This is a genomic window from Rhodospirillales bacterium (genome assembly GCA_016872535.1).
Lineage (GTDB): Bacteria > Pseudomonadota > Alphaproteobacteria > Rhodospirillales > 2-12-FULL-67-15 > 2-12-FULL-67-15.
The window spans coordinates 1-40583 of record VGZQ01000024.1 but is presented as its reverse complement, the minus strand read 5'-3'; the positions used below and the strand labels follow the sequence as shown (position 1 = coordinate 40583).

General features: G+C 64.7%; 43 protein-coding genes. 20 read left to right on the top strand and 23 right to left on the bottom strand.

The window, feature by feature from the left end:
• From FJ311_06720 to hisD, 4 genes are all read right to left on the bottom strand, one after another.
• A partial coding sequence (locus FJ311_06720; protein MBM3951131.1) for a carbohydrate ABC transporter permease occupies positions 1-808 on the bottom strand: 808 nt, incomplete at its 3' end.
• Positions 805-1707 (bottom strand): sugar ABC transporter permease, encoded by a 903-nt coding sequence (locus tag FJ311_06715; protein ID MBM3951130.1) that lies wholly within the window; start codon positions 1705-1707, stop codon positions 805-807. The genes FJ311_06715 and FJ311_06720, both read right to left, overlap by 4 nt.
• Before the next feature lie 80 nt (positions 1708-1787).
• Positions 1788-3161, bottom strand: coding sequence for an extracellular solute-binding protein (locus tag FJ311_06710; GenBank protein ID MBM3951129.1), 1374 nt, complete (start codon positions 3159-3161; stop codon positions 1788-1790).
• Positions 3162-3240: 79 nt separating this feature from the next.
• Positions 3241-4527 (bottom strand): histidinol dehydrogenase, encoded by a 1287-nt coding sequence (gene hisD / locus FJ311_06705; protein ID MBM3951128.1) that lies wholly within the window; start codon positions 4525-4527, stop codon positions 3241-3243.
• Between the two features lie 133 nt (positions 4528-4660).
• On the opposite strand from hisD, the gene FJ311_06700 reads away from it, so the two are divergent.
• Positions 4661-5104 (top strand): tetratricopeptide repeat protein, encoded by a 444-nt coding sequence (locus FJ311_06700; GenBank protein ID MBM3951127.1) that lies wholly within the window; start codon positions 4661-4663, stop codon positions 5102-5104.
• A 3-nt stretch (positions 5105-5107) separates the two neighbouring features.
• Here the strand turns inward: FJ311_06700 and FJ311_06695 are convergent, their stop codons facing one another.
• A complete protein-coding gene (locus tag FJ311_06695; GenBank protein ID MBM3951126.1) occupies positions 5108-5989 on the bottom strand; it encodes a LysR family transcriptional regulator in 882 nt (293 codons plus the stop codon).
• Positions 5990-6126: 137 nt separating this feature from the next.
• Between FJ311_06695 and phnA the strand changes: the two genes are divergently transcribed.
• The 8 genes from phnA (at position 6127) to FJ311_06655 (ending at position 14344) form a co-directional block, all read left to right on the top strand.
• A complete protein-coding gene (gene phnA, locus FJ311_06690) occupies positions 6127-7401 on the top strand; it encodes a phosphonoacetate hydrolase (protein MBM3951125.1) in 1275 nt (424 codons plus the stop codon).
• Positions 7402-7421: 20 nt separating this feature from the next.
• A complete protein-coding gene (locus tag FJ311_06685; GenBank protein ID MBM3951124.1) occupies positions 7422-8519 on the top strand; it encodes a zinc-binding dehydrogenase in 1098 nt (365 codons plus the stop codon).
• A gap of 13 nt (positions 8520-8532) precedes the next feature.
• A complete protein-coding gene (locus FJ311_06680; protein MBM3951123.1) occupies positions 8533-10005 on the top strand; it encodes an aldehyde dehydrogenase family protein in 1473 nt (490 codons plus the stop codon).
• A gap of 95 nt (positions 10006-10100) precedes the next feature.
• Complete coding sequence (locus FJ311_06675) at positions 10101-11003, top strand: phosphate/phosphite/phosphonate ABC transporter substrate-binding protein (protein MBM3951122.1); 903 nt, start codon at positions 10101-10103, stop codon at positions 11001-11003.
• A gap of 81 nt (positions 11004-11084) precedes the next feature.
• Complete coding sequence (gene phnE / locus FJ311_06670) at positions 11085-11936, top strand: phosphonate ABC transporter, permease protein PhnE (GenBank protein ID MBM3951121.1); 852 nt, start codon at positions 11085-11087, stop codon at positions 11934-11936.
• Positions 11937-11952: 16 nt separating this feature from the next.
• Positions 11953-12777: a phosphonate ABC transporter ATP-binding protein gene (gene phnC, locus FJ311_06665; protein ID MBM3951120.1), complete on the top strand. Its 825-nt coding sequence runs from the start codon at positions 11953-11955 to the stop codon at positions 12775-12777.
• Complete coding sequence (gene phnE / locus FJ311_06660) at positions 12770-13594, top strand: phosphonate ABC transporter, permease protein PhnE (GenBank protein MBM3951119.1); 825 nt, start codon at positions 12770-12772, stop codon at positions 13592-13594. Before phnC ends, phnE (FJ311_06660) begins: the two co-directional genes overlap by 8 nt.
• A gap of 63 nt (positions 13595-13657) precedes the next feature.
• Positions 13658-14344, top strand: a complete 687-nt coding sequence (locus tag FJ311_06655) for a tetratricopeptide repeat protein (protein MBM3951118.1) — start codon at positions 13658-13660, stop codon at positions 14342-14344.
• On the opposite strand, the gene FJ311_06650 is transcribed toward FJ311_06655, so the two are convergent.
• From FJ311_06650 to FJ311_06635, 4 genes are read right to left on the bottom strand one after another with little or no spacing between them, the layout of a single operon-like run.
• On the bottom strand, positions 14341-15048 hold the full coding sequence (locus FJ311_06650; protein ID MBM3951117.1) for an ABC transporter ATP-binding protein: 708 nt from the start codon (positions 15046-15048) through the stop codon (positions 14341-14343). The two genes, FJ311_06655 and FJ311_06650, sit on opposite strands and share 4 nt — an antisense overlap.
• Positions 15038-15766: an ABC transporter ATP-binding protein gene (locus tag FJ311_06645; GenBank protein ID MBM3951116.1), complete on the bottom strand. Its 729-nt coding sequence runs from the start codon at positions 15764-15766 to the stop codon at positions 15038-15040. The genes FJ311_06650 and FJ311_06645 overlap by 11 nt, the downstream gene beginning before the upstream one ends.
• Positions 15763-16794 carry a branched-chain amino acid ABC transporter permease gene (locus FJ311_06640; protein MBM3951115.1) on the bottom strand — a complete coding sequence of 344 codons (1032 nt, stop codon included), beginning with the start codon at positions 16792-16794 and terminating at the stop codon, positions 15763-15765. The genes FJ311_06645 and FJ311_06640 overlap by 4 nt, the downstream gene beginning before the upstream one ends.
• 3 nt (positions 16795-16797) lie before the next feature.
• Positions 16798-17664: a branched-chain amino acid ABC transporter permease gene (locus FJ311_06635; GenBank protein ID MBM3951114.1), complete on the bottom strand. Its 867-nt coding sequence runs from the start codon at positions 17662-17664 to the stop codon at positions 16798-16800.
• Between the two features lie 136 nt (positions 17665-17800).
• On the opposite strand from FJ311_06635, the gene FJ311_06630 reads away from it, so the two are divergent.
• The 7 genes from FJ311_06630 to FJ311_06600 all read left to right on the top strand — a co-directional run bounded on the left by FJ311_06630 (position 17801) and on the right by FJ311_06600 (position 24463).
• A complete protein-coding gene (locus FJ311_06630; protein ID MBM3951113.1) occupies positions 17801-19075 on the top strand; it encodes a Leu/Ile/Val-binding protein in 1275 nt (424 codons plus the stop codon).
• 81 nt (positions 19076-19156) lie between these two features.
• Complete coding sequence (locus FJ311_06625) at positions 19157-19969, top strand: transporter substrate-binding domain-containing protein (GenBank protein ID MBM3951112.1); 813 nt, start codon at positions 19157-19159, stop codon at positions 19967-19969.
• A gap of 61 nt (positions 19970-20030) precedes the next feature.
• Positions 20031-20714, top strand: a complete 684-nt coding sequence (locus tag FJ311_06620) for a 4Fe-4S dicluster domain-containing protein (GenBank protein ID MBM3951111.1) — start codon at positions 20031-20033, stop codon at positions 20712-20714.
• Positions 20715-20870: 156 nt separating this feature from the next.
• Complete coding sequence (locus tag FJ311_06615) at positions 20871-21521, top strand: cobalamin-binding protein (GenBank protein MBM3951110.1); 651 nt, start codon at positions 20871-20873, stop codon at positions 21519-21521.
• Entirely contained in the window at positions 21448-22707 is a 1260-nt protein-coding gene (locus tag FJ311_06610) for a hypothetical protein (GenBank protein MBM3951109.1), read from the top strand. The genes FJ311_06615 and FJ311_06610 overlap by 74 nt, the downstream gene beginning before the upstream one ends.
• 11 nt (positions 22708-22718) lie before the next feature.
• Entirely contained in the window at positions 22719-23309 is a 591-nt protein-coding gene (locus FJ311_06605; GenBank protein ID MBM3951108.1) for a DUF1638 domain-containing protein, read from the top strand.
• Positions 23310-23320: 11 nt separating this feature from the next.
• Entirely contained in the window at positions 23321-24463 is a 1143-nt protein-coding gene (locus FJ311_06600; protein ID MBM3951107.1) for a hypothetical protein, read from the top strand.
• 3 nt (positions 24464-24466) lie between these two features.
• Here the strand turns inward: FJ311_06600 and FJ311_06595 are convergent, their stop codons facing one another.
• The 7 genes from FJ311_06595 to FJ311_06565 all read right to left on the bottom strand — a co-directional run bounded on the left by FJ311_06595 (position 24467) and on the right by FJ311_06565 (position 30710).
• Positions 24467-25498 (bottom strand): MtaA/CmuA family methyltransferase, encoded by a 1032-nt coding sequence (locus FJ311_06595; GenBank protein MBM3951106.1) that lies wholly within the window; start codon positions 25496-25498, stop codon positions 24467-24469.
• Positions 25499-25552: 54 nt separating this feature from the next.
• On the bottom strand, positions 25553-26347 hold the full coding sequence (locus FJ311_06590; GenBank protein ID MBM3951105.1) for a sterol desaturase family protein: 795 nt from the start codon (positions 26345-26347) through the stop codon (positions 25553-25555).
• A gap of 25 nt (positions 26348-26372) precedes the next feature.
• Entirely contained in the window at positions 26373-27275 is a 903-nt protein-coding gene (locus FJ311_06585; GenBank protein MBM3951104.1) for a phytanoyl-CoA dioxygenase family protein, read from the bottom strand.
• Between the two features lie 81 nt (positions 27276-27356).
• Positions 27357-28682 carry a TRAP transporter large permease subunit gene (locus tag FJ311_06580; GenBank protein MBM3951103.1) on the bottom strand — a complete coding sequence of 442 codons (1326 nt, stop codon included), beginning with the start codon at positions 28680-28682 and terminating at the stop codon, positions 27357-27359.
• Complete coding sequence (locus tag FJ311_06575; GenBank protein MBM3951102.1) at positions 28679-29200, bottom strand: TRAP transporter small permease subunit; 522 nt, start codon at positions 29198-29200, stop codon at positions 28679-28681. Before FJ311_06575 ends, FJ311_06580 begins: the two co-directional genes overlap by 4 nt.
• Positions 29201-29300: 100 nt before the next feature.
• The gene (locus FJ311_06570) at positions 29301-30356 is read right to left on the bottom strand and encodes a C4-dicarboxylate ABC transporter substrate-binding protein (protein ID MBM3951101.1); all 1056 of its coding nucleotides are present in this window, start codon (positions 30354-30356) and stop codon (positions 29301-29303) included.
• A 48-nt stretch (positions 30357-30404) separates the two neighbouring features.
• Positions 30405-30710: a hypothetical protein gene (locus tag FJ311_06565; GenBank protein MBM3951100.1), complete on the bottom strand. Its 306-nt coding sequence runs from the start codon at positions 30708-30710 to the stop codon at positions 30405-30407.
• A 170-nt stretch (positions 30711-30880) separates the two neighbouring features.
• Here FJ311_06565 and FJ311_06560 point away from each other — a divergent pair, with 170 nt between their 5' ends.
• On the top strand, positions 30881-31201 hold the full coding sequence (locus tag FJ311_06560; GenBank protein MBM3951099.1) for an antibiotic biosynthesis monooxygenase: 321 nt from the start codon (positions 30881-30883) through the stop codon (positions 31199-31201).
• Between the two features lie 21 nt (positions 31202-31222).
• Here the strand turns inward: FJ311_06560 and FJ311_06555 are convergent, their stop codons facing one another.
• Together FJ311_06555 and panB are read right to left on the bottom strand one after the other, a co-directional pair.
• Entirely contained in the window at positions 31223-31930 is a 708-nt protein-coding gene (locus FJ311_06555) for a GntR family transcriptional regulator (GenBank protein MBM3951098.1), read from the bottom strand.
• A 7-nt stretch (positions 31931-31937) separates the two neighbouring features.
• Positions 31938-32822, bottom strand: a complete 885-nt coding sequence (gene panB / locus FJ311_06550; GenBank protein MBM3951097.1) for a 3-methyl-2-oxobutanoate hydroxymethyltransferase — start codon at positions 32820-32822, stop codon at positions 31938-31940.
• A 163-nt stretch (positions 32823-32985) separates the two neighbouring features.
• On the opposite strand from panB, the gene FJ311_06545 reads away from it, so the two are divergent.
• Positions 32986-33171 carry a hypothetical protein gene (locus FJ311_06545; protein MBM3951096.1) on the top strand — a complete coding sequence of 62 codons (186 nt, stop codon included), beginning with the start codon at positions 32986-32988 and terminating at the stop codon, positions 33169-33171.
• A gap of 27 nt (positions 33172-33198) precedes the next feature.
• On the opposite strand, the gene FJ311_06540 is transcribed toward FJ311_06545, so the two are convergent.
• The 3 genes from FJ311_06540 to FJ311_06530 all read right to left on the bottom strand — a co-directional run bounded on the left by FJ311_06540 (position 33199) and on the right by FJ311_06530 (position 35708).
• Positions 33199-33735, bottom strand: a complete 537-nt coding sequence (locus FJ311_06540) for a hypothetical protein (GenBank protein MBM3951095.1) — start codon at positions 33733-33735, stop codon at positions 33199-33201.
• Between the two features lie 290 nt (positions 33736-34025).
• The gene (locus FJ311_06535; GenBank protein ID MBM3951094.1) at positions 34026-34565 is read right to left on the bottom strand and encodes a hypothetical protein; all 540 of its coding nucleotides are present in this window, start codon (positions 34563-34565) and stop codon (positions 34026-34028) included.
• Positions 34566-34676: 111 nt separating this feature from the next.
• A complete protein-coding gene (locus FJ311_06530) occupies positions 34677-35708 on the bottom strand; it encodes an Ldh family oxidoreductase (protein ID MBM3951093.1) in 1032 nt (343 codons plus the stop codon).
• 100 nt (positions 35709-35808) lie between these two features.
• On the opposite strand from FJ311_06530, the gene FJ311_06525 reads away from it, so the two are divergent.
• Positions 35809-36777: a hydroxyacid dehydrogenase gene (locus FJ311_06525; GenBank protein ID MBM3951092.1), complete on the top strand. Its 969-nt coding sequence runs from the start codon at positions 35809-35811 to the stop codon at positions 36775-36777.
• Here the strand turns inward: FJ311_06525 and FJ311_06520 are convergent, their stop codons facing one another.
• Complete coding sequence (locus FJ311_06520; protein ID MBM3951091.1) at positions 36778-39171, bottom strand: transketolase; 2394 nt, start codon at positions 39169-39171, stop codon at positions 36778-36780.
• 165 nt (positions 39172-39336) lie between these two features.
• Between FJ311_06520 and FJ311_06515 the strand changes: the two genes are divergently transcribed.
• Entirely contained in the window at positions 39337-40167 is an 831-nt protein-coding gene (locus FJ311_06515) for a 3-keto-5-aminohexanoate cleavage protein (protein MBM3951090.1), read from the top strand.
• Between the two features lie 4 nt (positions 40168-40171).
• Here FJ311_06515 and FJ311_06510 read toward each other — a convergent pair.
• Positions 40172-40583: citrate (Si)-synthase (locus FJ311_06510; protein ID MBM3951089.1), on the bottom strand; the 412-nt coding region annotated here is incomplete at its 5' end.

The following is a 40583-nucleotide window of genomic DNA, read 5'->3' as shown; positions in this document are numbered from 1 at the left end:
CCGAGGCCGCCATCAAAAGGCCCCAGTCCACGTGCGTGCCCTCGAAGAACAGCATGACCCCGACCGTGAGCGTGAGATTATCGAGGGAATTCATGAACACGCGCCCGAACAGGTAGTCGTTCCACGACACGATCATGGAAAAAATGCCGGCGGCGATGATCCCGGGCAGCGCCGACGGCAGCACCACCTGGCCGAACACCTGCAGGCGCGAGGCACCGTCGATCAGGGCCGCTTCCTCGATTTCGATCGGGATCGAGCGCATGAACGCCCACATCAGCCACATGCAGAACGGCAACGTGACGCAGACGTAGCCGAGGATCAGGCTCCAGAGCGAATCCGTGAGCCCGATCCGCACCATCATCAGGAAAAGCGGAAAAACGAAGATGATGGACGGAATCATGTAGCCGAGCAGGCTGAAATAGGGAACGAACCGCCGCCCCCAATAGCGGAACCGGGTCAGGCTGTAGGCGGCAAGGGTCGCGACCGTGATGCTGATGAGCGTCGAGCCGAAGGTCACGATCGCGCTGTTGGCGAACCAGCGCACGAAGAACTGGGCCGGCGAGGTGCCGACCGCCGCCTGGCCTTCGGCCTGGAAATACTGCGACTTGCCGCTGAGCAGCGCGGCATAGTTCTCCAGCGTGACCGTTTGCGGCCAGAGCGTCGGCGGAACGGCGAAAATTTCCGCCTTCGGCTTGAGCGAGGTGGTGAGCGCCCAGATCAGCGGAAAGCAAACCAGGAAGGTAATCGCGGCCAGACTCGCGTAAAGCGCGAGGCGGAGGACGACCGGGCCCAGGCGATCCCGGATCATGACGATTTTTCGTCCGCGCCGAAGCCGGATACCCGCAGGTAGATGACGCTGCCGAGAAACAGCATCACCATCATCACCACCCCGGTCGCGGCGCCGACGCCGAGCCTGAGGGAGGCGATCGACTGCTCGAACGAATAGACGGCGAGATTGAAGGTCGAGGTGCCGGGCCCGCCCTTGGTCAGCAGGTAGATTTCCTCGAATTTGTTGAACGTCCAGATGGTGCGGAACACGATCACGACGATGAGGACTTCCTTCAATTGCGGCAGCGTCACGTCGAGAAAGCGGCGGATCACGCCCGCCCCGTCGACCTTGGCCGCGTCGTACAATTCGAGCGGAACCGTCTGCAACCGGGCGAGCACGCAGATGACCACGAACGGCGTGTATTTCCAGACGTTGAGCATGATGGTCGAGGCCATCGCCATGTCCGGAGTCGACAGCCAATAGATCGGTGTCTGGATCAGCCCGGCGGCCAGCAATGCGTGGTTCACCACGCCGATTTCGGGATTGAAGATCCAGCGCCAGATCAGGGCGATCACGACCGTCGGCACGATGTAGGGAAAGAGCAGCAGCCCCCGAAATATCGCCATGCCCGCCAGCGCCTGGTGGAGAAGCAGCGCGATGCCGACGCCGAACGCGGTCTGAAAGACGATCGACAATACCGTCCACACGGTCGCCTGCCAGAACGAATCCCAGAAAAGAGGGTCTTCGAAAATGAACGCGAAGTTGGCGAGACCGGCGAAGGTGGTGAGGTCGGGGCGCAGCGGATTGTAGCTGAGAAACGCCATCCGCACCGCCTCGACCACCGGATAGACCATGAACGTCGCCGCCAGGACGACGAACGGAACAACGAACAGAAGCCCGACGACCCGATCGGGCAGCACGGTGGTTTTGCGATTCATGGCTTGTCGACGCGCCGGGGAGTGATAAAAGCGGCACGGGCCGGGCGGCCTCGGGGCCGCCCGGCCCGCCGATCAGCCGATCAACCGAGCAGGCGCATGTTGTCGCGCCGGATCGCCTCCAGCTCGCGCGCGCCCCACTTGGCCGCTTCCGCGGGCGCCATGTTGTCGATCACCACTTTCTGCACGGTCTGCGCCAAGACCGAGCGGCCGTGCACGATGCCGGCAAGCGGATTGACGCCTTGCAGCAACTCGTTCGCCGAACTGCTCGAATGGGCGAGCGAATCCTTGAAGTACGTCTGCACCGTGCGCGGTTTGGCCTGGAAGATCGGGTGATTGCGCAACTCGGGCGCATCCAACACGTCCTTGTAGGTCGGCGCCACGTTGGGCACCAGCGAATGGCTGTACTTGATCAGCCAATCCTTGCTGGTCTGGTAATACACCAGCGCGGCCTTGGCTTCGTCGATGAACGGGTTGTTCCGGATGGGGATGCACCAGCCCTGGAAATCGTTCCAGTTGTGGCGCCGGCCGGTCTTGGGATGGCGGGCGTGGTTGAACGCCTCGGTCGCCTGGAACACCGCCTTGTTTTCCTCCGCCGCGCGGCCGAGCGTGCGGCCCCAGTAGAAGCTCATCGCGGTCTTGCCGGTGACGTGGGCGTCGACTACCTGGAGGAAGCTGTATTCGACCGCGCCCTTGGGCATGTAGGGCCGCAGTTCCTTGACGAAGGTCAGCGCCTCGACCGTCTGCGGGCTGTCGAACACCACCTGGAACTTGTTGGCGGCGTCGAACATCCGTCCGCCGGCAGAATGGAGCAGCGCGGAGAAGTGGTAATCGGTGCAGAGATTGCGCCCAAGCGCCATGGTGAATCCGGCCATGTCCGGCTTTTTCTGCGAAATCGTCCGCGCCGCGGCGAGCAGATCGTTCCAGTCCCAGGTGTCGGGGTCCTTGAGCCCCAACTCCTTGGCGATGTCCATGCGCACCAGCAACAGGTGCGGCTGGTGATGGGCCGGCAGCACGTATTGCTTACCCTTCCAGCTGCCCCAGTATTCCCACTTCACGCCGTCGGCGATCCGGTTGCGCCCGATCTTGTCGACCACGTCGTCGAGCGATACCAGCAATCCTTCGGCCATCAACTGCATGGCGATCGGCGATTCGACGCTGATCAGGGACGGGGGCCGTTGCGCGGCGAGATCGGTCATCAGTTTGACGTAGACGCCGTCCCACGGAATTGTCTCGATCTCGAACTTGAGGCCGGGCGCGTTCTTCTGCGCCCATTCGTTCATCGCCGCGACCGCGACGCCACCGTAGGGTCCCGGCTCGCCCCAGCAACGGACGGTGCCGGTCTTGGCGCTTTGCGCGCCGGCCGGAAACGCGCTTAGCAGGCTCGCGCCGGCCACGCCGGCCGCCGCGCCGGCAAGAAAATCACGGCGGGGAATGTTGGTCTTGTCGATGCTCATCGGTCTCCTCCCTGGAGTTGGCGGGCAAATGGTTCACCCGCTTGATCGTCGGATGTCTTGATGGTCAGCTCGTCGCTTGTCACCCTGGGCGCGGCCGTTGCAGGTAGCGCTGGGCGCGCGCGGTGGCGGTGGCTTCGTGGGCGAGCATGCCTTCCTCGGCGCACATGCGCGCCATGATCGGCGCGATCTTCTGGCTCGCGGACGCGGTCAGGCGCTGGTAGGTGACGGTCTTGAGGAATTTGCCCACCCACAGCCCGCCGGTATAGCGCGCGGCGCGGCCGGTGGGCAGCGTGTGGTTGGTGCCGACGCCCTTGTCGCCGTAGGCGACGGTGCTTTCCTCGCCGACAAACAGGCTGCCGTAGTTTTTCAGCCGGGCGAGATAATAATCGTCGCGGCGCGTCATCACCTCCAGGTGTTCGGGGGCGTAGGTATCGCTTACCGCGATCGCTTCGTCGTCGTCGGCGACGACCATCACCTCGCCCCAGCGCCGCCACGCCGCGCCCGCGATTTCCGCCGTCGGCAGGGTCACCAGCTGCCGGTCAATTTCGGCCAGCACCTCGCGTCCCAGTTTTTCCGAGGTCGTCACCAGCCACGCCGGGCTGTCCGGCCCATGTTCCGCCTGGCCGAGCAAATCGGTCGCGACCAGGGCGGGGTCGGCCGAGGAATCGGCGATCACCAGAATTTCGGTCGGGCCCGCCGGCAGATCGATGCCGACCCGGCCGAACAGCTGGCGCTTGGCCTCGGCGACGTAAGCGTTGCCTGGGCCGGTGATCATGTCCACGGCGCGCATGCCGACGCAACCGAACGCCATCGCGGCGAACGCCTGAACCCCGCCGATGGTGAAGATGTCGTCGGCGCCCGCCTCGGCGAGCGCGTAGAGGGTCGGCGCGTAGATGCCGCGGCCCTCGCGCGGCGGCGCGGCGCCGATGACCTGCGGCACGCCGGCGACCTTGGCGGTCGCCACGCTCATCAACGCGGCCGAAATCAAGGGATATTTGCCGCCCGGAATGTAGCAGCCGACGACCTCGACCGGGATGATTTTTTGCCCGAGCGAAATGCCGTCGCCGAATTTGGCCTCGAATTCATGAAGGGAATCGCGCTGACGCTTGGCGAAGTCGGTGATTTGCTTCTTGCAGTAGGCGAAGTCGTCCTTGAACGTCGCGCTCACCGCCTTGCGCGCGGCAGCGATTTCATCCGCCGACGCGCGGAACTCGTCGCGGGTCCATTTGTCGAGGTCGCGGGCATAGCGCCGAACCGCCGCGTCGCGATTCTGCTCGATGTCCTCGATCATGGCGCGGACGCGCTCGACCAACTGCCGGTCGGTCTGCGCGGAACGCGGTGCGGCCTGCTTCAGATAGCGGACCATGGACTTCCCCTCGTCCGTCCCCACCACGGAGAATCATGCTTCGGGCGCGGAACCGGCCGGGTGAGGATATTTTCCGAGGGGGGTTTGTCAAGCCCGACACCTGCCGAGGGTTTTTCTATGATAGAATGCGCCCATGCGGGCGGTGACGGCGATTATCATCTTCGCTTTGTGGAGCGGAAGCGCGGGCGCGGTCGACGACCCCGATCCTTTGCGCGCGGTGACCGAACTGGCGCCTGTTCGGACGAAAATCGAGGCGAAAGATTACAAAGGCGCGATCGCCCTGCTCGCCCCCATCCTCAAGGCCGACCCCAAGAACGCGGACGCCCACAACCTGATGGGCTACAGCCTGCGCAAGAGCGGCGATTTCGAACAATCCCTCGCGCATTACCAAAAGGCGCTCGCGATCGATCCGAAGCACAAGGGCGCGCTCGAATATCTCGGCGAGCTTTACGTCCAAACCGACCAATTGGCGAAGGCGCGCGAGGTGGCGGCGCGGCTCAAGGCGCTCTGCCCCAAGGGCTGCGAGGAATTGACCGATCTTGAAAAGGCGATCGCGGGTGCGGGGCGCGCGAAATAAAGCCTACCGCTTGACCCGGAACTGCGAGGCGTCCCGCGCGACCGCGATCGCCGCCTCGATCAGCGGGCGCGGACGGCGGGCGTTCAGCACCGTGACGTAGGCCGAAATCAGAATCGCCGCGTCGCGCACCGGCAGCGCGCGGATATCCGGGTGCGGCGCGTATTCCCGTTCCGAGACCACGCCGAGGCCCATGCCGCGCGCGACCGCCTCGCGAATCGCCTCGCGGCTGTTGATTTCGAGGATCGGCTTGACCGTGACCCCGGCCTTGGCGAGCGCGCCCTCGAACGCGCGCCGGGTCGCCGACGAGGGATCGCGGAAGATCACCGGCTCGCCTTGCAGATCGGCGATGCGGAGCGATTTCTGGCGCGCGAGCCGGTGCCCGGCCGGCATCATCACCAGCCCCGGATGGCGGTCGTAGAGCATGGAGAAGAATTCCGGCCCGCCGATGTCGTCGGCCAGCACGCCGACGTCGATCTCGAAATTGGAAAGCCGCGCCATGATCTCGGCGCGCGAGGCGACGTTGACCGCGATTTCGACCGCCGGATAACGCTCGCGGAACCGGTGCGCGAGCTCGATCACCTCGTAGGGCCCGACCGCGCCGAGGCGCAGCAGCCCGCGCTCGTTCCGGCCGACGGTGCGGAGAAAACTCGCCGCTTCCGCTTCGTGGCCGTAGAGCCCCTGGGTGATGGCGAGCAGCTTCCGCCCCGTATCCGATAGCTCGAACTTGCGCCCCTGGCGGTGGAACAATTCGACCCGGAAATGGTCCTCGAGCGCCTTGATGTGGCTTGAAATGGTCGGCTGGCCGACGTTGAGCGCGCGCGCGGCACGGGTGAAGCCACCCTGGGTGGCGACCATGTGAAACGCCTTCAGCCATTTTTCATACATGAATCAACGCTCTTTCGCGCTTATGTCTCGGTTCGATCATATATTTGTCAAATAAATGATATATGCTGAATAATCGATTTTTCAGATGATAGCCTATTCGCTACCGTTCGCCCATCAGCCTTGTGGAGGGGCCCGACATGCCGAAAAACGGCGACAAACCGATCGTTCGCGTCAACGGAACCGACTACCGCTGGCCCAAGCGGCCGCTGGTGGTGGTGTGCATCGACGGCGGCGATCCGTCGTACTTCGACCGCGGCCTCAAGGACGGGATCATCCCCAACGTCGCCCGCTTTATGGGCCAGGGCTTCAACGCGGTCGCCGACGGCACGGTGCCGAGCTTCACCTGCCCCAACAACATGTCGATCGTCACCGGCGCGCCCGCCTCGGTCCACGGCATTTCCGGCAACTTCTATCTCGACCCGGCGACCGGCGAGGCGGTGGTGATGACCGGACCCGAATTGCTGCGCGGCACCACCATCCTCGCCGAATTCGCCCGCGCCGGCGCCAAGGTGGTTTCCATCACCGCCAAGGACAAGCTTCGCCGCCAACTCGGCAAGGGGCTCGACATCTCGCGCGGCAACATCAACTTCTCCTCCGAGCAGGCCGACAAGTGCACCAAGGCCGAGCACGGCATCGACAGCGTGCTCAAGTTCGTCGGCATGCCGCTGCCCGACATGTATTCGGCCGAACTGTCCCTGTTCGTGCTGGAAGCCGGCATCCGCCTCCTGGAGCGCGAGCGCCCGGACATCATGTACCTTTCGCTCACCGACTACATCCAGCACAAGTACGCGCCGGGCGAAGGCGAAGCCAACAGGTTCTATAAGAACCTGGACGAGAAGTTCGGCCGGCTCGCGGACCTGGGCGCCGTAGTCGCGCTCACCGCCGACCACGGCATGAACGACAAATCCAAGCCCGACGGCACGCCCAACGTCATCTGGCTCCAGGACATTCTGGACGCCGAATTCGGCAAGGGCGACACGAAGGTCATCTGCCCGATCACCGATTACTTCGTCGCCCACCACGGGGCGCTCGGCGGGTTTGTGCGCGTCTATTGCCGGGGCGGCAAGGCGAAGCCCGACCAGATCATGAAGCTGGTCGAGCCGATCAAGGGGATCGAGACCGTGCTCGACAAGCGTTCCATATGCGCCCAGTACGACCTGCCGCCCGACCGCGAGGGCGATGTCGCCGTTATTTCCGACCGGGGCACCTGCGTCGGCGCAAGCAAGGCCGATCACGACTTGAAGGGTCTTGAAGGCCATCGGCTCCGCACCCACGGCGGCGTGTCGGAAGCGCGCGTGCCGTTCGTCGTCAGCGAGCCGGTCGGCGACGTCTACGCCCAGAAGGCGAAGGCGGGCGCCCTCAAGAGCCATCACATCTTCGAATACGCCCTCAACGGCGCCGCCGCCCACTGAGGGAAGAGACCACGACCGCCATGAAACCCGCCCGCGGCAAGGCCGCCGTGTACGACGCACCCAACCAGCCGTTCGTTGTGCGCGAATTTCCCTTGCGCCCGACCCGGCCGGACGAGGTGCTGGTGCGAATCCGCATGTCGACCATCTGCCGTTCCGACATCCACTCCTACGAGGGGCGGCGGCCGAACCCGTGCCCCGGTGTGCTCGGCCACGAGATCATCGGCACCATCGTCGAGCTCGGCTCCAACATCGACCGAGACATGCGCGGCGACAAACTCGCGGTCGGCGACCGCATCACCTGGAGCGAATTCTTCATTCGCGGCCCCAACTACTACACCGAGGTGCTCGACATCCCGCAGAAGTCGCCCGGCGTCGAGAAATATGGGCACATGGCGGTCAGCGACGACCCGCATTTCCACGGCGGCTTCGCCGAATACTGCTACATCCTGCCGCAATCCTGGATCCTGAAGCTGCCCGCCGACATGAGCGACGAGGAAGCGACCCCGGTCAATTGCGGCGTCGCCACCATGATTTCGGTCACCGAGGCGGCCGGGATCGGCATGGGCGAGGCGGTGGTGGTGCAGGGCCTGGGGCTCCTCGGCCTCTACGGCGCGGCCATCGCCAAGGCCCGCGGCGCGCGCCTGGTGATCGGCCTCGACACGGTCGCGGCGCGGCGCGTGCTGGCGATGAAATTCGGCGTCGACGCCGCCTTCGATCCGGGTGCGATGGGCGAGGACGACCTGGTCAAGAAGGTGCGCGCGCTCTGCCCGCCCGAGGGCCCCGACGCGGTGATCGAGGTGTGCGGTTCGCCCGAGGTGATCCCGTCCGGCCTCAAGATGGTGCGCGTCGGCGGACGCTACGTGCTGGGCGGCCTCGTCAATCCCGAGGCCTACGTCCGCATCGACGCCAACCTCATCCTCCGCAAGCTGGTCACGCTCAAGGGCGTCCACAACTACCATCCGCGCCACCTGATCGAGGCGCTCGATTTCGTCGCCGCCAACCGCACGCGGTTTCCGTTCCACGCCCTGGTCGACGCCAAGTTCCCGCTCGACCAGGTCGGCGTCGCCATCAAGCGCGCCGCCGAACGCTCCGTGCTGCGCGCGGCCATCGTCCCCTGAAGGAAACACCCCCATGAACAAAGTCGCTTTGCCTCCCAAGGAACCCGATCTCGGGTTTACCCCGCGCGGTCTTTACATCGGCGGCAAATGGGAAGCGGCCGCCGACGGCCGCACCATCAGCCACGTCAATCCCTCGACCGGGCGCAGGCTGCCGGACGTGCCGCTCGCCGGCCCGGCCGATGTCGACCGCGCGGTGGCGGCGGCGAAAAAAGCCTTCGCCCAGTGGCGCCAAACGACCATCAAGGAGCGCGCGGCGGCGCTCAAGGCGCTCGCCAAGCGCATCCGCGACAACCGCGACTATCTCGGCCTCATGGATGCGGTCGATTCCGGCAACGCCGCCAAGGGCATGCGCGGCGACATGGATTGGACCGCCGACTCGCTCGAGTACTTCGCGGGGCTCATCACCGAGGTCAAGGGCGAGACCTCCTCGCACGGGCCCAACCACCTCAACTTCACCCGCCGCCAGCCCTACGGCGTGGTCGCCAAGATCAATCCCTTCAACCACCCGTTCCGCTTCTGCGCCGAAAAGGCGGCGGCGCCGCTCGCCGCCGGCAACTGCGTGGTGATCAAGGGCTCCGAACAGTCGCCGCTCTCCAGCCTCAAGCTGGGCGAACTGTGCGAGGGCCTCTTTCCGCCCGGCGTGGTCAACGTCATCACCGGCGACGGCGCCACCGGATCGGCCATGGTCAAGCATCCGGACGTGAGCCGGGTCGGTTTCGTCGGATCGGTGCCGACCGGCCGCGCCATCGCCCGCGACGCCGCCGACGGCCTGAAGCGCGTCACCCTTGAGCTCGGCGGCAAGAATCCGATCATCATCTTCCCCGACGCCGACCCGAAGAAAGCCGCCTCGGCCGCGGTCAAGGGCATGAATCTCAACCGCCAAGGGCAATCGTGCAGTTCGACCTCGCGCGTGTTCGTGCATGAATCGTTGCATAAGCCGGTGCGCGACGAACTGGTCAAGCTCGCCGAAGCGCTGCCGGTCGGGTTTCCGTGGCTCGACGAGAACGAACTCGGGCCGATCGTGTCGGAACGCCAGTACAAGCGCGTCATGGGCTACATCGAATCCGGCAGGCAGGAAGGCGCCGAATTGCTGATCGGCGGCGGCAAGCCGAAGAACGCCGCTCTCGATAACGGCTACTTCGTCGCGCCGACCGTATTCGACAAGGTCACGCCGGCCATGAAGATCGGCCGCGAGGAGATTTTCGGCCCCGTCATGTCGATCATGCCGTGGTCGGACTTCGACGAAATGCTGTCGCAGGTCAACGGCGTCGAGTACGGTTTGACCGCGGCAATCGTGACCAACGACCTCAGCCGGGCGATGGAAACCGCCGACCGGGTCGACGTCGGTTACGTTTGGATCAATTCCAACGGGCGCTACATCGGCGCGCCCTACGGCGGCTGGAAGCAGAGCGGGCTCGGCCAGGAGGAATGCTTCGAGGAACTGCTCAGCTACACCCAGATCAAGAACGTCAACTTGCGGTGGTAAACCGCCCAAACCGTTTAAGATGATCTCTGGACGGAATCCCTCCGAACCGGGGACGCAATTTCGCAAAGGCAGGCTCTAGCAGAGGAGATGACAACATGAAGATAACGAAAACCCTGGCGTTTTCCGCCCTCGCCGCCCTGATGGCGACGAGCGCGGCGATCTCCACGGCCGAGGCCCAGCAGCGGCAGGCCCACGATCCGACCAAGACCGGCGTGCTCCGGGTCGGCTTCATCCCGGCGGAAGATTCGCGCGCCATGGTGCGCCAATCGCAAGCGATCCTCGACATCGTCGCCAAGCACACGGGCATGAAGATCGAGACCTTTGTCGGCTCCGACTACAACGCCACCATCGAGGCGTTCCGCTCGGGTCACGTCGACGTCGGTCTGCTCGGGCCGTTCTCCTACGTGTTGGCGACCACCCAGGCGCCGGTCGAGGCGTTCGCGGTCACCGTGGTCGCCCGGACCATGCAGCCGAGCTACCAGTCGATCATCATCGCCAAGAAGGATAGCGGCATCAATTCGCTCGCCGACCTCAAGGGCCGCACCTTCGCCTTCGTCGATCCGGGTTCGACCTCGGGCTCGATGGTGCCGTCGGCGGCGTTCGCCAAGGCCGGCATCGTTCCGCAGAAGGATTTCAAGCAGGTGATGTATTCGGGCGGTCACGATGCGACCATCGTTTCCGTCGGCACCGGCAAGGTCGACGCCGGCGCGGTCGCCGACCGCATCTACGAGCGCGGTTGCGCCAAGGGCCTCGCCGATTGCAATACCCTGAAAGTGGTGTGGACGTCGGCGGCGATCCCGAACGATCCGTTGCTTTATCGCAAGTCGCTGCCGGACGACCTCAAGAAAAAGATCCGCGACGCGTTCGCCGAAGTGAAGAATCTGCCGTTCGGCGAGATGGGCACGGTGGCGCGCTTCGACCCCGCGACCGACAAGGACTACGACTCGATCCGCGAGATCGCGAGCGTCCTCAAGCTCGACCTGACCAAGATGAAGTGATCGGAGGGCGCGACGGACGGGCGCGGCGACGCGCCCGTCCGCCGTTCGCTTTTTTCAGGGCGCGGATTCGGGCGGAATATCGTGACCACGGGAATGTCGGTTTCGGCCAATAGCCAGGCGGGCGGCGGCCAAGCGCGCGCGGTCGAGCGCGTGCTGGCCGAAATCGCGGCACGCAAGCGCTGGCGGTTGCCGCATATGATCGGGGTCGCGGCCGCCGTCGGATTCCTCGCTTGGGCCGCCGACGGAGTCGACCTGCGCCCGCGCGAGGTGTTCAGCGCGGTCCCGGTCATCGGCGAATACTTCGCGCGCATGTGGCCGCCCAAATGGCAATTCGCCGAGAACGTGTGGCAGCCCGCGCTCGAAACCATCTACATCGCGGTCTGGGGCAGCGTCCTGTCGGCGGTGATCGGCCTGCCGCTCGGCATTCTCGCCGCCGGCAACGTGGTGCGCTCGGCCGTCGTGCGCAACGCGACCAAGGCCGTGCTCAACCTCTTGCGCAGCATTTCCGAACTGATCTGGGCGATCTTCTTCGTCGCCGCGGTCGGCTTGGGGCCGTTTCCCGGCGCGCTCGCGCTCGCCGTCAATTACGGCGGGATTTTGGGCCGGCTCTATGCCGAGGCGATGGAGAACGTCGATCCCGGCCCGATCGAGGCGTTGCGCGCGACCGGCGCGAGCCGCCTGCAGGTTATTCTGTTCGCCATCCTGCCCCAGGCGCTGCCGCAGTTCGTCACCTACAACCTCTATTGGTTCGAAGTCGGCGTGCGCTCGGCGACCGTGCTCGGCATGGTCGGTGCCGGCGGCATCGGCTTCGAGCTGGTGACCGCGATCCGCCTGTTCGAATGGCGCGAAGTTGGACTTATCCTGCTCATCATCCTCGGCATGGTCACGGTCATCGACATGGCCTCGACCTACATCCGAAGCCGCATTTATTGAACACGGGAACCGGACCATGACCACCGTCGCCATCCAGACCGCCACCCGGCCCAAGACCGGCAAGACCGAATTGTCGATCCAGGGTCTTTCCAAGACCTACAAAGGCGGAATCAAGGCCCTCGATAACGTTAGCATCGACGTGAGCGAGGGCGAATTCTTGGTCATCCTCGGTCCGAGCGGCGCCGGCAAATCGACCTTGATGCGTTGCGTCAACCGCCTGGTCGAGCCTACCGAAGGCAAAGTGATCCACGAAGGCAAAGAGATCACCGGCCCCAACAAGAACCTGCGCGAAATCCGTCACCGCTTCGGCATGGTGTTCCAGCAGTTCAACCTCGTGAAGCGGCTTTCGGTGCTGACTAACGTGCTGACCGGGCGGCTTGCCTACCGCAGCACATGGCGAAGTCTTTTTTACAACTTCTCCCAGGACGACAAGCGCATCGCCATCGAATGCCTGGCCCGGGTCAACATGGACCACAAGGCGTTCCAGCGCGCCGACACCCTTTCCGGCGGCGAGCAGCAGCGCGTCGCCATCGCCCGCGCGCTGGCGCAGCAGCCGCAGGTGATCCTGGCCGATGAGCCGGTCGCCAGCCTGGACCCCAAGATCGCGCGCCAGGTGCTCGGCTACCTGAAGCAGGTGACGCACGAATTGGGCATCACGGTGCTCTGCAACCTACACCAGGTCGATTACGCGCGCGAATTCGCCGAGCGCATCGTCGGCATGAACCGGGGCGCGGTGGTGTTCCGCGGCTCGGCCGCCGAGCTGACCGACGAGGCGATCCACCGCATCTATTATCGCGAGCGGTCGGCCGGAAACGACAATGGCGGTAGCGACGATGTCTGACGCCACCACCTTCGAACGCGCCGTCGCTGCCGGGCTCGCGGGCGAGGCGCGCCAACGCCGCCGGCGCGCGGGAACCGCCGTCATCTGGGCGATCCCGTGCGTCGCCGTCCTCTGGTTCACCGGCCACCAGATCGGCATGAACCCGGGCGCGATCGTCCGGGGCCTGCCCTACATGTGGGATTTCCTCACCCGCATGTTTCCGCCCGAACTCAGCTACGCCCAACTGCTGATCGACGCCACCATCGAGACCATCCAGATCGCAGCCTGGGGCACCCTGATCGCCATCCTGTTGTCGATCCCGCTCGCCATTCTGGGTGCCGGCAATACCACGCCGCACCCGGTGGTGTTTCACGCGACGCGCATCTTCCTCAACGCACTTCGCGCCATCAACGAATTGGTGTTCGCGCTGATCTTCGTCAGCGCCGTCGGCCTAGGCCCCTTCGCCGGGGTGCTGGCGATCGCGCTGCATGCCACCGGCATGCTCGCCAAATTCTGCGCCGAGGAAGTGGAGGGCGTCGACAAAGGCCAGGTCGAGGCGTTGCAGGCAACCGGCGCGACCAAGATGCAGATCATTCTGTTCGCCATCATTCCCCAGGTGATCCCCGCGTTTATTTCCTACGCCATCTACCGGCTCGACGTCAGCATCCGCTCGGCCACCGTGCTCGGGCTGGTGGGCGCGGGCGGCCTCGGCTTTTCGTTGATCCAGACCATGAAGCTGTTCAAGTACCATCAGACCGCGACCTGCATCCTGGTCATCTTCGTCTTGGTGTTCGTGTCCGATTGGATCTGCGAAAAATTGCGCGCGCGGGTGATTTAAGACTTTTCAACCGGACGGCGGCTTCGGCTATACTCCCCGCGCCATGATCAGGGGTGCCCAGATATGATCCGCGTTTCGCGTTTCGCCGCCGCGTTCGTCGTGGTGTTCGCGCTTGCCGCCTGCGGGCCGGGCAACAAGGAAAAAGCTGCCGCCCACGTCAAGGCCGGGACTGAGCTTGCCGCCCAAGGCAAGCACGAGGAAGCGATAACCGAATTCAAGAAAGCGGCCGACATAAACCGCGATTCGCTGGATGCGCGCATGGGACTTGGCGATTCCTACCGCGCGCTCAAGAAATACGACGACGCCTTCGCCGCCTACGACGCGGCCAAGAAGATCGATCGTACCTCGCCTCGGCCGCACCTCGCCGCCGCCTACGCCCGCCTGGAACGGGACGAGATCGACAAGGCGATCGCCGAGGCCGACCAGGCGACCGAGGTCGATCCCGGCAACCTCGAAGGTATGATCCTGCAAGGCCGCGTGTCGATGATGCCGCGCAAGCTGCCCGACGGATCGACCGGCGTGCCGCCGGTGAGCCTCGACCGCGCCAAGCTCAACCTCGAAGCTGCGGCGCAAAAGGCGCCCGACAGCGTCGAGGCCCACTACTGGCTGGCCAAGCTCTATGAAACCCTCAAGATGCCGGAGCGGGCGCTGGCCGCCTGGACCAAGGCCGGCGAACTCGCCGCCGGCAAGCCCGCGCACGCCAAGATGGCGCCCGAGATCGCGGAAGCGATCTCGCGATTGAAGCGCTAGCCGCCGAGGAAGATGCGCCTGAGCTCCGGGCCGTCGAGCAGTTCGCGCGACGGCCCCGCCGCCGCGAGCCGCCCGCTTTCCAAGATATAGCCGCGCGCGGCGATCGAAAGGGCGAGCCGCGCGTTCTGCTCGATGAACAGGATGGCGATGCCCTCGCGGGCGATGGCGGCGAAGATGGCGCGCATCTGCCCGATCACCTGGGGCGCCAAGCCGAGGAACGGCTCGTCGACCATCAGAAGGCGCGGCCCCGACATCAGGCCCCGGCCGACGGCGAGCATCTGCTGTTCGCCGCCCGACAGCGTGCGCGCGATCTGGTCCTCGCGTTCGGCCAAACGCGGGAACAGCCGGTAGACCCGATCGAGGGCGGCGGCGCGCGACGCCTTGGCCGCCGGATGCCAGGCGCCGAGGCGCAAATTCTGCGCCACGGTGAGATGCGGAAACACCCGGCGGCGCTCCAACACATGGGCGATGCCGAGGCCGGCACGATGGTGGGTCGGACGTTCGACCAGGCTCGTGCCGTCGAAACGGATGTGCCCCGCCTTCGCCTTGACCAAGCCGCTGATCGCGTTGACCACGGTGCTCTTGCCCGAGCCGTTGGGGCCGAGCAGCGCCACGCATTCGCCGGCGGCGACCGTAAGCGAAACGTCCCAGATCACCTGGTAATCGCCGTAGGCGACGTCGAGGTTCTCGACCTCAAGCAGCATGGTCGGCGTTTCCCAGATAGGCGTCGACCACCTCGGGATCGCGGCGCACCTCGTCGGGCGTGCCGAAGGCGATGCGACGCCCGGCGTAGAGGGCGAGAATGCGATCGGCGATCTTCATCATCACTGCCATGTTGTGCTCGATGGTGACGACGGCAAGCCCGCGCGCCTTGAGCGACAGCACCAACTCGACCAGACCGGGAATGGTGCGCTGGTCGACGCCGCCGGTAACCTCGTCCATCAGCATCAGGCGCGGCCCGGTGGCGATGGCGCGGGCGAGTTCGAGCCGCTTGCGCTGGCCGGTCGAAAGTTCGCGCGCAAAATGGTTGCGCTTTTCGAGAAGATCGACGAAGGCGAGCGCTTCGAGTGCTTGGTCGCGGGCTTCCTTCATCCGATGGGTGCGGGCGAGAGCGCCGACCATGACGTTTTCGGTGACGGTCAGGTCGGCGAAGGGTTTGAGCTTCTGGAACGTGCGCCCGACCCCGAGCGCGCAAATCCGGTCGGGGCGCATGGCGGTGATGTCGCGCCCGGCGAAGCGGACCTCGCCCGCGTCGGGCCTGAGAAAACCGGTGATCAGGTCGAACAGCGTCGATTTGCCGGCGCCGTTGGGGCCGATGATGCCGACGATCTCGCCTTCCTTGGCGTCGAACGTGATCTCGGAATTGGCGGTGAGGCCGCCGAAACTCTTGGTTACGCTGCTGACCTGCAGCAGGGATGTCATGGCCGCCCGCCCGACCGGCGCCGCAAGCGTTCGTCGAGCAGGCTCAAGAGCCCGCGCGGACGATACATGCAGATCAAGAGGATCAAAATGCCGTAGACGATTAGATCGACCGTGCGCCCGGTGCCGCCGAACCAGATGCGGCTGTATTCGGAAAGCGGCACCAAAATCGCCGCGCCGAGCGCCGGCCCCCACAGGGTGCCGGAGCCGCCCAGTACCGTCATCAGCAGCACGATGATGGAAATGTCGAGCGAGAACAGCCGCTCGGGATCGAGCACCAGGACGTATTGGGCGTAAAAGGTTCCCGCCGCCGACATCATCGCCGCCGACAGCATGAAGGCGAGGACCTTGTGGCCGGAAACGGCGACGCCAAGGCTGGCGGCCGCGTCGGGTTCGTCGCGCACGGCCTGCAGTCGGAAGCCGAAGCGCGAGCGGCGCAGCGCCCACACCAGGCCGTAGCCGAGGGCAACCAGCGCGAGCGTCAGAAAGTAATAAGGCGTCTTGGGCCCGTGGAACTGGAAAGAGAGCCACGGCGACGTACGCTCGATCGGGATATAGAGGCCGGACGCCGCCCCCACCCATTCCCAGCGCGAAAAGACGATTTGCACGCCGGCGCCGATCAACAAGGTCGCGATCGCGAAGTAGTGGCCCTTGAGCCGAAGCGTCGGCACGCCGATCGCCGCGGCCGCGAGCGCGGACAAGACCATGCCGACGACGAGCCCGATCCACGGCGAAATGCCGTACTTGGCGAACAGCACGCTCGACGCGTAAGCGCCCATGCCGAAGAAGATGGAATGGCCGAGGCTGATCTGCCCGGAAAGACCCGCCATCACGTTCCACGACTGCGCCATCAACGCGTAGAGGAACACCATGATCATGAGATGGAGCGAGAACGGCGACGGGAACAGCCATGGGTAGACAAGCAGGAACGCTCCCGCGCCGAAGCCAAGCACCATCAGCGACCGCGGCGGCCGGGGCCACAGCGCTTCGCCCCGCGCGGATTCGAGCAACAGGACGCGATCGCCGGCCATGGCTCAGAACCTTCCGAACAGGCCCATGGGCCGGACCAGGACCACGGCAAGATAAAGCGCGTAGACGATGACGTTCTTGTAGGACGGACTGATCAACAGGCCGCCCAGGGATTCGATCAGGCCGATCATCACCCCGGCGACCAGACTGCCCAGGATGCTGCCGAAGCCCCCGAGCGCAACCGCGACGAACGCAAGCAGCGCGAAGTTCACGCCGACGTCGGGGAAAATATAGAAGAAGGTCGAGAGCATCGAACCCGCGACCGCGACGCACGCGAGACCGATCGCCCAACCGAGCGCCGACATGCGGTCGGTCGGGATGCCGACGATGGCGGCGGCTTGGCGGTCCTGGCTGGTCGCCTGGAGCGCGAGGCCGGTTTCGGTGCGGGTCACGAACAGCCACAGCGCCACGAACGCGGCCAAGCAGACGAAGCCCGCGATCAGTTGCGGCTGGCCGATGAAGATCGGACCGACCTGCACGCGCCCGGCGATCCAGGGATCGCCGACGACGCGGAAGTCGGGTGTCCACAGGTACTGGGCGCCGGCGCGGAGAGCGACCGCGAGTCCGAATGTCGCGCAAATCTGCGCCAGCATCGGCGCGTCCAGCACGCGGCGGATGATCCCGTAATGGGTGGCGAGCCCGAGGCCCGCCAGCAGCGCCGCCACCAGCGGCAGCGATAACAACGGATCGAGCCCGCCCAGCGCCCACAGCCAAAAAGACGCGAACATAGCGAGCATCAGGAATTCGCCGTGGGCGAAGTTGACGATTTCCATCAGCCCGAAGATCAGGCTCAACCCCACCGCGACCAGGGCGTAAATCAACCCCATCAGGAGCCCGCTCACGACCGCTTGTAGTATCAGCTCGCCCGTCACCCCAAATACCCCCTGGCGCCCATTATTATGCGGTTTCGGCACCTAATGCGCCCTGGAATCTACCGACTGGTTCCGTTAGAAAAAAGAACGAAATTCCAACGAAATGGCCCTTGAACCGGGAGGCTCGTCAATCGCCATGAAAACCAGAATGCTTGCGAGCGCATTCGCGCTCACCCTGATCGCGCCCACCTTTATTACATCGGCCGTCAACGCCCAGCAGGAAGTGAAGATCGGCGTTCTCATGCCGTTGTCCGGTCCCGTCGCCCAAGTCGGCATTGACGGCGTCGCCGCCATGCGCGCCGCCGTCGAGATCGTCAACGAGGGCGCGGACCTGCCGCTGCCGCTCGCGAAAAGCAAGGGCCTGCCCGGGCTCAAGGGCGCAAAAGTCCGCCTCATCGTCGCCGATCACCAGGGCAAGCCCGAGGTCGGCCAGGGCGAAACCGAACGCCTGATCAACCAGGAAAAAGTCCACGTCATGTTCGGCGCGTACTTTTCCAGCGTTACCGCGGCTTCCAGCCAGGTGGCCGAGCGCGCCGGCATTCCCTACGTCAACGGGTCCTCGTCGCAACCGGCGCTGACCCAGCGCGGGCTCAAGTGGTTCTTCCGCACTTCGCCCAACGACGAGCATTTCACCCACGTCATGTTCGACTTCATGAAGGACTTCACCAAGAAGACCGGCAAGAAGATCGAAACCGTCGCCATCGTCCACGAGGATACCGCCTTCGGCACCGACAGCGCCCGCGTCCAGGAAAAGTTGGCGAAGGACAACAACATCAAGGTGGTGGAAAAGATCGCCTACAAGGCGCAAACCACGTCGCTGACCGCGGAAATCCAGCGCCTCAAGGCCGCCAACGCCGACGTGCTGCTGCCGTCGTCCTACACCTCGGATACGTTCCTGATGCTGCGCACGGCCAAAGAACTCGACTACAACCCGAAACTGCTGGTGGCGCAGAACGCCGGGTTCACCGACCCGACCTTCATCTCGACCATGGGCAAGGACGCGGAAGGCGCGATCACCCGCTCGCCCTACAACGCGGACCTCGAAAAGCGCATCCCCATGATCTCGAAGGTCAATGCGATCTTCAAGAAGCACTCCAACGGACGGGATCTCTCCGACGTGCCGGCGCGCGAGTTCACCGCCATGATGACGCTCTTGGACGCGATCAACCGCGCCGGTTCGACCGAGCCGGAGAAGATCCGGGTCGCGCTGACTCAGACCGACATCCCGGCCGATCAGTTGATCGTGCCCTATCGCGGCGTCAAGTTCGGGGCCAATGGCCAGAACGAGCTGGTCCGCCCGATCCTGATGCAGGTGCAGAACGGCAAGTATTGCACCATCTATCCGTTCGAGCTGGCGGCATGCGAGATGAAGTATCCGGCGCCGACCTGGGCGGAAAAAGGCAAGATGTGAATCGCGGGACGACGCGATCATGGCCACGTTCGAACCGGCGGGGTTCCCCCGCCGGTTCTTTTTTTGGGAGGAGTCCCCAACATGCTCCGATCGATCTTTCTCGCGGCGGCGATCCTGTCGGCGGTCTCCACCATCTTCGCCTCCGTCGCCTTGGCCGACGACGCCCAAGCGCGGCGCGAGTTGCTGCCGACCGGCGCGCTTCGGGTCGGGGTCGGCGTCGGGCCGGCCAAAACCGCCTTCTGGTCGGTGAAAGACCCGGCGGGCGGACGGCCGAGCGGGGTCGCGGTCGATCTCGGCGCCCAGCTCGCGGCCAGGCTCGGCGCGCCGGTCGTCCACGTCGCCTACCCCAATTCCGGCGAATTGACGGAAGCGAGCGGCAAGGATGAATGGGATGTCGCGTTCCTGCCGGTCGATGCCGAGCGGATCAAGAAGGTCGATTTCGGCCCGAACTATTACTTGTTCGTCAGCACCTACCTGGTGGCGCCGGGATCGACTATCCGTACTCTCGCCGACGTTGACCGGCCGGGCGTGCGCGTCGTCGGTGTCGAAAACACCACCACCATCCGCAGCGCCCGGCGGACGCTCAAGAACGCAGGGGTGACCGGCGTCGGCTCGGGCGACGCGCTGTTCGAGCTTTTGCGCGACGGCCGCGCCGACGCGGTCGCCATGGGCCGGGAGGGACTCGAAACGCTCGCCCAGCGGCTTCCCGGCGCGCGCGTGCTGGAGGAGCACTTCCACGCCACCGGCGTCGCGCCCGCCGTACCCCGGCAAAAATCGGCGGCCCTCGCTTACGTTTCCCGTTTCATCGAGGAGGCCAAGGCCGACGGTACCGTGCGGCGCATCCTCGACGTCCACGGCATCAAGGGCTCGGTCGCGCCGCCCGCGGCGCGATGATTCGGCCGAGCCGTGGCGAACGGACGTGACGGCGGCGGGTTGTCTCCGTAATATCGCCCGCATGCTGTTCGCGGACATCGTTGCGGCGATCGCGCGGGCCGGGTTCGCGTTTCGCGGCGCGTTTCACCCCGGCGACGGCGACGGTGTACCCGAGTTCGCCCCCGGAATCGCCACCGCCACCCTGGTTCTGGTCGGCAACGCCGGCCCGGACATGTGGCGCAACTTCAGCCGGGAACGCGACCCGGACAAGGATCTGCTCGACGACTGGTCGTGCGACCGCATCGGCGCGCTGGCGGACGAGATCGGCGCCCGCGCCCTGTTTCCCTTCGCCAAGCCGCCGCTGCCTTTTCAGCGCTGGGCCGGACGGGCCGGGGAATGCCATCCGTCGCCCCTCGGCATATTCATTCATCCCGATTACGGGCTGTGGCACGCCTATCGCGGCGCGCTCGGTTTCGCCGCGCGGCTGATCCTGCCCGAGCCGGCCCCGCGCCCCAGCCCGTGCGCGACGTGCGCCGACAAGCCGTGCCTCTCCGCCTGCCCCGTCGGCGCTTTCGACGGCAAGACCTATGACGTTCCCGCGTGCGCGCGCCACATCGCGTCACCGGCCGGGCAGGACTGCATGGAACGGGGTTGCCGGGCGCGCCACGCATGTCCGATCGGCCGCGCCTATGCCTACGACCCCGCCCAGGCCCGCTTTCATATGCGGGCCTTTCTCCGCGCCCGCCGCGCGAGCGGAGTCGTCTGATCCGGCCTCGTTTGCGCGAAATCCGGCGGGCTGTTGTCCCAAGACCGAGTCTTTCCCTCAACTAATATCCACAGAAAATATGTGGCGACAGATATATCAGTTGTATGTTAGACTTAGTATACGATTGCCACCCCGGGGAGAGAGGAAGCGCCGCCCATGAGCATCCAGGAAATCCGCCAAGCCGTGATGGACTACGACGAGGACGAGGTCGCCCGTCTGGTGCGGGCCGAGGTCGATGCCGGCACCAACGTCAAAACCGTCCTCGATCAAGGCCTGATCTCGGCGCTCGACGAAATCGGCGCCAAGTTCGCCGCCGGGACGATCTTCGTGCCCGAGATGCTGATGGCCGCCGAGGGGGTCAAGGCCGGGCTCGACATTCTTCGCCCGCTCCTGACCAACACCGGGGCCAAGCCGGTCGGAACCATCGTGATCGGCACGGTCAAGGGCGATCTCCACGATATCGGCAAGAACCTGGTCGGCATGATGTTCGAGGGCGCGGGATTCAAGCTCATCGACCTCGGCATCGACGTCGATCCCGAGGCGTTTATTTCCGCCGCCCAGGAAAACGAGGCCGACATCATCGCCATGTCGGGCCTGCTCACCACCTCGATGCCGGAGATGGCGAAGGCCGTCAGCGCCGTGCGCGAGGCGGTCAAGAACCGCAACATCCGGGTCAAGGTGATGGTCGGCGGTCCGCCGGTGAACCAGGAATTCGCCGACAAGATCGGCGCCGATGCCTACGGCCAGGACGCGCCGGCGGCGGTCGAAAAAGCCCGGGCGATCATGGCCGCCGCGGTGGCGGCCTGAACCGACCGGAACGGCGCAAGGGAGCAATGCCATGACCTGGACCCATCGCGAACGGATTCTCGCCGCGTTGAACCACGAGGAGCCCGATCGGGTGCCGATCGATCTCGGCGGCGCGGAGTTCACCACCATCACGCTCGCCGGCTACGAGCGCCTCAAGAAATACCTCAAGGTCGACGAGCCGACCGACGTCATGTCGATCATCCATTCCGCGGCCCATCCCGCCGAGTCCATCCTCGAGCGGTTCGGCGTCGATACGCGCAACGTGCAGCCCGGCCCCTATCAGGGCGGTCCCGACCATTGGATCGACAACAACACCTATATCGACATCTTCAACGTCCTGTGGAAGCGAACGGAAAAAGACGTCGACCAGCATTTTCTGCATCAGGACGGGCCGTTCCACGGCGGCAAGCTGACGGTCGAGCGGGTCGAGGCGTATCCGTGGCCCGACGGCAAGAATCCCGGCCTGGTCAAGGGCGTCAAGGAACGGGTCCAGCAGATCAAGGCGCGCGGCGATCATGCGGTTTGTCTTTATCTTCCGGGCGGAGTCATTCACCGCGGCTACGCCATGCGCGGCTTCGAGAGCTATCTCAAGGACGTCTACAAGAACCCCGAGGCGCTGCAGCGTCTCATCGACAAGCTGTGCGACTTCTGGTGCGATACGGCGCGCAACATGATCGAAGCGGCCGGGCCGGAGAATATCGACATTTTCTATTTCGGCGAAGACCTCGGCACCCAGGACAGCTGCATGTACGATCCCAACACGATCTACGTGAAGTTCTTCAAGCCGAGCCACCGCCGCATGGTCGAGACGGTCAAGAGCCTGACCAACAATAGAGCCAAGGTCTGCTTCCATTCGTGCGGTTCGGTCTATCACTTCATTCCGCATTTCATCGAGATTGGCATCGACGCCCTCAATCCGGTGCAGGTGACCGCCGCCAAGATGGAACCGGAGCGCTTGAAAGGCGAGTTCGGCGATAAGATGGCCTTCTGGGGCGGGATCAACACCCAGCGCATCCTGCCCTTCGGCACGGCCAAGGAGGTGGCGGACGAAACCCGCCGCATTATCGGCATTCTCGGCAAGGGCGGCGGCTACGTGCTCAACGCCGTTCACAATATCCAGGCCGAGGTTCCGCCCGAGAACATCGTCGCCATGTATGAAACGGGCGTCGCACACCGCTACCATTAGGACGAGCCCACGTGACCGCCCCGCCGTCCACCCTGGTGATCTGCTGCGGCGCCGTGGCGCGGGAAATCCTCGGCCTCGTGCGTGAGCGCGCCTGGGAGCACATCGAGGTTACCTGCCTTCCGGCCAATTTTCACAATACCCCCGAGAATCTGCCGGAGGGCATCCGCGCCAAGATCCGCGCCAATCGCAAGTCCTACACCAACATCCTCGTACTCTACAGCGATTGCGGCAGCGGCGGCCGCATCCAGGCCGTGCTCGACGAGGAAGGCGTGCAGGGAATCGGCGGGGCGCACTGTTACGAGGTGTTTTCGGGCTCCGAAAACTTCCGCCGTATGATGGCCGAGGAGCCGGGAAGCTTCTTCCTGACCGACTTTCTCGCCCGCCATTTCGAGAAGCTGGTGTTCCGCGGCCTCGGCCTCGACCGTTTCCCTCAACTGCGCAAGAAATACTTCGGCAAGTACAAGAAGGTCGTCTACCTGGCGCAGAGCGAGGACCCGGAACTGCGCAAATTGGCCGAATCGGCGGCAGTCAGCGTCGGCCTCGCGTTCGAAATGCGCCAGACCGGTTACGGCGATTTCGAGCGATTCCTGGCGACCCATTGATCGGCGCGCCGATGCCCACCCTCTCCCACCGCGAGCGCGTGCTGGCTGCCCTGGCACACCGCGAAACGGACAGAGTGCCGATCGATTTTGGCGGAACCTACACAACGACCATCTACGATTCCGCTTACGATCGGCTGAAACGAAACCTCGGCCTCGAGCATCCGACCGTCGTCTATTCCAAGACCCGCCGGCTCGCGATTCCCCACCAATCGGTTCTCGACCGGTTCGAAGTCGACACGCGGTTTCTCGGCCTCGGCCCCTACGAAGGGGATCAGCGCGAAATCGACGCCGACACGTACCTCGACGAATGGGGAACGACCTGGCGCAAGGCCCAGGACGGGCACTACCTTTACGTCGACGGTCCCTTCTTCAATCTGAAAAAGCCCTCGCTCGATCTGCTGGAGGATCGACATTGGCCCGACCCCGACAACCCCGGGTATTACCGCGACCTGGGCGAGCGGGCACGGGCCGCGCGTGCCACCGGCCGCGCCGTGATTCTCAACCTCCCCATCGGCGTCGTCCACCAAGGCCAGTTTCTCCGCGGTTTCGGCGATTGGCTGAAAGACCTCTATAAAAACCGCGCGTTCTCCGAACGGACCATGGACATGGTCGCCGATCGCTGGATCGCGGTGGCGACCAAGGCGCTCGATCTCTGCGCCGGCAACGTCGATATCGTCTTTTTCGGCGACGATCTCGCCTCCCAATTGGCGCCCCTGTTCGATCCCGAGATGTATCGGGCCCTCGTCAAGCCGCGCCATCGGCGCATGATCGCCGCGGTCAAGGCCAAGGCCGACGTCAAATTGCTCTACCACAGCTGCGGCGCGGTTTCGCGTCTGATCGACGATCTTGCCGATATCGGGGTCGACGCCATTAATCCGGTCCAAGTCACCGCGGCGGACATGAATCCTGAAGGCTTGAAGAGCCGTTTCGGGAACCGTGTCGCCTTTTGGGGTGGAATCAACACGCAAGAAACACTTCCCTTCGGCACGCCCGATCAGGTTCGCGCCGAGGTCCGCCGCGTGATCGATATTCTGGGCGCGGACGGCGGATACGTCCTCAACAGCGTCCACAACATTCAGGACGACGTTCCGACCGAAAACATCCTCGCCATGTTCGACGAGGCCCGCGCCTACCGGCGAACGCCCGGCGCCTGAGAATCACCGGTTGCGGTAATATTCCTCGACCGCGTCGCGCACGGCGACGATATTGGCCAACTTGGCGCCCACCGGCACCGCGCATTCGGGCGCGATGATCTCGATTCCGGCGTCGAGCGCGTAGAATACCTCCCGGCGCACGTCTTCGGGCCCGCCCTCGAGCAGAGTGCGGATGTTGTTGACGTTGCCGATCAGGACCATGCGCGCCTTGGCGCGCATGTCGCGCGCGTCGTTGGCGGAATCGAAATGAAAGGCCGCCATTCCGCCGTCGTTGAAGTAGCCGATGCGGTCGCTGGTCTTGCCGCAGCAATGGAAGATCAGGGGAACCGGCAGCTCGCGCACCAGCTGCCGGTGCAGATCGAGCAGAAAGCGCGGGTAGGCGTCGGGCCGGATCAGGTTGGCGGTGATGTGATCGCCGAGCGTCAGCGCGTCGGCGCCCGCCTCGATCTGCGCCCGCCCGAACAGGACGGTCGCCGCCTTGAGACGCGCCAGCATGGCGTCCACCGCCCGGGGGTCGCGGGCGGTCGCCAGCAGAAACGGCTGCACTCCGAACATGTGGTAGGCGAGGCTCCAGGGTCCGTAGACCTTGCCGATGATGCCGACCCGGTCGCCGACCTCGGCGCGCAGAATCCGAATCGCCTCGACGACCGTGCGGATCGCCGGCCGGTCGAGAAAATCTTCGGGGATCACGACGTCATCGGGACGCTTCCAGATCGACGAGCGCACCACCGGGAGATTGTCCCGGTCGCGCCAGTCGACCGGCGCGCCGAGCGCCTCGGCCTCGTGCGTGCCGCCGCCAAAAACCGGAAAGACCACGTCGTAGCCGCAAACGGTATGCCCGGCGAGCGCCAGCCTCGCCATCAGGATCGGATCGCGATGTGCCTCGGGAAAGAAGGCTCCGGTCCGCTGCTGCAGCTCAAGAGTGACGATCGACGTCGGGCTGGCGACCGGGGCGCGGCCGGAACCCGGCCCGGCCCCCGACAAGGCGGCGAGAAATCTTTGGCGCGGCGTCTGCGGTTCAACGCCGGTGGCCATGCCATCGCCTGCCTTCGCCGCGGCCCGCGCGGCCGCCGGTCTATTCCGCCGTCCTCATTCCGCGGGTTGCGGCGCGGCGCCCATCGGCGTGCGCGACGTGCGGCGGAGGTCCTTCTTCAGGTACGTCTCGTCGTAGCCGTTGAACAGGTGACCGAGCAGGCCACGATCGAGATCGGAGGTGCCGAACAGCCAATCGGCGATCGGGAAGGTTAGGTTCATGTTGCGCTCCATCATGATGTTCTGGGCGTGATGGGCGCGGTGGTGGCGCCGGATGGTGTTGATGAACGGGCAATGGCGGACGAAGGCGTTGTCCTCGATGTGGCAGCAGAAATGGAAGCACTCGTAGACCAAGTACATGCCGGTGGTGGTGCACATCAAAAGCCAGCCGACGTTGGGCGTGATCAGCCAGCCGAGCGCGAGGCCGCCCGGAATCGACATCAGGATGAAGATCACCAGCGCGTAGGGCGGGAAAAAGGTCACCCGCCAGTCGCGCTCGCCCTCGAATGTCATCACCTGATCGGTGAAGAACTGGTGGTGCATCAGGGTGTGGCGCGTGTAGATGGCGCGCAACGCTTTGTTGGTCTGCGGCCGGTGCATGACATACGTGTGCAGGAACCACTCGAAGATATTGCAGATCACGCCGATCACCGGGATCGTCAGCCACTCCCACCACTGCACGTCGCGGATGTGGGGGATGTAATAGGCGAACGCGCCGAAGCCGATGGCGTAGATGACGGCGACGTGGATGTAGCCGTTGTACCAAGTGGCGATGCGCGAGCGATAGATGTCGCGGTACTTGCGCTGACGTTCCGGCATCACGCTGTCGAGTTTCAGGGCGGTGGCGGTCATGGCGTCGATCTCCTGGCCTACGCGCTTATTCGGCGGCGGCGCTTTTCTTTCCGTCGAGTTGATAAGCGAAGATGGATTGGTATCCGCCGGCCCAATCGGGCGGGATCAGGCATGGATCGGGGTCGACATGCGCCCAGCGTGCGCGCTTGCCGCGCACAATCGCCTGGTCGTATTTCGAATAGAGCGGATTTTCCGTGTAGGGCATCGCGTCGGCCGAGGAATAGACGTTGAGCAACAGCGGGCGTTCCAGCTCCGAGTTGTTCGCGGCCGAACCGTGCAGCGTGCGGCAGTTGTGGATGGTGATCGACCCGGCCGGGCCGTCGAGCCACACCGCCTTGGAAAAATCGATCGCCGCCAAATCCGCGTCCGATAGGCACCCGGTCCAGTTATCGTCCTTGTCGTACTGGTCGTAGATTTTCCACCTGTGACTGCCGGGCAGCACGCCGACCGGGCCCTGCTCGCGGCCGCAGTCGTAGAGATAAGTGCCGACCGTGAGCGGGCTGTAGTTGGTGTGCGGCCAGAACGAGATGTCCTGGTGCCACTTGACCTCGGCGCCGCCCTTGGACGATTTGAAGTTGAGCTTGGAGTGGTGAAACTTGACGTCGGGGCCGACCAGGTCCGCGATGATGTCGGGAACGAGGGAGCGGGACGCGTATTCCCAATAGACCGGATGATGGTCGTTGGGACTGGAAAGGCGACGGAGTCGCGGCTTGGAGGGTGAATGGTCGACGTCCAAATCCCAGACCTTGTCGGACTTGGCGACCGAGCGGGACTGCTCGACCATTTCGTCGGTGGTGCGCCTGAGGCGCTCGATCCAGTCTGCGGGAATGATCCTTTCGAGCAGCAGGTAGCCTTCGGCGAAATAGAATTCGCGTTGCTTCTGGCTCAACACCTTGGGCGGAAGCGCGAGAACTTGCTCGGGCGTCATGGATCCCCTCCCGTTACCGGACTTGCCGCGTAATATATCACTCGAACATCAGAAACGGAACCAGGTTTTCGGCGCGGGTATCTACCTGAAAGACAGGACTTTTTGCGGAAGCCACAGCACCGTCTCGGGAAAGGCCATGGTGATCGCGATGGTCAAGACCTGAAGCAGGATGAACGGCACCACGCCCCGGTACATGTGGTGGATGGTGATCTCGGGCGGGCTGATGCCGCGCAGATAGAAGATCGCCGGCGCCATGGGCGGCGTGATGTAGCTGGTCTGGATCATGACCAGGAACAGCACGCACACCCAGATCGGATTGAACCCGGCCGATTTCAGCAACGGCATGAATATGGGGATCAGGATCAGCAGGATCGATATCCATTCCAGCACGAACCCGGCGATGAAGGCGAGGAAGAGGAACATGGCGAGCAGCGTCCACGGCCCCAACTGGGCGTAGGCGACGAACTGCTCGGCCATGCGGATGCCGCCCGAGGCCAGGAACACTCCGGCAAACATGCTGCCGGCGAGCAGAATCGCCATGATCATGCAGGTGATGCGCAGCGTCTTCATCACCGCCTCGTGCAGCACCTTCCACGTGAACCGGCCGTAACCGAGCGCCATCACCAGCGCGCCGAGCGCGCCCAAGCCCGCCGCCTCGGTCGGCGCCGCCCACCCGAGAATGAGGGATCCCAGCACGGCGAAAATTAAAATGAACGGCGGCACCAGCGCGAACGCCGTGACGCGCAGTTTTTCGGCGAGCGGAGGATCGTTTTCATCCGGCGGCAGGCGCCGGCCCGCTTCCGGCTTGATGGTGCAATAAACGAGAATATAGAGCACGTAGAACCCGGCCATGATCAGGCCGGGAAACAGCATGCCGTACATCAGATCGCCGACCGACACTTCGGCGACCGGGCCGAGCACCACCACCACCACCGAGGGTGGAATGATGGTGCCGAGCGAGCCGCCGGCGCAGATGGTGCCCGAGATCAGGGCCTTGTCGTAGGCGTACTTGAGCATTACCGGAATCGCGAGCAGGCCGACCACCGTCTCGGTCGCGCCGATCACCCCGGTCGAGGCCGCGAACACCACGCACATCAAAACGGTGCCGACCGCAAGCCCGCCGGGCAGCCGCCGGGTCCAGAGGTGTATAGCCTCGAACAGCCGCTCGGCGATGCCGGCACGTTCGAGCATCGAACCCATGAACACGAACAGCGGCACCGCCGCCAGCACGTAATTGGAGGCGATCGCGTCGACCTTCTGCACCAGCTGGTAGACGATGGACGGGCCGAACGCGACGTAACCGAAGATCAACGCCAAGCCCATCATCGTGATCGCGACGTGGATGCCGAGAAAGAGGACGGCGAGCAGCGCTGGGAACATCAGCGCCGGGATCAGGTAGTCCATCAGCCAGCGCTCCACTCGGGATCGCGGCCGGCGAGGAACCGCACGACCCGGATCGTTTCGGCGATGCCCTGCAGCAGCAGCAGCGCGAACCCGGCGAAGAAGGTCATGCGGAACGGCCAGATCACCGGGTTCCAGGCCGACTGGCCGGATTTCTCCATGGTCAAAACGGCTTTGTAGGCGTAAGTCCAGAGCGCGTCCGACAGCAGCCACGCCGCCGGCAGCAGCAGCAGGAGGTAGCCGAGCAGCGTGACGACCGCTTGCGTTTTGCGCGAAAACAGGTGGCCGTAGAGCGCGTCGACGCGGATGTGCCCTTTTTCGCGCAGCGTATAGGCGATGCCGAACAGGAAGTTGGCGCCCATGGCCATGTAGCCGACCTCGAACGCCCAGATGGTCGGGGCTTGGAGCACGTAACGGGAAAACACCTCGTAGGCGGTGGCGAAGATTATCGGCACGATCAACCAGCCGGCGATCACGCCCGCGCCGCCGGTGATCCGGTCGATCCAACGCAGCAGCGTCTCCATCGAACCCCTTTAAAACCGGCGGCGCTCGCGAATATCGCGGGCGCCGCATTCTTCCGATCGACTGGGGGCGCGGATTCGCCCGCGCCCCCTATTCGCTGTCTCAATTACCCGACTTCACGTTGCGATAGCGGGCCGCGTCCTTCCACAACGCCTCGAACTCCATCTGGCTCTTGAGGACCTTGTCGAACCAGGGATTGTCCTTGGCTTGCTTTTGCGCCCAGGCAAGGGCCATTTTCTTGGTTTCGATCTGAACCTTATCGTCCAGCTCGATGACTTCGTTGCCCGCCTTACGGTAGAACTCGAGCGCCTTGGCATCCTCGTGGCCGATGCGGGTCCAGGTTTCGAACGTCACCTGCTTGGCCGCCAGTTCGACCAGGGCTTTGTCGCGCGCGGAAAGCTTGCCCCACGCCGCCTTGTTGATGACCAGCTCGAACGGCGCGGTCGGCTGATGGACGCCGGGAATGATCACGTACTTGGCGACCTTGTGGAAGCCGGTCGGGATGTTTTCCCACAACGTGCCCCATTCGGTCGCGTCGATAGCGCCGCGCTCGAGCATCGGATACACCTCGCCGCCCGGGGTCGTCACCGGCGCCGCGCCGAGGTCCTTGGCGATTTCGAGCCATGCGCCGGCGGTGCGGAGCTTCACGCCCTTGAGGTCGTCGAGGGTCCGTATCGCCTTGCGCGAATGGAGAAACGCCTCGGCCGTGCGGATGAACATCGGGAACGAAATCACGTCGAATTTTTCCTCGCGGAACTGGCGCCACAGGCCGGCGCCGCCGGCCTCATAGAGCCAGTGCAGCATGCGCTCGGAATCCATGCTGCCGGCGAAACCGCCGAACAATACGGTGGTCTTGTCGCGGCCCCAATCGTAGCCCATCCACAGGTGACCGGCTTCGGCGACGCCGTTGGCGACGGTGTTGGTCACCTCGAGCGCCTTGCCGAGCGTGCCGCCGGTGAAGACCTGGATATCGATGCGCCCGTCGCTCAGGAACTTGATCCGCTCGGCGTAGGCCTTGGCGCCGATATCCATCAGCGGGCCGCCGTCCCAGGATGTCGCCATTTTCCACTTGTGCTGCTGGGCCGAGGCCGGATCGGCCCCCGCGAGCAGCGCCGCCGCCGCGGCCATCGCGATCAAACCATTTCGAATTAGGCTCATGTCGTCCTCCCTTTCGGTGGTTATCGGTTGAGTCGTCGTGTCACGTCGTTACCGCTGATCGGCTTCCAGCGCCCGCAGCGCGGCATCCACGTCGGCACTGGTCATTTCCCATTCATTGTCGAAGTTGGCGACCACGCGGGTCATGAATTTCTCGTAGCTCGCCAGCGCCTTGGCCGGATCGCCGTAATGATCGGCGAGAATGGCGAGGGCGAGTTGGGCAGGTGCGGCACCTTCGTAGCTCCATTCGAAACCCTTGTCCGAAATGCGGCGAACGCCGTAAGCCGGATCGAGCGGGCGGCCGTCGACCAGGACCTGGAGCCCGTCGATCGTCCGGTCGCCGGTATAGCGCTTCATACGGTCTGGTTTCCTCCCACGCCTGTCCCGAGCTTGCGGCCGGTTTTCGAACCGACGCCGCGCGGTTGTCCCTGATATATTTTGTGTATACTACCACGGGTTCCGGGGTTGTGAAGTGTTTTGACGCCCGGAATTCCGCGCCACGCGCCATGCCCGGAGGGGAACCCGCCATGATCGCCGTCATCTTTGAAGTCTGGCCCGATCCGAAAAAGGGCCGGAAATATTTCGACCTTGCCGCCGCGCTCCGCAAGGATGTGGAACAGGCCGACGGATTCGTTTCCGTCGAGCGCTTCGAAAGCCTGACCGATAAGGGCAAGTATTTGTCGCTGTCCATCTGGCGCGACCGCGCCGCGGTCGAGAAGTGGTACCGCCACGCCAAGCACGGCGAGGCGCAAGCCGCCGGCCGCAAAGGCGTGTTCCGCGACTACCGCATCCGGGTCGCCGAGGTGTTTCGCGATTATGGCATGAAGGACGGACGCCCTTCCATTTGATCGGCGCCGGTCTGAATGGCCTTATCTTTCGCTTCGCGCTCGCGCATCCAGCGTGCCGCGAGTGCTGTCCTCGATGTAATCGAGCAGCCGGTCGGAAGCCCGCGCCGATTCCTCCGCGTCGCCGGAGGCGACCGCCCGCGCAACCTCGGCGTGCAGCTTGGCCGCCAGCGGTAAGTCGGCGAATTCCTTGTAGTGCAGATACCAGAAGCGGCGCGAGAGCCCGTGCATCAGGCCCATCGACTTGCTCGCGAATTCGTTGCGCGCGGCGTGCGCCATCAGCAGATTAAAGCGCCGGTCGAGACGCATGAATTCGAGATCGTCGTTGGCGTCCGCCGCCTTGTCCATGCCTTCGGCGATGGCGCGGAATTCGTCCCGTTCCTCGGTCGTCGACCGGCCGGCGGCGGCGCGCGCCATCAGGCGCTCGATTTCGCGGCGCACCTCGATCAAGCGAAGCTGCGTCTTGACGTTGATTTCGGATACCAGCACGCCGCGCCGGGGGAGAATCAGCACCAGGCCCTCGCGCGCGAGCCGTTGCAGCGCCTCGCGGATCGGGGTGCGGCCGATCTTGAGTTTCTTGGCGAGCGCCGCTTCCGACAGTACCTCGCCCGGGGCGAGACGCAGCGTAACGATCAACTCCTCCAGTTGCCGGTAGGCTTTGTCGGAGAGCGAGGTCGGCTTCGTGCTCTCGATCGCGTCGGCCAACCTCACGGGTGATTCTTTCGCGCCCATGCCCGGTTCACAACTGCCGCCGGCGGCGGACCAGCTTGGCGAATTTCTCGTATTCCTTCGGATCGACGGAATAGCTGTGCTCGTCGTCGGGGAATTTGCCTCTCTTGACCTCGTCGATGTACTTTTTCAGGCCGGTCACCGCCACCTCGGTCAGGTTGGCGTAGCGCTTGGTGAACTTCGGCTTGAAATCGGTGAACACGCCGAGCAGGTCGTAGCTGAGCAAAATCTGCCCGTCGCAGCCGTTGCCGGCGCCGATGCCGATGGTCGGAATCTCGAGCTGCTCGGAAATCAGCCTGGCGATCGGCGCGGGCACCGCCTCGAATTCGAGCATAAAGCAGCCCGCGTCCTGGATGGCGAAGGCATCCTCGAGAATCTTCATCGCCCCTTCCGCCGTGCGCCCTTGAATCTTGAAGCCGCCGAACATAGCGATGGTATGCGGCGTAAGCCCGATGTGGGACGCGGTCGGAATCCCGGCATCAACCAGCGCTTTCAGGATGTGCGCTTGGCTCTTGCCGCCCTGCGGCTTGACCGCGTCGCAGGCCGCTTCCTGCATGAAGCGGGTGGCGTTGGCGAGCGCGCGCTCGACCGTGTGGTAGCTCTGATACGGCATGCAGCCGAGCGAAAAGGTGTTGGGCGCGCCGCGCCGCACGGCTTGGGCGTGCATCACCATCATGTCCATGGTCGCAGGGATGGTGCTGGGATGGCCGTGCGCGATCATCGCCAGGCTGTCGCCGACCACGCAGACGTCGACCCCGGCGGCCTCGGCCCAGCGCGCGGCGGTGTAGTCGGGCACCGAGGTGTAGACCATCTTCTCGCCGGTCTTCTTCGAATCCCGGATTTCGCCGATGGTGCGCTTCTTGCGCGGCATCGTCGGCGCGGACGGCGCCGGCATGGGCGCGCGCGCCGGTGTGCGTTTGCTCATGATCGCGTTTCCTCGCGGGAGCGGAAGGATTGAGAACCTTGACGAACCGGTGATATACTAGCGGTATCTTCAGCGTCGGCGCGCGCGCGGTCAAGGGGCCGTGCGCGCCCGCAACCGGGACGGAGAGCCCATCATGCCCCCGCACATCAAGATTCCCTTGTCGGTCGTGATCGTCCTGGTCGGGATCGCGGTGTGGTTTTACGAGCGGGGCGGCGAGCTGGCGCACACGGGCCTGATCGCCTTCGGGCTATCGCTGTTCATGGTTTTCGCCATCTGGCTGTTTCCGGAAGCCTCGGCGAAGAAAAAAGACGGCGGCTGACACGCCGACGAATCGCGCGCGGCCCGCTTATCTGTCGGGACCGTGCAGCGATTTGAACATTTTCCGGATATTCGCGCTCTTTTGCGATTCGTCGCTGGCGGCAAATGTTTGGGCAATGGCGGCAAGGGTTTCGCCGTCCAGCACCCGTTCCGCCACCGGCAAGATCTCGTCTTCTTCCCGCTTCATATGACGGGTTTCGTGCGCGATGCAATTTTGGATCGCCCGCCGCAGGCGTCCGGATCCGCCTTGGCTGCCGATCTCGGTCAACGCCCGGCGGGTGTCGTTCAGAAACGCGTATCCGGCGGCGTGCTCCTCGACCAATGCCGCCACCGCTGCCACTGCGCCGGAATCCCTCGCAGCCATTGCCGGAAATAACTGTTGTTCTTCCTTCGGGTGATGAACGCCGTAGGGAAAGACGTGAAGATAACGGAGCATCGCCGCGATCAATCCCGATTCTACGCCGCGCGCTAGAACCGCGTCGTCTTCGACGATATCCCTGAGCATATGCAAGACGCGGGCGATGGCGCGGTGCTCCTTGCGAAGGATGTCCAACGCCGCTGCCATGGTCGCCTGCTTTCGCCCGAAAGCGGCTGTGATAAAGATTGCATATTTAATGCGCCTTGATGAAAATCAACATATATACCACATATAAACAATGTGGATAAACCGCTTGCTTCGGCCTATGCCGGAAATTGCAATAAAACGAAAAGAGGACAGGAATTAGGGGCTGTGTTCAATACCCGGCATAACAGCGGCGGAGCCGATTTTGCCCGATCTGCCAGAAAAGACGGTACGGGCGATGCCGGAAGCGGGGAAAAAAGGAACAGGATATAGAAACCCGCTTCTCCGACTGGCTATTTCTCCTTTTGGCGGTGGGGAAAGAGCGACTCGAACAGCGCGAGGATGTTTTTGTCGATTTTCAAATCGGCAAACGTCTTCTTTACGGTCGTGTGGTTCTCGACGTCGAGTATCCTCTCCACCGCGGGAAGGATTTCTCTTTCTTCCCGCTCGATATGACGGCGTTTATGATCGACATAATCGCGTATGGCCGTCCTGAGCCTGGTAATCCCGCCCTGCGCGCCGCTGGCGAGCATGGCGTTTTCGATTTCCCGCAACAGCCGGTAGCCCTTGGCGTGATCGCCGATGAGTTCGGCGATGGTCGCGACCAGGGTGCCTCCGTCTTTCGCCGTCAACGCCGGGAACAATCCCTTTTCTTCCTTCGGATGATGGATCGCGTAGGGAAAAATCCACAGGTATTGGACTATCGAAGCGATCAGTCCCGACTGAATTCCCCGCGCAAGTACCGTTTCGTCTTCCGCGAGATCTTCGAGCATGTGCAATATCCTTAAGATATCGCGGTGCTCGTCGCGGACGATGTCCAATGCCGAAGCCATGCCGCGTTTCTCCCCGGTAAGGCCGAAACAGGGTAATGATTTCGATCCGACACCGTCTTGACATGAATCAAGTGGCGTGTTTTCGCGCGTTAATTGTGCGGTTAAACGGCGTCAGGTCGCCGCGAGATCGAACGGAACGCTGGCCAACTCGCCCACCTGCTTCAATTCCGCGATCACGCTCGCGTTCAGCGGAATGCCCTCGGCCATGCGCTTTCGTTCCAGTTGGGCGGCGCGCTCGCCCGGATAGCGGCCTTGTTCGCCGCTCGCCTTCTTGTAGGTCGCCATCCATCCGGCGACGTGGGCGTCGAACCCGGCGCGCTCCGTCACCAGCCCGGGATTGACGACGAACAGAAACGCGCCCACCCGCGAAGGCGCGCTACCCGGCTTGGCGCCGGCCGTCGCCGGCGGCTTGGCTCCGGAAAGGCTGCCGGCCAGGAATTCGACCATCATCGCGAGCCCGATGCCCTTGTGCCCGGCCATCGGCAGCATCGCGCCCCTGAGCGCGGCATCCGCGTCGGTGGTCGGGCGTCCTTCTTCGTCGATCGCCCAGCCTTCCGGGATCGGACGGCCTTCGCGCTTGGCGGCCAACACGTTGCCGCGCGCGACGCCGCTCGCCGCCATGTCGAACACCAAGGGCGGTCCGCCGGGAACGGGTGCCGCGAACGCGAGCGGATTGTTGCCGATGGCGGCACCCTTGGAGCCGGCGAGCGCCATGATCGGCGGAGTCGTCTGGGTGACGAACGCAGCCATGCCTTGCTCGGCCGCGCGGAGCGCGAACATGCCGAGCGCGGCGAGATGCCCGACTTCGTGCAGGACCATCGGTACGAACCCGGATTGGCCCGCGCGCGCGACCGCGCGGTCGATGGCGTCCATGCCCACGCTCTGGCCGAGGCCGCCGTCGGCGTGACAATGAATAACGCCGTGACGTTCCTCGTAGCGCACTTGGGGGCGGGGATTGAGTTCGCCCGAGCGCAGCTTTTGCGCGTAAACCAGCGCGCGCGAAACCCCGTGGGTATCGATGCCGCGGGCGTTGGTGCGGACCAGGACCTTGGCCGCCCCGAGGGAGGACGCGGGTTCGACGCCGAGGCCGGCGAAAGCGCGGCCGAGCCAATCGGCCAAGGCGGATGCGGAAAACAAGGGCATGGCGGACGGACTATCCCCGCGGCCGCGGGGCGCGTCAACCGAGATCGCGCGCGGCGCCACCCTGGCGATCCCGCCGTCGGTCGATATATAAAGTCCCGCCATGCCCGACATCGTCATCACCGAATTCATGGACCAGGCCGGCATCGACATGCTGGCGCGCGAGTTCGATACCCGTTACGACCCCGCCTTGATCGGCAATCGGGACGCGCTCGCCCCGCTGCTGGCCGACTGCCGCGCGTTGGTGGTGCGCAACCGCACGCCGGTCAACGAGTCCCTGCTCGCGCTCGGGCCCAAGCTCAAGGTGGTCGGCCGGCTCGGAGTCGGCCTCGACAACATCGACCTCAAGGCGTGCGCGGCCAGGAAAATCCCCGTCCTGCCCGCGACCGGCGCCAACGAAGTGTCGGTCGCCGAATTTACCATCGCCGCGATCCTGGTCATGCTGCGCGGCGGCGCCTTCCACGCCAACGACGAGATTCTCGCGGGCCTTTGGCCGCGCACGCGCATGGTGGGGCGCGAGGCGCAAGGGCGCGTCCTCGGTCTGCTCGGCTTCGGCGCCATCGCCCGCCAAGTCGCGCGCCGGGCCGCCGCCTTTGGCATGCGCCTGATGGCCGCCGATCCGTTCGTTGCCGCCGACGATCCCGCCTGGAAGCACTACGGGGTCGAGCGTGCCACGTTTCCCGATTTCCTTCCCCGCCTCGACGTGCTCAGCGTGCATACGCCGCTGACCCCGAAAACCCGCGGCATCATCGGCGCCGCCGCGCTCGCCCGCATGCCCAAGGGATCGTACCTGATCAATACCGCGCGCGGCGAAGTGGTGGTGGAAGCGGCGCTCGCCGACGCGCTCCGCTCCGGCCACCTCGGCGGCGCCACCATCGACGTCTTCGCCGAGGAACCGTTTCCTGCCGGCAGCCGCTACGTCGGCGTGCCCAATCTCATTCTCACCCCGCACATTTCGGGCGTGACCAACGAATCCAATCTGCGCATCAGCACGCTGGTTGCCGACAACGTCCGCCGCTTCCTTAAGGGCGAACCGTTGACCGTCGCCGACGCCGCCGCGGACGCGAAATAACTACGGCAACGCCTTGAGGTAGGGGATCGGCCGCCCCGGCGCGATCGCTTCCGCCGCCGCGACGATGGCGTTGGAATCGATGCCATAATGCCGGTAGAGGTCTGGGATCGCGCCCGATTGGCCGAAGTGTTCGACCCCGAGCGCGCGCACCCGATGCCCGCCGACCGAACCGAGCCAGGCGAGCGTCGCCGGATGGCCATCAAGCACCGTCACGATCCCGCAATGGGCGGGCAAGCCCTGGAGCAGCCGCTCGACATGAGCCCGGGCGCGAACCTCTCCGCGTTCGCGCGCGCGCATCGCCGCGGTCCAGCCCGCGTTCAACCGGTCGGCGGACGTGACCGCGAGCAGACCGACGTCGCGGCGCGAATCCGCCAATAGCCCGACCGCCTGGATCGCCTCGGGCGCGACCGCGCCGGTATAGGCGATGACCACCTGGCAGTTGGGGCCGGGCGGGCGCAGCCAATAGGCGCCATCGACGATCGCTTGGCGCAGCTCAGGACTCATCGCCCGCTTCGGCTGCTCGACCGGCCGGGTCGAGAGGCGCAAGTACACCGAGCCGCCGGTCGCATCGCGCAACCAATCGCGCTCCGGCCCCTCGCCCGCCCCGTCGCGCTGGATGTAATCGAACGCCCACGCCAGCACCACCGCGAGTTCGTCGACGAACGCCGGCTCGAACGCGGCGAGCCCGTCCTGGGCCATGCCGATCAGGGGCGTCGCGATCGACTGGTGCGCGCCGCCCTCGGGCGCGAGGGTGATGCCCGACGGCGTCGCCGCCAGGATGAAGCGGGCGTCCTGGTAGCACGCGTAATTGAGGGCGTCGAGCCCGCGCGCGATGAACGGATCGTAAAGCGTGCCGATCGGCAACAGCCGCGCGCCGTGCAGCGCGTGCGACAGGCCGAGGGCGGAAAGCACGATGAACAAGTTCATCTCGGCGATGCCGAGTTCGATATGCTGGCCCCGGGGCGAGAATTCCCAGGTGAAGGTGGAGGGAATCCGCTCGTTCTTGAAGGTGTCGGCCATCTCCTCGCGCGCGAACAGGCCGCGACGGTTGACCCAGGCACCCAAGTTGGTCGAGACCGTCACGTCGGGCGAGGTGGTAACGATGCGCTCGGCCAAAGGCGAGTCTTCCTTGGCGATTTCGTTGAGGATCGCGCCGAAGCCGCCCTGGGTGGACATCACCGGCTGGATCGCGACCGGCAATTCGGCCGGCACCGGCACCTTCGACGCCTGCGTCTTTTCGCGCGAACGCTTGGCGAACGGCACATCGTCGAGAAATGTCCGTATCCGTTCGATCGGCAGGGCAAGGCCCTCGAACTTGTCCCATTCACGCCCTGGGCCGATGCCCATCGCGGCGCGAAAGCCTTCCATCTGCTCCGGGGTCATCAGGCCGGCGTGGTTGTCCTTGTGCCCGGCGAACGGCAGCCCAAAGCCCTTGATGGTGTAACAGATAAAGCAGACGGGACGATGATGGTCGATGCGGCCGAAGGCGTCGAGCAGCGTCGGCAGGTCGTGGCCGGCAAGATTGGTCATCAGCCGCGCCAGTTCCTCGTCCGAGCGCTTGGCGACCAGCCGCGCGACGGCGTGCGTCTCGCCGAAATGGTCCCGGAGATGCTTGCGCCAGGCGGCGCCACCCCGAAACACCAGGCTCGAATAAAGCTGGTTCGGGCAGCGATCGATCCATTCGCGCAGGGCCTCGCCGCCTTCCTCGCGGAAGGCCGCCTGCAGCAACGAGCCGTACTTCAGGATCACCACGTCCCAGCCGAAGGCGCGGAACAGCGCTTCGTAGCGTTCCCACAAGCCTTCGCGGATCACCGCATCCAGGCTGTGCCGGTTGTAGTCGATTATCCACCAGCAGTCGCGCAGGCCGTGCTTCCAGCCTTCGAGCAGGGATTCAAAAATATTGCCTTCGTCGAGTTCGGCGTCGCCGACCAGGGCGATCATACGCCCCGGCGTTTCGTCCTTGACCCAGCCGTGGGCGCGGACGTAATCGCGCGCGAGCGAGGAAAAGAGCGTTTGCGCCACACCGAGGCCGACTGAGCCGGTCGAGAAATCGACGTCTCCTGAGTCCTTGGTGCGCGAGGGATAGCTTTGCGCGCCCCTATAGGCGCGGAAGCCTTCGAGCTTCTCCCGCGTCTGCCGGCCGAGCAGGTATTGGATGGCGTGAAAGACCGGGCTCGCATGCGGCTTGACCGCAACCCGGTCTTCGGGGCGGAGCACGCCGAAATAAAGCGCGGTCATGATGGTGGCAAGCGACGCCGACGACGCCTGATGGCCGCCGACCTTGATCCCATCCGCGTCGGGACGGACGTGGTTGGCGCGATGGATGGTCCAAACCGCGAGCCAAAGCACCTTGCGCTCAAGCTCGCTCAAAATGGCCAGCCGGTCGTCGCGCATGGAAAAACCGTAATGCGGCGGTGGAAATGACGGCGTTACTTTAAACCCGATTTTCGTCCGGCGGAACCCGGCCGCCGTCCCGGCTTATCCCGAGCGACTTGCCCCTTGCGCCGCCCGGCGCGGCGCTATCGAATAGCCCCCTCGTTCGGCCAGCGGAGCATTTCCATGAGCACCCCCGTCGTCATCACCGTCGCCATCACCGGCTCGGTACCGCGCAAGAAGGACAATCCGACGCTGCCGGTGACGCCGGCCGAGCAGATCGAGTCGACTCACGCCGCGTTCGAGGCCGGCGCCTCCCTCGTCCACATCCACGCCCGCAACCCGGACGAGACGCCGTCCTCCAAGCCCGAGCTGTTCGCCGCCGTGCAGGAAGGCGTACGCAAGCATTGCCCCGGCATGATCATCCAGTTTTCGACCGGCGGGCGCGGGCGCAACCAGTCGGAGCGCGGCGCTATGCTGTATCTCAAGCCGGACATGGCCTCGCTCGCGACCGGGTCGGTCAACTTTCCGACCGCGATCTACGAAAACCCGCCCGACTTCGTCGAAGGGCTCGCCAAGACTATGCTCGATGCCGATATCAAGCCGGAAATCGAAATCTTCGATCTCGCCATGCTCTACAACGCCGCCAACCTCGTCAAGAAGGGCCTGCTCAAGGCGCCGGCGCACGTCCAGTTCGTCATGGGCATTCCCAACGCGCTGCCGGCCCGGCGCAGCATCCTCGAATTCATGATCAAGGAGTTGGAAGACGTGATGCCGGGTGCGACCTGGACCGCCGCCGGTATCGCCCGCCACCAGGCCGAGGTCAGCGACTGGGCGATCGAGCTCGGCGGGCATACCCGCACCGGGCTCGAAGACAACGTCAAGGCCGACAAGACGCGATTGGCCGACGGCAACGTCGAGTTGGTGCGCATGGCGGTCGAACGCTGCGCTCGTCGCGGCCGCCGTCCGGCGACGCCTTCGGAAGCGCGCCGCATCCTCGGGCTCCGACCGAACTGATTTTTCAGCGTTTGTCGATCGGCACGTAGGGGCGCAAGTCCGGCCCGATGTAGTGTAAAAGCGGCCGGATCAGGATGTTGTTGGCGATCTGCTCCAGCACTTGCATGGTCCAGCCGGGCACACGCCCGACCGCGAAAATCGGCACGAACAAATCTTTCGGGATGCCGTGCAGGTGATAGATGACGCCCGAGTAGAAATCGACGTTCACATTGACCCCATGGCGGGCGTAGGGTTTCATCGCCTCCACCACGCCTTCCAGGATCTGATACCACTTCGGCTGGCCCATCGCCTGTGACAGGCGCTTGACTCCTTCGCGCATATGGCGCGCGCGCGGGTCCTCGGTGCGATAGACCCGATGGCCGAAGCCGGTGATCGCTTCCTTGGCGGCCCGTTTCGCTTTCACGTAAGCCGCGACG

What these genes read in the sequence shown, in the direction of transcription:
- FJ311_06715 (MBM3951130.1), bottom strand. Translation starts at nt 1,707, where the DNA reads ATGAATCGCAAAACCACCGTGCTGCCCGATCGGGTCGTCGGGCTTCTG.
- FJ311_06710 (MBM3951129.1), bottom strand. Translation starts at nt 3,161, where the DNA reads ATGAGCATCGACAAGACCAACATTCCCCGCCGTGATTTTCTTGCCGGC.
- hisD (MBM3951128.1), bottom strand. Translation starts at nt 4,527, where the DNA reads ATGGTCCGCTATCTGAAGCAGGCCGCACCGCGTTCCGCGCAGACCGAC.
- FJ311_06700 (MBM3951127.1), top strand. Translation starts at nt 4,661, where the DNA reads ATGCGGGCGGTGACGGCGATTATCATCTTCGCTTTGTGGAGCGGAAGC.
- FJ311_06695 (MBM3951126.1), bottom strand. Translation starts at nt 5,989, where the DNA reads ATGTATGAAAAATGGCTGAAGGCGTTTCACATGGTCGCCACCCAGGGT.
- phnA (MBM3951125.1), top strand. Translation starts at nt 6,127, where the DNA reads ATGCCGAAAAACGGCGACAAACCGATCGTTCGCGTCAACGGAACCGAC.
- FJ311_06685 (MBM3951124.1), top strand. Translation starts at nt 7,422, where the DNA reads ATGAAACCCGCCCGCGGCAAGGCCGCCGTGTACGACGCACCCAACCAG.
- FJ311_06680 (MBM3951123.1), top strand. Translation starts at nt 8,533, where the DNA reads ATGAACAAAGTCGCTTTGCCTCCCAAGGAACCCGATCTCGGGTTTACC.
- FJ311_06675 (MBM3951122.1), top strand. Translation starts at nt 10,101, where the DNA reads ATGAAGATAACGAAAACCCTGGCGTTTTCCGCCCTCGCCGCCCTGATG.
- phnC (MBM3951120.1), top strand. Translation starts at nt 11,953, where the DNA reads ATGACCACCGTCGCCATCCAGACCGCCACCCGGCCCAAGACCGGCAAG.
- phnE (MBM3951119.1), top strand. Translation starts at nt 12,770, where the DNA reads ATGTCTGACGCCACCACCTTCGAACGCGCCGTCGCTGCCGGGCTCGCG.
- FJ311_06655 (MBM3951118.1), top strand. Translation starts at nt 13,658, where the DNA reads ATGATCCGCGTTTCGCGTTTCGCCGCCGCGTTCGTCGTGGTGTTCGCG.
- FJ311_06650 (MBM3951117.1), bottom strand. Translation starts at nt 15,048, where the DNA reads ATGCTGCTTGAGGTCGAGAACCTCGACGTCGCCTACGGCGATTACCAG.
- FJ311_06645 (MBM3951116.1), bottom strand. Translation starts at nt 15,766, where the DNA reads ATGACATCCCTGCTGCAGGTCAGCAGCGTAACCAAGAGTTTCGGCGGC.
- FJ311_06640 (MBM3951115.1), bottom strand. Translation starts at nt 16,794, where the DNA reads ATGGCCGGCGATCGCGTCCTGTTGCTCGAATCCGCGCGGGGCGAAGCG.
- FJ311_06630 (MBM3951113.1), top strand. Translation starts at nt 17,801, where the DNA reads ATGAAAACCAGAATGCTTGCGAGCGCATTCGCGCTCACCCTGATCGCG.
- FJ311_06625 (MBM3951112.1), top strand. Translation starts at nt 19,157, where the DNA reads ATGCTCCGATCGATCTTTCTCGCGGCGGCGATCCTGTCGGCGGTCTCC.
- FJ311_06620 (MBM3951111.1), top strand. Translation starts at nt 20,031, where the DNA reads ATGCTGTTCGCGGACATCGTTGCGGCGATCGCGCGGGCCGGGTTCGCG.
- FJ311_06615 (MBM3951110.1), top strand. Translation starts at nt 20,871, where the DNA reads ATGAGCATCCAGGAAATCCGCCAAGCCGTGATGGACTACGACGAGGAC.
- FJ311_06610 (MBM3951109.1), top strand. Translation starts at nt 21,448, where the DNA reads ATGCCTACGGCCAGGACGCGCCGGCGGCGGTCGAAAAAGCCCGGGCGA.
- FJ311_06600 (MBM3951107.1), top strand. Translation starts at nt 23,321, where the DNA reads ATGCCCACCCTCTCCCACCGCGAGCGCGTGCTGGCTGCCCTGGCACAC.
- FJ311_06595 (MBM3951106.1), bottom strand. Translation starts at nt 25,498, where the DNA reads ATGGCCACCGGCGTTGAACCGCAGACGCCGCGCCAAAGATTTCTCGCC.
- FJ311_06590 (MBM3951105.1), bottom strand. Translation starts at nt 26,347, where the DNA reads ATGACCGCCACCGCCCTGAAACTCGACAGCGTGATGCCGGAACGTCAG.
- FJ311_06585 (MBM3951104.1), bottom strand. Translation starts at nt 27,275, where the DNA reads ATGACGCCCGAGCAAGTTCTCGCGCTTCCGCCCAAGGTGTTGAGCCAG.
- FJ311_06575 (MBM3951102.1), bottom strand. Translation starts at nt 29,200, where the DNA reads ATGGAGACGCTGCTGCGTTGGATCGACCGGATCACCGGCGGCGCGGGC.
- FJ311_06570 (MBM3951101.1), bottom strand. Translation starts at nt 30,356, where the DNA reads ATGAGCCTAATTCGAAATGGTTTGATCGCGATGGCCGCGGCGGCGGCG.
- FJ311_06565 (MBM3951100.1), bottom strand. Translation starts at nt 30,710, where the DNA reads ATGAAGCGCTATACCGGCGACCGGACGATCGACGGGCTCCAGGTCCTG.
- FJ311_06560 (MBM3951099.1), top strand. Translation starts at nt 30,881, where the DNA reads ATGATCGCCGTCATCTTTGAAGTCTGGCCCGATCCGAAAAAGGGCCGG.
- FJ311_06555 (MBM3951098.1), bottom strand. Translation starts at nt 31,930, where the DNA reads ATGGGCGCGAAAGAATCACCCGTGAGGTTGGCCGACGCGATCGAGAGC.
- panB (MBM3951097.1), bottom strand. Translation starts at nt 32,822, where the DNA reads ATGCCGGCGCCGTCCGCGCCGACGATGCCGCGCAAGAAGCGCACCATC.
- FJ311_06545 (MBM3951096.1), top strand. Translation starts at nt 32,986, where the DNA reads ATGCCCCCGCACATCAAGATTCCCTTGTCGGTCGTGATCGTCCTGGTC.
- FJ311_06540 (MBM3951095.1), bottom strand. Translation starts at nt 33,735, where the DNA reads ATGGCAGCGGCGTTGGACATCCTTCGCAAGGAGCACCGCGCCATCGCC.
- FJ311_06535 (MBM3951094.1), bottom strand. Translation starts at nt 34,565, where the DNA reads ATGGCTTCGGCATTGGACATCGTCCGCGACGAGCACCGCGATATCTTA.
- FJ311_06530 (MBM3951093.1), bottom strand. Translation starts at nt 35,708, where the DNA reads ATGCCCTTGTTTTCCGCATCCGCCTTGGCCGATTGGCTCGGCCGCGCT.
- FJ311_06525 (MBM3951092.1), top strand. Translation starts at nt 35,809, where the DNA reads ATGCCCGACATCGTCATCACCGAATTCATGGACCAGGCCGGCATCGAC.
- FJ311_06520 (MBM3951091.1), bottom strand. Translation starts at nt 39,171, where the DNA reads ATGCGCGACGACCGGCTGGCCATTTTGAGCGAGCTTGAGCGCAAGGTG.
- FJ311_06515 (MBM3951090.1), top strand. Translation starts at nt 39,337, where the DNA reads ATGAGCACCCCCGTCGTCATCACCGTCGCCATCACCGGCTCGGTACCG.